The organism is Methyloversatilis universalis FAM5 (assembly GCF_000214035.2).
Classification (GTDB): domain Bacteria; phylum Pseudomonadota; class Gammaproteobacteria; order Burkholderiales; family Rhodocyclaceae; genus Methyloversatilis; species Methyloversatilis universalis.
The window spans coordinates 393679-449599 of record NZ_AFHG01000052.1 but is presented as its reverse complement, the minus strand read 5'-3'; the positions used below and the strand labels follow the sequence as shown (position 1 = coordinate 449599).

The window sequence follows — 55921 nt, the reverse complement described above, 5'->3', positions numbered from 1 at the left end:
GTAAACGCTCTATCGAAATCCTGCGCACCCTCGAGCTGCGCGGCCCCAACATCTGGACCTACGTCCCGGCCCTCGAAGTCTGGATAGACATCGGCGCCCTTGAAGATTCCCCCTCGAACACCATCCCCGGCTTCGTCGATCGCCTGATCGACTGGCTGCCCTCCCTGTACGAACACACCTGCAGCTATGAAGAGCGCGGTGGCTTCGTACGTCGTCTGCGCGAAGGCACCTGGCCCGGCCACATCCTCGAGCATGTGACGCTGGAGCTGCAGAACCAGGCCGGCATGAAGGGCAATTTCGGCAAGGCGCGTGAAACGTCCGAACGCGGTGTCTACAAGGTGGTGGTGATTTCCGGCAACCATACGGTCAGCCGCGCCGCCATCCTGGCCGCCCGCGAACTGGTGCTGGCGGCCATGGACGACCGCCCGTTCGACGTGAAGGCGGCGATTTCCGAACTGCGCGATCTGGTGGACGAACACTGCCTCGGCCCGAGCACCGGCTGCATCGTCGAAGCCGCCCAGGACCGCCGCATCCCGTCCATCCGCCTGAATGACGGCAATCTGGTGCAGCTGGGCTACGGCAAGAAGCTGCGCCGCATCTGGACCGCAGAAACCGACCGCACCTCGGCCATCGCCGAAGGCATTTCGCGCGACAAGGACCTGACCAAGCGCCTGCTGGCCGGCTGCGGCGTGCCGGTGCCGGAAGGCCGCGAAGTAACCGACGCCGAAGACGCCTGGGCCGCCGCCGAAGACATCGGCGTGCCGGTGGTGGTGAAGCCGGCCAACGCGAATCACGGTCGCGGCGTATCGGCCGAACTGACCACCCGCGAAGAGGTGATGACCGCCTACGAACTGGCGCGCCGCTACAGCAAGTACGTGCTGGTCGAGCGCTTCATCCGCGGCAACGAACACCGCCTGCTGGTGGTCGGCAAGCAGATGGTCGCGGCGGTCGCCGGCGAAACCGTCTGGATCACCGGCGACGGCCGCTCCACGGTCCGCCAGCTGCTCGACAGCCAGATCAACATCGACCCGCGTCGCGGGCCGGAACAGGAATTCCCGCTCGACCTGCTGATTCCCGAACGCGACGCCAAGCTGCGCTTCGAACTGGAACGCCAGGGCTACACCGCCGAATCGGTGCCGGCCGAGGGCGTGAAGGTGCTGGTGCAGCGCAACGGCAACATCGCGTTCGACGTGACCGACCAGGTGCACCCGGACACCGCCCGGCTGGTGGCGCTGGCCGCCCGCGTGGTGGGTCTGGACATCGCAGGCATCGATCTGGTGGTGGAAGACATCCGCCGCCCGCTGCGTGAACAGGGTGGCGCCATCGTCGAGGTGAATGCCGGCCCCGGCCTGCTGATGCACCTGAAACCGATGGAAGGCCAGCCGCGTCCGGTCGGCCGCGCCATCGTCGATCACCTGTTCGCCACCGCCGACGACGGCCGCATTCCGGTGGTCGGCATCAGCGGCAGCCGCGGCAAGACCACGGTAGCCAAGCTGGTCGCGCACCTGATGCGCTTCTCCGGCCAGCGTGTCGGCCTGGCCTGCAGTGAAGGCCTGTACCTCGACAGCCGCCGTCTGGAAGACGGCGACGCCGCCCGCTTCGAACCGTCGCAGCGCGTGCTGATGAATCCGGGCGCCGAAGTCGCGGTGATCGAGAACAGCTTCGAAACCATCCTGAAGGAAGGTCTGGCCTACGACCGCTGCCAGGTGGGCGTGCTCACCCGCATCGAGCCGGAATCGCACTACGGCGACTACTACATCGATTCGCCGGAGCGCGTGTTCAACGTCATGCGCAGCCAGATCGACGTGGTGCTGCGCCGCGGCACCGGCGTGCTGAACGCGGACGACCCGCTGCAGCAGGACATGGCCGAACTGTGCGATGGCGAGGTGATCTGGTACAGCACCCGCGCCGACAACGGCACCGTGGCCAGCCATGTGCAGGCCGGCGGCCGCGCGGTCATCGTGCGCGACGGCCAGATCCGCCTGCTGGAAGCAGAGCGCACCGAAGTGCTGTGCCCGCTCACCAGCCTGCCGGTCACCGACGGCGAACCGCTGCACGCGACCGAAAACCTGCTGGCCGCACTGGCCGCTGCCTGGTCGCTCGGCCTGTCGCCGACCGCGCTGCGCACCGGCGCCGAAACCTTCGATCCGCCGGTCTCCGCCGCGGTACCCGCCTGAACCCCGCTGAACCGATTTACATGCACATCACCCGTCTGCGCGCCCTCCGCGGTCCCAATCTGTGGAGCCGCCACACCTGCATGGAGGCCCTGGTCTCCTGCGCCGGAGAACACTGTTCGCTCGATAACATGCCCGGCTTCGCCGAGCGCCTGCGTGCGCTCTTCCCGGGCATCCGTCCGCTGCGGCCGACCACCCGCAATGGCCCGCTGGCCATGGCCGATGCGCTGGAACTGGCGGCACTCGGCCTGCAGGCCAGCGCCGGCTGTCCGGTCACCTTCAGCAGCACGATTCCGACGGTCGAAACCGGCATCTACCAGGTGGTGGTCGAGTACACCGAAGAAGCGGTCGGCCGCCTCGCCTTCGAACTGGCGGAACAGCTGTGCCGTGCTGCTGCAGAAGGCGGCAGTTTCGATCTGCCCGGCGCGCTGCATCAACTGCGCGAACTGGACGAGGACATCCGCCTCGGCCCCAGCACCGGCGCCATCGTCGAAGCCGCGGTCGCCCGTGGCATCCCGTTCCGCCGGCTGACCGACGGCTCGCTGGTCCAGCTCGGCTGGGGCAGCAAGCAGCGCCGCATCCAGGCAGCGGAAACCGACCGTACCAGCGCGGTGGCCGAATCGATCGCGCAGGACAAGGAACTGACCAAGCAACTGCTGCACGCCGCCGGCGTGCCGGTGCCGCGCGGCCGCACGGTGTACGACGCCGACGAAGCCTGGGCCGCCGCGCTCGAAGTCGGCCTGCCGGTGGTGGTGAAGCCGCGCGACGGCAACCAGGGCAAGGGCGTGACGGTGAACATCGTCACCCGCGACCACATGGACATCGCCTTCCGGGCGGCGCACGAAATCAGCCGCGAAGTGATGGTCGAACGCTTCATTCCGGGCGCCGACTACCGCTTCCTGGTGGTGGGTGACCGCGTGGTGGCCGCCGCCCGCCGCGAACCGCCGCAGGTGATCGGCGACGGCGTGCGCACGGTGCGCGAACTGGTGGACGAAGTGAATGCCGACCCGCGCCGCGGCGACGGCCACGCCACCTCGCTCACCAAGATGCGCATCGACGACATCGCGCTGGCCCGCCTCGCGGTGCAGAACCACGCGCCGGACACGGTGCCGGCGCTCGGCGAACGGGTCGTGCTGCGCAACAACGCCAATCTGTCGACCGGCGGCAGCGCCACCGACGTGACCGACGACGTACATCCGGAACTGGCGGCCCGCGCGATCGAAGCGGCGCGCACCATCGGCCTGGACATCGCCGGCGTCGACATCGTGTGCAAGACGGTGCTCAAGCCGCTGGAAGAACAGGGCGGCGGCATCGTTGAAGTGAATGCCGCGCCCGGCCTGCGCATGCACCTGGCGCCGTCCTTCGGCAAGGGCCGCGCGGTGGGCGAAGCCATCATGTCCACCATGTTCGCGCCGGGCGACGACGCGCGCATTCCGCTGGTGGCGGTGTCCGGCACCAATGGCAAGACCACCACGGTGCGCCTGATCGCGCACATGATGACGCAGACCGGCCTGCGCGTCGGCATGACCACCACCGACGGCGTGTTCGTCGGCGACGAATGCATCGACACCGGCGACTGCAGCGGCCCGAAGAGCGCGCGCAACGTGCTGGCCCATCCGGATGTCGACGGCGCGGTGCTGGAAACCGCCCGCGGCGGCGTGCTGCGCGAAGGTCTGGGCTTCGACCGCTGCCAGGTGGCCGTGGTGACCAATATCGGCAGCGGCGACCATCTGGGTCTGGCCTACATCAACACGGTCGAGGATCTGGCGGTGGTGAAGCGGGTGATCGTGCAGAACGTGGCGCCCAAGGGCATGGCGGTGCTGAACGCCGCTGACCCGGTGGTGGCGGCCATGGCCGAACACTGCCCGGGTTCGGTCACCTTCTTCGCGAAGGACCGTACCCACCCGGTCATCGCCACCCACCGCGCACGCGGCCGCCGGGTCATCTACGTCGACGACGGTGCGCTGGTGGCGGCCGAAGGCAGCAGCGCGGTGCGCATTCCGCTGTCGCAGGTGCCGCTCACACGCGGCGGCGCCCTCGCCTTCCAGGTCGAGAACGCGATGGCCGCGCTCGGCGCCGGCTGGGCGCTGGGCATAGACTGGGCCAGCATCCGCTCGGCGCTGGCCAGCTTCGTGTCCGACGCCAGCACCGCGCCCGGCCGCTTCAACCTGTTCGACTACCGCGGCGCCACGCTGATCGCCGACTACGGCCACAACCCGGACGCGATCACTGCGCTGGTGCAGGCGGTCGACGCCCTGCCGGCCAAGCGCCGCAGCGTGGTGATCAGCGGCGCCGGCGACCGGCGCGACGAGGACATCCGCAAGCAGACCGAAATCCTGGGCGCCGCCTTCGACAGCGTCGTGCTGTATCAGGACCAGTGCCAGCGCGGCCGCGCCGACGGCGAAGTGATCGCGCTGCTGCGTCAGGGTCTGGAAGGTGCGAGCCGTGCGCGCGACGTGGTCGACATCAATGGCGAATTCGTCGCCATCGACCACGCGCTGTCGAAGCTGCAGCCGGGCGACCTGTGCCTGCTGCTGATCGACCAGGTGGACGAAGCGCTGGCCCACATCGCGACGCGGGTGGCCGAAGCGGCCTGACACCGGCGGCTGCCGGCGCGCCGCTCAGGCGCTGCCGGCACCGGCCCGGGCCGCGAGCGTGGGCGCCAGCGCGTCCTCGCAGCCCTGCATCCACGCATACACTGCATCGATGGCGGCGGTCGCTTCGGCGAAGTAGCGCTCCGCGCCCGGCGGCTGCCCTTCCAGCAGATCGCTGCGCAGCACGCCGAGCAGACGCACCACCCGTTCTATCGCCGGCAGCGCGGCCGGCAGGCGGGGCGTATCGACCACCGCCTGATGCATCAGCGATTCCGCACGGGACGCCAGGAAATGCAGCCGCAGGCGCTCTGCCGGCGTGCATCGCCCGCGCGCCGCGGCGCCGCTGCCGATCGCCCTCGCCTGACCCAGATGCTCGCCCAGCGCCGGCAGCGTGCTCACCCAGGTGCTGAGCAGCCCGGCCTGATCGTCGCCGAGCACCGGCCCGACCCGCCTGAGACCCAGCGATTCCAGCCAGCCCAGCGCACGCGCCACCAGCAGGCTGTGCCGGGTGATGCTGTCTTCCGGGTCCGGCCGCTGTGCGGCGTTCTCTATGGTGTCGCACAGGTCCATCCACTGGCTGGCCAGCAGTGACAGTTCGGCGCGACTGATGCAGGCGTCGGCGTCGTAGCCCTCTTCCTTCTGCGCTACCGGTTCCAGCGTCTGCAGCAGCTGACCGACGTCGCGCCGCTTTGCGCGCAGCAGCGACTCGAAACCGCGATCACCCGACAGCCAGGCCACACTCATGCCGCGATGCTGCTGCAGCGCATGGATGAGGGCGAGCACCCGCTCGCAGTCGCCGAGGGCGCGACGGGCGCGCTCGGCCGGCGAGCCGGGCGGCAAATCGGATGGCGCTTCTGCGCGCTCGAGCCCCCAGGCCAGCAGCACTGTGAGCAGCAGCACCGCGACGAGGATCAGCGCCCCGGACAGCATGGCACCCGGTTCCGGTTGCGGCGCACGACACGCGCCGCGGGCGGCAAGACTGCACGCATGACCTGCTCCAGCAAGCGACGGGCGGAAACGAGCAAATCGCGGGCCATGCCGTCGGTATCAGCCGGGCGGTGCTTCGAGTCCGCCGACGATGAAGGGCACCAGCGCACGCAGCAGGCTGTCGGCGTCGTTCGGTACGCCGGCCGGACAGCGGCCGAGCAGATGCAGCACGTCGCGCCCGGCCATCACGTAGGCGACGATGCCGACGAAGAAGTGCATGCGTCGCAGCAGCTCGTCTTCCGGCAGGTCGGGCAGCGAGCGCTGCAGCGCCCGCCGGTACCAGTCCATGATGCGAAGATATTCTTCGGGGATGAAGTCGTCACCCGGCTCGAAGAAGGCGCGCCCGAGCAGCTGCTTGAACATGGCGCCGGACACCGTGTCCTTGCGCGACAGCCGCAGCACCGATTCGATGAAGGTATCGACGATGCGGCGCACCCCCAGCGGCTGGCCGCCGGATTCGCGGTCGAGCTTGGCCAGATAGCCGGAACGCGTGCCGTCGGCGCCGAGTACGTGCGCGTACACCGACTCCATCAGGTCGCGCTTGGAACCAAAGTGGTAGTTGATGGAGGCCAGCGGCACACCGGCTTCGGCCGCGATCATGCGCATCGAGGTGGCAGCGTAGCCCTGTTCGGCGAACAGCCGCTCGGCCGCCGCGAAGATGCGGTCTTTCGCATCACCGCGCATGCGCACCTCGGGACCGGGTTCGTCACGGCAAGGCGGCTGGCGCACGGGATCCAGCACATCGAGCGGCGCATTCAGTGGCATAGGGGTCGGCACAGGCGTCAGGGTCCGGGACACCCGCGGAATGTAGCACCGGCCGCACAACAGCGGTGCAGCGATGCACCCGGGACGGGCACGAAACCGCCCTGCGACAGCCGGAATGCGCCGGAAACGCGTCACTGTCGCGGTCGCGTGCGCCTCCGGGCGGTTGGCACCCGTCTTGCAACAGGGCAGGCATGAACACGCTCACCCCGCCCCGGACCGGCAAGGTCTACCTGATCGGCGCCGGCCCCGGCGATCCCGAACTGCTCACGCTGAAGGCGGTCCGCGTGCTCGGCCTGTGTGACGTGCTGCTGGTCGATGACCTGGCGGACACCGCGGTGCTCGCGCACGCCCGGCCGGACGCCCGCATCGTGCGGGTGGGCAAGCGCGGCGGCTGCCGCAGCACGCCGCAGGCTTTCATCGAAAGACTCATGCTGCGCTACGCCCGGAGCGGTCACGTCGTGGGCCGGGTGAAAGGCGGCGACCCCTTCGTATTCGGCCGCGGTGGCGAAGAAATGCTCACGCTGCGCAAGGCGGGCATCGCCTGCGAGGTGGTGAGCGGGCTGTCCGCCGGCATTGCGGTGCCCGCCACGCTGGGCGTACCGGTCACCCACCGCGGCAGCGCCTGCGGCGTGACCTTCGTGACCGGCCACGCACGCGAGGACGGCGTGCCGGGTCAGGAACCGGACTGGGCGGCACTCGCGCGCTGTGGCACCACGCTGGTCATCTACATGGGCATGCGCACCCTGCCCCGCATCGCCGACGCGCTGCAGGCGGGCGGCCTGCCGGCCGGTACGCCGGCGTGCGCCATCCAGAACGGCACGCGCGGCGATCAGCGCTCGGTAGTGGCCACGCTCGCCACCCTTCCGCAGGCCGTGGCCGACGCGCAGCTGGGCAGTCCAGCCATCGTGGTCATCGGTGAGGTGGTGAATCTGGCGGACATCGCGGAACAGGCCGAAGCGCTGTCGATGCGCGCCTGAGGCGGGCACCCTACTGCTTCAACCGGACGCCAGCGTCCGGTCACCGCCGCAATCGTGATCGATCGTGAGAGCGGCGCCCCCGCCGCGATGAGGTCCGCGACTCACGCGCCGGTGCGTGAGTCATCGCCGCCATCGCGGCGAGGGCGCCGCTCCCACGAAAACCGCAGCCGGCCACGGTCGAGCTCTGTGGGAGCGTCCGCCGGTCGCGCTGAGAAACCGTGCGATCAGAAAGACAAAAGGCGCCCGAGGCGCCTTTTGTCCTGTGCGGCCGGCAGAGGTCTGCCGGCGCTTACTTCAGCTGTTCATGCAGCAGCGACAGGATGCGCTTGGCGGTCTTGCTGTCATCCAGCCCGCCTTCGCGGGTCAGCACCTGCACCGTGCTCTGCTTGCCCTCGCCCTTCACCAGCACGCGGTACTGGTTCTGGCCCTTCTTCGGGTCCGGCTTGTCGTCCGGCATGAAGAACAGCAGCTTGGACAGGATGCCGCCGTCCTTCTTGCCGGTGGCATCGATTTCCGGATCGACGTAGCGCACGAAATACACGCCCTGCGAGCGGTCGCGGTCCTCGACCGTGAAGCCGACGCGGTCCAGCGCCAGGCCGACACGGCGCCAGGCGCGGTCGAAGCCTTCATACACCTGCAGCGTGCCGCCCTTGTCGGCCGACATCAGCTGGGCCCGCTCGGACACCGGCTGCGCCGCCACCAGCGCCTTCGCGCGCTCGTTGTCGGCGCCCAGGCGCACCATCAGCCGGCGCAGCATTTCGGCTTCCAGCTCGGGGTCTGCCGGACGCGGCTGCCACACGGTGCTGTCGCTGCGCTCGTTGATGTACACCTCCATCACGCCGCGATGGCTCACGTAGATTTCGGTGGTGCCCGGCTCGATGCCCGGTTCCAGACGGGTGCGGTACTTGTCGCGCTCGGGCGTGGAGTACAGCGAATCGATCAGCCGGCCGATGGTGTTGCGGACGAGATCGTCCGGCAGCTTGGCGCGGTTCTCGTTCCAGTCGGTTTCCATCACGCCGGCGTCCGGCTGTTCGATCTCGATCAGGAAGCCGGTTTCCTGCCAGAACTCGCGCACCTGCGGCCACAGCTGGTCGGGCGTGGCGTTCACCACCAGCCAGCGCTGGCTGCCCGAACGCTCGATGCGCATGTTCGCCACCTTGGGCAGCACGCCGCTCGCCTGCGGCGTGGCCTGAGGGCCTGCCGCGCGGTCAGCGTTATAGGCCGACGCGGTGGCCGAGCCCTTGCCGGCGGTATCCGGCACCGCGTAACGGTCGGTCTGGGCAGGCAGCGTGAGATCAGGCGGCAGATCCAGGCGCGGCGAGCGCTTGGCCTGCGCCTTGTAGTCCACCTTGCCGGACTCCATGACCTTGTCGAACATCGAGCACGCGCCGAGCACGCCCGACAGACCGATGCACAGCGCGACGCGCAGCGCGGAAGACTTCAGCACTTTCATTCGGAGGGGTACCCGGGAGGGGATCAGGCGAGCACGCCGGCCTGCTTCATCGCGGCGCGGACCTGCTCGTGGTATTGCGGCTGGAGCTCGGTCAGCGGCAGGCGCAGCGTCGGGCCGCACAGGCCCATCTGCTGGACCGCCCACTTGACCGGAATCGGGTTCGCTTCGCAGAACAGATGACGATGCAGGCCGATCAGCTTCGCGTTGATGTCGCGTGCCTTGACCGCGTCGGCGGCCAGTGCGGCGGCGTTCATTTCATGCATCAGGCGCGGCGCGACGTTGGCGGTCACCGAGATCGAGCCGTGGCCGCCCATCAGGATGAAGGCCGCGGTCGAGGCGTCGTCGCCGCTGTACAGCGCAAAGCCCTTGGGTGCGCGGTTGATCAGTTCGCCGGCGCGGTCGAGATTGCCGGTGGCGTCCTTGATGCCGACGATGTTCGGTACTTCCGCCAGCCGGATCGTGGTGTCGTTGGACAGATCGGCCACGGTGCGGCCCGGCACGTTGTAAAGGATGAAGGGCACATCGACCGCTTCGGCCTGGGCACGGAAGTGGCGGTACAGGCCTTCCTGGGTCGGCTTGTTGTAGTAGGGCACGACGGTGAGGCAGGCATCGACGCCGACCGACTTCGCGTGCTGCGCCAGTTCGATCGCCTCGCGGGTCGAGTTGGCGCCGGTGCCGGCGATGACCGGAATGCGGCCGGCGGTGTGCTCGACCGTGAAGCGGATCAGTTCGCAGTGCTCGTCGAAATCGACGGTCGGCGACTCGCCGGTGGTGCCGACGATGACGATGCCGTCGGTGCCTTCGGCAACATGGAAATCAATCAGGCGACGCAGGCTGGCGTAGTCAAGACTGCCATCCTCGTTCATGGGGGTGACGATGGCGACGAGCGATCCGGTAATCATGTGCGAAACAGTGGCTTCGGCAGGAAACGCGCCATTCTACCGGAGCGCGGGTACAAGCCCAACAGGCTCAAGCCGCCGGATCTGTAACAGATCGCTCGCAACCGTCCGATCACAGTTCGGCCAGCGCCCGGATGTGCTCGACCGCGCTGCGGCCCAGCGCCGACAGCGCATAACCGCCTTCCAGCATCGACACGATGCGGCCGCTGGCGTGCTTCTTCGCCACCTTCATCAGTTCGGTGCTGACCCAGGCGTAGTCCGCCTCGACCAGGCCGAGCGACGCCATGTCGTCCTCGTAATGGGCATCGAAGCCGGCGCTGATGAAAATCATCTGCGGCGCGAAGGCGTCCAGCCGTGGCAGCCACTTGCTGGTCACCACCTCGCGGAAGCCGTCGCCGCGGGTACCTGCCGGCAGCGGCACATTGCACAGATTGTCGGCCAGCGGCTCCGCCCCCGAATACGGGTAGAAAGGGTGCTGGAAAATGCTCACCATCAGGATGCGGTTGTCGTGGGCAACGATGTTCTCGGTGCCGTTGCCGTGATGCACGTCGAAATCGACGATGGCCACCCGCTGCAGGCCGTGCTTTTCCAGCGCGTGGCGGGCGGCGACCACCACATTGTTGAAGAAGCAGAAGCCCATGGCCCGTGCGTATTCGGCGTGATGGCCGGGCGGGCGCACCGCGCAGAAGGCGTTCACCGCGGCGCCCGACATCACCAGATCGGTCGCGTGCACGCCGGCGCCGGCCGCACGCAGCGCAGCGCGCAGCGAATTCGGGCACATCGCGGTGTCGGCATCCAGATGCACGATGCCACTGCCGGGCACGGTGTCGAAAATCTGCCGCAGGTATTCGGGCGAATGCGCGCGCGCCAGCATGTCGATGTCGGCGGCCGGCGCGTCGTGGTGCGCCACATAGGCGTCGAGGCCGCTGGCGATCAGGCGGTCCTGTATCGCCGCCAGCCGGTCGGGGCACTCGGGGTGATGCGGCCCCATGTCATGCAGGGCACAGTCGCGGTGTGTAATGTATGCGGTCGTCACCGCTGCTCCTCCGGAAACCTGCCGTTATCGATGCAACCTGCCCGGCGGCTTCGTGTCCACCTGCCGCTCTGCGTGTCACGGTCGTGACGCGCCGGATTCTGAATTCTTCTCGCGATTATCCCGCCACACCTTAACCCAGCTCAAGACATGCCCATAGCAGCCGCCCCCCGCGCCCTGATCGACGCCGCTTCCGAACTGATACTGGGCAAGCGCAGCCGGATCGAACTGGCCCTCACCTGCCTGATCGCCGGCGGCCACCTGCTGATCGAGGACGTACCGGGCACCGGCAAGACCACGCTGGCCCACGTGCTGGCCCGCCTGTTCGGACTGGACTTCCGGCGCGTGCAGTTCACCAGCGACCTGCTGCCGGCGGACATTCTCGGCGTATCGGTGTTCGAGCGCGAGAGCGGCGGCTTCCGCTTCCATCCGGGCCCGGTGTTCACCCAGGTGCTGCTGGCCGACGAGGTGAACCGCGCCACGCCGCGCACCCAGAGCGCGCTGCTGGAGGCGATGGAAGAGCACCAGGTCAGCGTCGAAGGCGAAACCCGCCGTCTGCCCGATCCCTTCTTCGTCATCGCTACCCAGAACCCGGCCAGCCAGATCGGCACCTATCCGCTGCCCGAATCGCAGCTGGACCGCTTCATGATGCGGCTCACCATGGGCTATCCGGACCCGGCCGCCGAGCGTGCGCTGCTGACCGGGCGCGACCGCCGCAGCCTGCTCGAAGACCTCGCGCCCTGCGCCGACGCCGCCCAGCTCATCCGCTGGCGCGACGAGGCGCAGGCGCTGCACGTGGCCGACGCACTGATCGACTACGTGCAGGCGCTGATCGCCCACACCCGCGACGGCGGCCGCTACCGCCTCGGGCTGAGCCCGCGCGCCGGCCTCGCGCTGCTGGCGGCGGCGCGCGCCCACGCCCGGGTGCATGAGCGCGGCCACGTGCTGCCGGAGGACGTGCAGGCGGTGCTGCCTGCGGTGGCGCTGCACCGGCTGCCGCTGATCGACCCGCTGCCGCCGGACGATGCCGCCCGCATGCTGCTGCAGGCGGTCGCGCTGCCGCTCTGATGTGGCACGCTCTGCGCGATGCGGTGCGCCGCTGGCTGGCGTCGCTGGGCGGCTCGCCCGCGCTGCCGCTCACGCTGGACCGCCGGCGCATCTTCGTGCTGCCCAGCGCGGTCGGCCTGGTGTGGGGCGGCGCGCTGGTCGCCATGCTGCTCACCGCGATCAACTACACGCTGAGCCTGGGCTTCGCGCTGGTGTTCATGCTGGCCGGCCTGGGCCAGGTGGCGCTGCTGCACACCTTCCGCAACCTGCTCGGCCTCACGCTGAAAGAGCTGCCGCCGGAGCCGGTGTTCGCCGGCCAGCCGGCCCGCTTCGCGCTGGCTCTCGACAACGCCTCGTCACGCGCCCGGCCGGCCTTGCGGCTGGCGATGGCAGGCAGCGACGAGGCACTGGACATCGATGTCGCCGCCGATGCCGCCCTCACCTTTCATCTGCGCGTGCCGGCAACGCGCCGCGGCTGGATCGCGCCCGGCCGGCTCACGCTGAGCACCCGCTACCCGCTGGGGCTCATACGCGCCTGGAGCTACGGCCAGCCGCAGCAGCGCTGTCTGGTCTATCCGCAGCCGGAAAGCGACCGGCCGCCGCTGCCGCCGGGTGACGCCGGCACGCTGGGCCTGCGCGCCCGCGGCGACGGCAGCGATGAATTCGCCGCACTGCGCGCGCACCGCGCCGCCGACTCGCCGCGCCACGTCGCGTGGAAGGCGTGGGCCCGTTCGCCGGACGCGCCGCTGCTGACCAAGCAGTTCGACGGACAGGATGGCGGCGAACTGTGGCTGGATCTGGAGCGCCTGTCCGCCACGATGCCGCTGGAACAGCGGCTGGCCCGCCTGACCGGCTGGGCGCTGGACGCCGACGCCGCCGGCCTGCGCTACGGCCTCGCGCTGCCCGGCCAGCGTATCGCGCCGGACCGCGGCCCGGCTCACCGTGCGCGCGTGCTGGCCGCGCTGGCCCTGTTCGGGCTGCCGTCATGATGTTCAGGCGTCCGGCAAAAACGGCCCCCGATCTTCCGCCGCTGGGCGCACAGCGCACCGGCTGGCTGCTGGCGGTCGCCGCCAGTGCGCTGCTGCCGCACGCCGACCACCTGCCGGGCTGGCTGGGCGCGGTCACGCTGCTGCTGTTCACCTGGCGGCTGGCGCAATGGAAACGCGGCTGGCCCGGCGCCAGCGGCTGGATCAGAACGCTGCTCATCATCGCCGGCTGTGCCGGCATCAGCCTCACCTTCGGCCGGCTGTTCGGCCGCGAGCCCGGCGTAGCGCTGCTGGCGCTGCTGCTGGTGCTCAAGCTGCACGAACTGAAAAGCGTGCGCGACGGCCACACCGTGGTGCTGCTCGGCTATTTCATGCTGCTGGCCGCCTTCACCTATTCGCAGACACCGGCGATGGCCGCCCTGCTGTTCGCGGCCATGGGCGTCATCACCGCCGCGCTGATCGCGCTCACCGGCCCGCCGGCGGCGCCGCTCGCGCTGCTGCGCCAGTCCGGCTGGATGCTGGCCCAGGCCCTGCCCTTCATGCTGGTGCTGTTCGTGCTGTTCCCGCGCGTGCCCGGCCCGCTGTGGGGGCTGCCGCTGGACGCCCACGGCGCGCGCACCGGCCTGTCCGACAGCATGGAACCCGGCTCGATCTCCCAGCTGAGCCAGTCGGGGGAGATCGCCTTCCGCGCCCGGTTCGACCGCGAGGCGCCGCCGGCGCGCGACCTGTACTGGCGCGGCCCGGTGCTGACCGAATTCGACGGCCGCACCTGGCGTCAGGGCACTGCCGCCCGGCGCACCGGCGGCACGCCGCCGCACCCGGTGATCGGCCCCCGCAGCGGCTATGAAGTCACGCTGGAAGCGCATGGCAAGAACTGGCTGTTCGCGCTGGAAACCGTTGCCGCGCTGCCGCCCGGCGCGCGGGTGTCGGACGACTGGCAGGTGCTGTCCGGCGACGTGGTGCGCAACCGGCGTCGCGACCATTTCGAGTCGGTGCTGGCGGCCCGGCCGGGCATCGAGGAATGGAGCGCCCACATCGACGCCGCCCGCCGGCTGCCGCGCGACGGCAACCCGCGCGCCCGCGCACTGGCTGCCGAACTGCGCCGCCAGTCCGGCAGCGACGCGGCGACGGTCGACGCGCTGCTGCGGCTGTTCCGCCGCGAAGCCTTCGTCTACACGCTCACGCCGCCGCTGCTGCCGGGTGCGGACGGCATCGACGCCTTCCTGTTCGACACCCGGCGCGGCTTCTGCGAACACTACGCTGGCGCCTTCGTCTTCCTCGCCCGCGCGGCCGGCCTGCCGGCGCGCGTGGTGACCGGCTACCAGGGCGGCGAGCGCAACAGCGTCGACAGCTTCATCGTGGTGCGCCAGTCCGACGCCCATGCATGGGCCGAAGTGTGGCTGCCGGCCGAAGGCTGGCGCCGGGTGGACCCGACCGCCGCCATCCTGCCGTCGCGGGTGGAACGCGGGCTGGCCGATCTGGCCGCCGGCGAGCCGGTGCCCTTCGTCGCGCGTGCCGACCTCGGCTGGCTGCGCGATCTGCGCCACCGCTGGGAAGCGGCCAACAACGCGTGGAACCAGTGGGTGCTGTCCTACGACCAGCAGCGCCAGCGCGAACTGCTGTCGCGCCTCGGCATGGCGCAGCCGGACTGGCAGACCATGACCGCGTGGATGGCCGCGCTGTGCGGCGTGATGGCCGGCGCGCTCACGCTGTGGGCGCTGCGCCGCGCGCCCGGCCGCGACGCGCTGGCACGCGCCTGGGCCGGGCTCGACCGCGCGCTCGCACCGGCGGGGCTGGGCCGCGCCGCCTGGGAAGGCCCGCTGGACTATGCCGAACGGGTGGCTGCCGCGCGTCCGGATCTGGCGGCAGACCTGCGCGCAGCGTGTACACTTTATGCAGACGCCCGCTACGGCGGCGCCCCGCCGGCGCCGGCCGCACGCGAAATCCGCGCACGCAGCCGCGCGCTGCGCCGCCACCGCACACCGCACCGCCGATGACCGAAATGCTCGCTTCCAGCTCCGCCGCCCGCCGCCACTTCATGACCGCAGCCGGCGCCCTGCTGCTGGCCCCGGCGCTGCCGCTGCGCGCCGCGCCCTCCACCACGCCGGACAATTTCGCCGAGCGCGACGACGTGCGCGCCTTCTGCGCCGAACTGGCCGCCGCCCACGGCTTCGACGAAGCCTGGCTGCTCGACCGCTTCGCCGGCGTGCGCCTTCTGCCCAAGGTGATACAGCTCATCCGCCCGCCCTCCAGCCCGGCGGTGAAATCGTGGACGCGCTACCGCAGCCGCTTCATCGAACCGCTGCGCATCCGCGCCGGTCGCGAATTCTTGGCCGAACACGCGGCCAGCTTCGAACGCGCGGAACAGGATTTCGGCGTGCCGCGTGAAGTGGTGGCCGCCATCATCGGCGTGGAAACCATCTACGGCCGCCACACCGGCGACTTCGAACTGCTGAGCGCGCTGTCCACGCTGGCCTTCACCTGGCCGCCGCGCGCCGAGCTGTTCCGCCGCGAACTGGGCGAGCTGTTCCTGCTGGCGCGCGAACAGTCGCGCGACGTCGCCGCCTTCCGCGGCTCCTACGCCGGCGCGCTGGGCTACCCGCAGTTCCTGCCCAGCAGCTGGCGCCGCTACGCGGTCGATTTCGACGGCGACGGCCGCGCTGACCTGATAGGCAGCCCGGTGGACGCCATCGGCAGCGTCGCCGCCTACCTCTCCGCCCACGGCTGGGAAGCCGGCGAACCGGTGGCCCAGCGCATCCGCATCACCGACGAAGCCGCCGCCCCGCTGGTCGCCGCCGGCGTCGAACCTTCGATCGACACCGCCACTCTCGACAGCGCCGGCGCCCGCCCGCTGCGCGGCGGCGAGCTCATCGCCAAACCCGCCACCCTGGTCGACCTCGTCACCCCCGACGCCCAGACCGAATACTGGCTCGGCTTCCGCAACTTCTACGCCATCACCCGCTACAACCGCTCCTACTTCTATGCGATGGCGGTGTTCCAGCTGAGTCAGGAACTGCGGCAGGGGTAAGGAGACGGGGCCGGGCACAGCGCTGTACCCGACCGCATGACGTGATCCGCAGGGCACGGGCGTGCCGTGCGGTCCATCGCCCGCCCCTGCGCAAGAAAAGCACACGTCTCACCGCCCGCGCTGCGAGCAACGCAGAACGCGGCGCACCCGCCGCTCCCCCTCGCCACAGAGCTATCCCATTCGTATGATGTAATGCGCATGACGTACTCATGCGTGCGCAATCAGGCGAGCGGACGGGGTTCAGGGACAGCGACCCAAGGGTGAGGTTTTTGTCGTCGTTTAATACTGTATGGACACGCAGAGTGACGCGCCGAAATGTCGAGTTGGAGAGCGTTTCAGAACGATCATCCCCGTCGGTTTACCCGGCAGCATCCGTAGTTATGGCGCAAAACTGCGCCAAAAAAACAAGGTTAGGCTCTATGAACGCTGCAACTCGCCCTTCGCCAACCTCGCATTCAGGCTGGAACCTGTACTGGGTCAGCTACGACGGGGAGGAAGATTGCTTTACTGTGGCGCGAAATTCTCGCAGCGCCCGGCGTGTTGATGCAGATTACTGCGGCTTTGAGAGCGGAGACGCCCATGCGGTACGCGTAAAGGCAATTCCCACAGGGATACTTCGCAGTTGGGAGCGGCGCCGAGAGAAATATGGTTATCGACAGCCTCTCCCTTGGTACGCCGATGATTGGCTACTACGTCGCCTCGGTGCGACCTTTCGAGATCGTGATCAACTGTCGGAGACATTAATTGATGATGTTGTATATACCAACGGCCCCGATGGACCTGTTCGACCGAGGATCATCGGTCGTCGATACCTAGAAGAATTTGGGGCGGTAAAAGCGTTTAAACGATACGGGCACGAGGATCGGTACTCCCCGTCGCAAATGGCTCTCTTCACGATCATGGGTATCTGCTTGGCGAGAGTTCAAGAAATCGAACATCTGATCGCACATTCCTTTGTTTTCGGAGCGATTGCAGTGTCGGAGCGTCGCAAGAATTCGACGGTAGCGGAACTGATCAAGAGTTGGAAGCGTAAAACGCTAGGTCAGATGCTGCGCGCTATTGAACTGAACTGGGATATTGAGCCCACAGTTCACACTAGCTTGCAGTTGTTCCTTGAGATGCGCAATCAGTTCTCCCATGGCCTAACCACGAGCGAGCAGTACAACATTCACACGTCGTGGGGCCAAGACGAGACCATCGGCTTTCTCACACTATTCGAAATCATCTCCCGTCCGATTCGCGAAGCATTTCAGGCAAGCCTGTACGCGAGCATCGACATTGGAAACAAACGTCTATTGAAGGATGAACCGGCGAAGCAGCATCCGTTGACGTCACGCCAACGGAAAAAGATCGGCCTCTTTGCCGCCATCTTTTCCCCAAAACAAGAAGCGGAACTGAAGCCTCAGCCCAAACGGCCGCGTGACGCCTAACCAGCGCATCAAGGCGGACGCCTAACGGCGCTGCTTATGCTTTAAGTGGGGGCCCACTAGGCTGACAACGATGCACTGCTCATTCACTCTATCTCAAGCTGATTTTGTCGCGCTCCATAAGGTCATCCGAGGCCGGCTTACTCGGCTGTCGAGTGCCAACACGAGGCTCTTCTTTTCGAACCTGCTCATCTGGGTACCCCTCGGAATAGCGTTTGCTTCATACGTCGCGCTGTTCCGAAAGTATCCCGAGTTGTCTCACGACTTGACGGTTGTTGCCGCCTCTTTCTGTGTTGGCATCGGTCTGATGGTCGCCGGCACGTTCTACAAGCAGCGAATCTATCGCAAGGTAATCCTCTCTCCCGAGAGCTGGTTCCTGTCCCAACAAACCGTGGACCTTGACCCCAGCGGCCTTGCTGCGAAAGGAAAATACGGAGAAGTTCGCTATCAGTGGTCTTCCTTTTCGTACCACGCTGAGGATGACAGAAACCTCTATCTGTTCATCGACAATTCTCAGGCTTTCGTTTTGCCCAAGGCGGCAGTGGGCTCCCCAGGTCAGTTAGCCCAGGTTAAGGCGTGGCTTCAGTCTTGAGCCCCAACCCTTCATTCCACCAGAGCTGCCTCGGCACATCGCGCGAGGCCAGTGAATTCAAGCGTGCAAGAGCTTGTTCGTGGCCGCTGAGAGAGTCTGAAAGATGAACCCAAGTCAGGTCGAGTACTTCCGGCATCGATACGCGAGCATGACAGACGACGAGCTTGCGCTGTTAGTTGCAACGCGTAGAGATGTCTTGTCGGATGACGCACGAGTTGCCCTTGGCGAAGTCTTGAGATCGAAGGATCTCCCTAGGTTCGTCAATGAAGTCAACGCGGTCGTCGATGACCTGAACGCTCAGGCACGAGCGGCCGGTGAGGAACTTGCAAGACACCGAGAAAACAACAGACGAGCACGCAAGCCGCTGCTTTACTTCTTTGCCTTCGTCGGGCTACTCGCAGTTGTAATGGCGTTACTCTCGTCAACTGAACCGTGACAATGCACCAAAGCAGCGCCCAACATTGCGTCAAAGCTACGCTCAAGATGCCCCAAGCGACCCAATGAAACGCCTCCATCTCGCCTTCATAACAACCCTGCTGCTGCCCACCGTGCTCTGGCTCGCCGCCGATACGCTGCTGCCTGAGCCGTTCAGCTATTTCTCGTTTCGCTCGGTGTTCATGCAGTACAGCGGGGGGCTCGCGATCGCAGTGATGAGCGTGGCGATGCTGCTGGCGCTGCGTCCGAAGTGGCCGGAGCCGTGGCTGGGCGGGCTGGACAAGATGTATCGGCTGCACAAATGGCTGGGCATCACGGCGCTGGTGGTGGCGGTGCTGCACTGGTGGTGGGCGACCGGCACCAAGTGGATGGTGGGCTGGGGCTGGCTGGTGAGGCCGGCGCGCAAGGCCGGTGGCGGCGAGACGCTGGGCACGGTGGAGGCCTGGCTGCGCAGCCAGCGCGGCGTGGCGGAATCGGTGGGCGAGTGGGCGTTCTACGCCGCGGTGGTGCTGATCGTGCTGGCGCTGGTCAAGCGCTTTCCCTATCACTGGTTCGTGCGGACGCACCGATGGATCGCGGTCGCCTATCTGGCGCTGGCCTATCACACGGTGGTGCTGACCAAGTTCGCGTACTGGTCGCAGCCGATAGGCTGGCTGCTGGCGGCGCTGCTGATCGGCGGCAGCGTGGCGGCGGTGCTCACGCTGAGCAGCCGGATCGGCGCCGGCCGCAAGGTGCAGGGCCGCATCGTGTCGCTGACCGAATACCCGGCGCTGCAGGTGCTCGAAACCGCCATCGCGCTGGACGAGGGCTGGCGCGGCCACGCCCCCGGTCAGTTCGCCTTCGTGACGTCGAACAGCCGGGAAGGCGCCCACCCCTACACGATCGCGTCCGCCTGGAATCCCGCCGGGCGCGAGCTGGTGTTCATCACCAAGGCGCTGGGCGACCACACGCGCCGGCTGCGCGAAACGCTGAAGATCGGCATGCCGGTGACGGTGGAAGGGCCGTACGGCTGTTTCGACTTCGAGGACGGCCAGCCGCGGCAGATCTGGGTGGGCGCCGGCATCGGCATCACGCCCTTCATCGCCCGCATGAAGCAGCGTGCCCGCGTGCCGGACGCCCGCGCGGTGGATCTGTTTCATCCGACGGCCGATTTCGACCAGACCGCGATCGACCGTCTCACCGCCGACGCGGCGGCGGCTGGCGTGCGCCTGCACCTGCTGGTCGATGCGCGCGACGGCCGTCTGAATGGCGAACGCATCCGCGCCGCAGTGCCCGAGTGGCAGACGGCCAGCGTGTGGTTCTGCGGCCCGCCGCGCTTCGGTCAGGCGCTGTGCGATGACTTCGTCGCCCACGGGCTGCCGCCGGATCGCTTTCATCAGGAGCTGTTCGAAATGCGCTGAGGGCCGCGGGCATTGCGGAGGCAGGCGCAGGACGCGCGCCCTCGGACGATTACCCCGCCTTCACCCCGCACATTTCCGCGCGCTTGCATTTGCAACACGCTGCAACGCCTCTCCCACAGACGATTGACACGCGGGCAGGATGATCCTGCAATGCGCCGTACCGTCACACGGTGCCGGAGAGGGGATCATCATGAACGGAAAGAAGGCAGCCGCCGCCCTGGCACTGGGGCTGGGGCTGCTGGCTACAGGCAGCAGCGCGTGGGCGGACCGGGGTTACCGGCATGGCCACGGCGGCTACCATCGCGGACATTCGCATGTCGATATCGGCGTGGGCTTCGTGTTCGGGTCGGGTTACCGCCCGTGGTACGGCCCCGGGCCCTATTACTATCCGCCGCCCTACTACTACGGGCCGGCCTACTACCCGCCGGTGGTGATCGAGCGCTCGCCGCCGGTGTATGTCGAGCGCGACCCGCAGCCGGTGGCGCCGGCGCCGTCGATGTCTCCCCCGCCGCAGCCGCCCAGCACCTGGTACTACTGCGCGTCCGCCCAGGGCTATTACCCCTATGTGCCGGAATGCCCGGAGGGCTGGCAGAGCGTGGCGGCGCAGCCGCCGCGATGAGGTCCGCATCATGAACACCCGTACGACCACGCTGGCGCTGCTGCCGCTCCTGCTGCTGGCAGGCTGCGCCACGACGCCCTCCGGCCCGAGCGTGATGGCGCTGCCGGGCAGCGGCAAGACCTTCGAACAGTTCCGCTACGACGATGCCCTGTGCCGCGACTATGCGCGCGACCAGACCGGTGGCACCGACGCCAACGAGGCGGCCACGCGTTCCGGCGTGCGGAGCGCGGCGGTCGGCACTGCGGTCGGCGCCGCAGCCGGTGCGCTGATCGGCGGCCGTGACGGCGCGGCCGTAGGCGCCGGCACCGGCCTGCTGGTGGGCGGTGCCGCCGGCAGCGATGCGGCGCAGAGCTCGGCACGCGGCACGCAGCGGGGCTATGACAACGCCTACATCCAGTGCATGTACGCCAAGGGGCAGCGGGTGCCGACCAGCGCCCGTTTCGCCGACAGCGGCCCGCGCGCGCCCGCCGCCGCGCCGGCAGCGGCCCCCGCCCTGCCCGGACGGGTGAATGCGCCCTATCCGCCGCCGCCGCCCGGCCACCAGCCGCCGCCCGCCTCGGCACCGCCGGCCGCTGCCCAGCCCGGAGGCGGCACCTGGTACTACTGCGAATCGGCGCGCGAGTACTACCCGTATGTGCGGACCTGCCGCGACGGATGGCGCGCAGTCGAGGCCACTCCGCCGCCGCCGGTTCGCTGAAGGATGGCAGCGCGGTAAACGAAAAAAGCCGACCCGAAGGTCGGCTTTTTTTCTGCTGCAGAGGCCTGTCAGCGACGGCGCGACAGTGCGCCGACCAGGGCCAGACCGCCCAGCATCAGCGCCCAGGCTTCGGGCTCCGGCACCACGGCGACACCGCTGAAGCTCATTTCCGACACCGAGTAGGCGCCATCACCGGCCACCGCGTAGATGCGCGCGTAACGCGCATTGACCGCCGGGAAGTCGATGGTGGACTGGTACTGGATGTGGCTGGCGTCGCTGGAAATGATTTCGCTGCCCGAGCTCGACTCACCTTCGAACGCCAGATTGGTGAACAGCGTGTTCCAGCTGCTGCCGTTGACCGACACCTGCACCTGGTAGAAATCGTTGTTATCCACGCCCAGCAGCACGTCGGTCAGCGTGTAGAGCTGGCCGAAATCGAGCGTGAACACCGCACCGGACCGGCCTTCCTGGCCGCCCCAGGACACCGACCTGAAGGTGTAATGGGTGCCTTCGGGGGCAATGAAGCCATCGGCGAGGATGGACAGGTCGGGGCCGTCGATCGAGTACGTACCGGTCGCCGACGCATTGACCGCGGTGATCGGCGAAGCGGCCGACACGGCGCCGGCGAACAGCAGGGCAGCTGCGAACATCAGGGATTTCATCTGGGCATCCTTTGTGAAAGCGTGATCCGGGAAGCTCACAGCAATCCCCGTACCACGCCCGCAAGTCCTTGATGTTACAGACAGGGCACAGAGCGCATCGCCGGCCCTGTCAAGACGACCGACAGCGGTGCTCAGCCCATGGAGGGCTCGGGCGGCGCCAGCAGCATCGCCACCGCCTGCGCGGCGATGCCCTCGCCGCGGCCGGTGTAGCCCAGCTTTTCCGAGGTCTTGCCCTTCACATTGACCGCGTGCGGCGGAATGCCGCAGTCGGCGGCGATGTTGGCCACCATCTGCGCGGCGTGCGGCGTGATTTTCGGGCGTTCGCAGATGACGGTGGCGTCGATGTTGCCAATGCGCCAGCCCTGAGCCTGCACCTGCCTGACCGCCTCGCGCAGCAGCACCCGGCTGTCGGCACCGGCGTAGGCCGCATCGGTGTCCGGAAACAGCCGGCCGATGTCGCCCAGACCGGCAGCGCCGAGCAGCGCGTCGGTGATGGCGTGCAGCAGCACGTCGGCATCGGAGTGGCCGAGCAGGCCTTTCTCGTGCGGAATGTCGACCCCGCCGATGATGCATTTGCGGCCGTCGACCAGCTTGTGCACGTCGAAGCCCTGGCCGATGCGGAAAGGCAGCGGTGCGGCGAACAGCGGATTCATGCGTCGGTCCCCTGGGTCTGCAGGATCAGTTCGGCCAGCTTCATGTCTTCCGGCCAGGTCACTTTCAGATTGGCCGCGCCGGCGGCCACCAGCCGCGGCCTGAGCCCGGCCGCCTCGATGGCCGACGCTTCGTCGGTCACGTCCGGACAGCGGTCCAGTGCGTCGGCCAGCCGGGCCAGCCGGAACATCTGCGGCGTCTGCGCCTGCCACATGGCGTCACGCGGCACGGTTGCCTCGACCCGGTCCGCGCCGTCGGCGCGCTTCAGGGTGTCGGCCACCTTCTGCGCCAGCAGGCCGCCGACCGGGTCGTCGGCCAGCGTGTCGATCAGGGTGTCCAGCATGGCGGCGGACAGACAGGGGCGCGCGGCGTCATGCACCAGCACCCAGTCCTCCGGCCGCGCCCAGCCGGCGATTTCCCAAAGTCCGTTGCGCACCGAGGCGGCCCGGCTGGCCCCGCCGCAATGCACCGGCATCAGCTTGGGGCCGAGCGCGGTCCAGTCGAAGCCCTGCCAGTACAGATCCTCCGGCGCCAGCGCGACCACCACCCGGTCGATGCGCGGGTGGGCGCACAGCGTGGCCAGCGCGTGACGGATCAGCGGCTGGCCGGCCAGCGGCAGATACTGCTTCGGCATCTGCGCGCCGAAGCGACTGCCGCTGCCGGCGGCCGGGACCAGGGCGATGTGGCGCGGCATGTCGGGATCAGCTCTCCAGCCAGCGACAGAGATCGCGCTTCATGTCCTCGACCGACTCCAGCCCGACGGCCAGCCGGATCAGGCTGTCGCGGATGCCCGAGGCGTCGCGCGCTTCCTGCGAAATGCGGCCGTGCGTGGTGGTCGCCGGATGGGTGATGGTGGTCTTGGTGTCGCCGAGATTGGCGGTGATCGACAGCATGCGGGTGGCGTCGATCAGCTTCCACGCCTCTTCGCGACCGCCCTTCACCTCGAAAGCCACGACCGCGCCGCCGGTCTTCTGCTGGCGCATCGCGATCTCGTGCTGAGGATGCGACGGCAGGCCGGGGTAGAACACGCGCGCCACCCAGGGCTGCGCTTCCAGCCAGCGCGCCAGTTCGAGCGCATTGGCCGACTGTGCCTGCATGCGGATGGACAGCGTTTCCAGCCCCTTCAGAATGACCCAGGCGTTGAACGGCGACAGCGTCGGGCCGGCGGTGCGCAGGAAGCGCAGCACCTCGTCCATTTCCGCCTTGCGCCCGCACACCGCGCCGCCGAGCACACGGCCCTGGCCGTCGAGGTACTTGGTGGCGGAATGGATGACGATGTCGGCACCCAGTTCGATCGGCTTCTGCAGCGCCGGCGAGCAGAAGCAGTTGTCGACCGCGAGCAGCGCGCCGGCCGCGTGTGCGACCTCGGCCACCGCGGCGATGTCGATCACCTCGGTCAGCGGGTTGGACGGCGTTTCGATGAAAAAGAGCTTCGTATTCGGCTGCACCGCGGCGCGGTAGGCCTCGATGTTCGTCGCCTCGACCAGCGTGGTGCTGACGCCGAACTTCTCGAAGTAGGTCGCGAACAGCTGCTGGGTAGAACCGAAGATGCCGCGCGAGGCGATGATGTGGTCGCCGCTCTTCAGCAGCGCCATCAGCGTGGACAGGATGGCCGACATGCCGGAACTGGTGGCGATGCAGGCCTCGGCACCTTCCAGTGCCGCCAGACGGTCCTGGAACATGGTGACCGTCGGGTTGGTGAAGCGGGCATAGACATTGCCCGGCGCATTGCCTGAAAAGCGGGCGGCGGCTTCGGCCGCGGTGTCGAACACGAAGCTCGAGGTCAGGAACATCGCCTCGCCGTGTTCGCCGAACTGGCTGCGCTCTATGCCGGCGCGCACGGCGACGGTTTCGGGGTCGTACTGCGCCGGATCGAAGGGCGCGCGTTCATGGCTGCTCATGGTGTGCTCCATCCGGCCTCGCGGCCGGTCATGCGGAAAATCGAAAACAAAGCGCGAGGCGAATGGCGGGCGTGCACAACAAAAAACCCGTTCCGCCTCGGAGGCAAAACGGGTTCCGCAGATACGTTCGTTTCGCCGCTTTAGCCGTATTTATCCGGGTCGGAAACCTCACGGTCTCTGACCCGCGCGCCCGCAAGCTGGGTTCAAATCGGCGCGTAGCCGGACATTAGCGCCCGGCCGCCGCGGACGTCAAGCGTCCGCAGCCGTCAGGCGTTCTCTTCCGATGCCACCAGATTCAGGTCGAGCTGGCCGCCCTCGTCGTCGCTCTGCTTGGGCGCGCCCTTGCGCTGGTTCTCGACGCCGTCGAGATAGGCGGCGGTCACGTCACCGGTGATGTAGCAGCCGTCGAAGCAGGACGTTTCGAACTGTTCGATCGACGGGTTGCAGGCGGTGATCGAGGCCTTGAGCATGTCCAGCGTCTGGTAGATCAGCGCATCGGCGCCGATCGCGGCGCGGATTTCGTCGTCGGTGCGGTTGGAGGCGATCAGTTCGTCGCGGGTCGGCATGTCGATGCCGTACACGTTGGCGTAACGCACCGGGGGCGCGGCGGAGGCGAAATACACCTTGTTCGCGCCGGCTTCACGCGCCATCGCGACGATTTCCTGACTGGTGGTTCCACGCACGATGGAATCATCGACCAGCAGCACGTTCTTGCCCTTGAATTCCTGGGTGATCGCGTTGAGCTTCTGGCGCACCGACTTACGGCGCACCGCCTGCCCCGGCATGATGAAGGTGCGGCCGATATAGCGGTTCTTCACGAAACCTTCGCGGTAGGGCACGTTCAGCACGCGTGCCAGCTCCATCGCCGACGGGCGGCTGGAATCGGGAATCGGGATCACCGCGTCGATCTGCAGGTCGGCGTGGTCGCGCTGGATCTTCTGCGCAAGGAACTCGCCCATCTTGACCCGCGACTCGTACACCGACACGCCGTCCATCAGCGAATCCGGGCGCGCAAGATACACGTACTCGAACAGGCAGGGCGCGTAGTTCGGGCGTTCGGCACACTGCTGCGACTTGATCGCGCCTTCCGGCGAAATGAGCACCGCCTCGCCCGGCGCGATGTCGCGCAGCAGCTTGAAGCCCAGCGTATCGAGCGCGACGCTTTCCGACGCGACCAGCCACTCGGTGCCGTTGGCGGTTTCGTTGTTGCCGATCACCAGCGGACGGATGCCGTAGGGGTCGCGGAAGGCCAGCAGACCGAAGCCGGCGATCATGGCCACCACCGCGTAGGCGCCGCGGCAGCGACGGTGCACGCCAGCGACCGCGCGGAAAATGGTTTCGTGATCGAAGGTCGGGCGCTCACGCAGCGCCTGCATCATTTCGTGCGCGAGCACGTTGAGCAGCACTTCGGAGTCGCTGGTGGTGTTGATGTGCCGCAGGTCGGTGCGGAACATGTCCAGCTTCAGCTCTTCCGAATTGGTCAGGTTGCCGTTGTGCGCCAGCATGATGCCGAACGGCGAATTGACGTAGAAAGGCTGCGCCTCGGCCGCGTTGTAGGCGGACCCTGCGGTCGGGTAGCGCACGTGGGCGATGCCCCAGTTGCCCTGCAGATTGCGCATGTTGCGCGTGCGGAAGGCGTCGCGCACCAGGCCCGAGCCCTTGTGCATCAGGAATTTCTGCCCCTGCGCGGTGGCGATGCCCGCCGCGTCCTGGCCGCGGTGCTGGAGCACCAGCAGGCCATCGTACAGAAGCTGGTTGACGGGAGAGGTGGCAACGACGCCGAGTATTCCGCACATGATGGTCAGGCCTTAAAACGAATCTTTTTCGCCACGGATTCCGGCAGCCAGGGCTTGAGCGCGATGGCCGCCGTTTCGAGCGGTGGCGTCAGCGCAGCCGACTTCCACCAGGGCTGCTCCGGCGCCGGGGTGTAGGCCGCGCCGACGACAAGGAGCATCAGTATAAGTCCGGCACGCGCCAGCCCGAACAGCCCGCCGAGCACGCGGTCCGGAATGTCCAGCCCGGTGGCATGGATGAGCGAGCGCATGAGCCAGCGCAGCACGCCACAGAGCAGCAGCACGGCTATGAAGGTAAGGGCGAAACCTGCAACTGCAAGGAGACCCGGGTCGGCGATGGTGCCGGTCAGCAGATGGGCGGCATCGCCGCCGAACTGACGGGCGGCGATGAAGGCGAGCACCCAGGCTGCCAGTGCAATCACTTCGCTCACCAGACCCCGCATCAGCCCGATCGCCGTGGAGAACACCACGATGGCGAGCAGGCCGTAATCCAGAACCGTCATGGACGCGGCGCGATCATCGAGCGCAGGCCGGCCGCTTCCAGCTTGCGCTGGGCCGCTTCCGCCGCCTGCCGGCTGGAGAAGGGCCCGACCTTGACCCGGGTGCGGGTCTGGCCGTCCGCCAGTTTCACGTCCTCGGTGAAACTGGCCAGACCGAGTTCCTTGGCGCGGGCGCGCAGCTTGGCCACGTTGGCGGCATCTCCGAACACGCCGAGCTGCAGCGCGAAACTGCCCTTTCCGTCGAGCACCGCGGCGGCGCGTGCCGCTTCGGTCGGCGACACCTCGGCCTTGGGTTCGGGCTTGGGCGCAGGTTTGGGCTCCGGTTTCGGCGCGGGCTTGGGTTCCGGCCTCGGCTCAGGCTTCGCTTCGGGTCTGGGCTCCGGCTTCGGCTCCGCCTTGACCTCGGGTCGGACGGCAAGCGGAGGCGGCGCGACCGGCGGGGTCACCGGCTTTGCCTGGACTTCGGCGCGCGGCGGCACCGGCTCGGAATCCGGCGGCGGCTGCAGCGTGTCGTCCGACTCCACCGCACGGGCCGGCGATGCCAGCGGCGCAGCACCCTCGCGCGGCGGAATGCGCACCGCGATGTCCTGTGCCGGCGGTCGCGGCTCGTGATCCATCACGATGGGCAGCACGATGGCGGCGGTCAGTGCCAGGGCGACCGCGCCGAGCAGGCGGCGGCGCGCCCGCTTGCGAAGGTCGGTCTGCAGATCGGAATCGGTGGAAGCCACTTCGGGGGCGTGTCCTGCGGGTGGGATCAGCCCTGTGCGGGCGGAGGCGTTGCGGCGTCCGATACCGGGGGCCGCGGCGACTGCGCGTAGTCGCGCATCACCTCAGCCACGGTCAGGAAGGAACCGAAAACAATAATTCTATCATCCGCCCCCACCCTCGCCCGCGTGGCCCGCCAGGCTTCGACCGGCGACGCGAAGGTATCTACGGTGCCCGGAATGCCGCGGTCGGCGATCATGGCGGCGATATCGGCCGCCGGCGTGCCACGCGGGCCGCCCAGATCACACAGCATCCAGTGGTCGATGCGCCCCTTCAGGCGGTCGAGCACGCCGGCGATGTCCTTGTCGCGCAACATGCCCAGAACCGCCCAGGTTGCCGGGTAGAAACCCATGTTGGACAGGTTCTCGTTCAGCACGCCGGCCGCATGCGGGTTGTGCGCGACGTCGAAGATGACCGCGGGCCGCCCGGGCATGACCTGGAAGCGGCCGGGCAGTTCGACCGTGGCGAGGCCGAGCCGGATGTCGCCCAAGCTGACCGGAACGCGGTCGGCCATGGCATCGAGTGCGGTGATCACGCTGGATGCGTTCAGCAGCTGGTTGGCACCGCGCAGCGCCGGGTAGCCGAGGCCGCCGCGCTTGACCAGGCGCTCAGGATCGCGCCGCCAGTAGCCCCACTGCTGGCGGTCGCCGCCGAAACCGAAGTCGCGGCCCGAAATCTTCAGCACCGCGCCGATGGACTGGGCATAGTCGATCACGGTCTGCGGCGGTACCGGGTCGCCGACGATGGCCGGACGACCGGCGCGGAAGATGCCGGCCTTCTCGCGGCCGATCAGTTCGCGCGTGTCGCCGAGGTATTCCATGTGGTCAAGATCGACACTGGTGACGATGGCGCAGTCGGCATCGAAGGCATTGACCGCGTCCAGCCGGCCACCGAGGCCGACCTCCATCACGATCACGTCGAGATTGGCGTGTTCGAACACCTGCCAGGCACCCAGCGTGCCGAATTCGAAATAGGTCAGCGCGGTGTCACCGCGCGCCGCCTCGACTTCGGCAAAACCGCGGCAGATCGCCTCGTCGCTGGCCGGTTCGCCATTGATGCGGACGCGTTCGTTGTAGGCCAGCAGATGAGGCGAGGTGTAGGTGCCGACACGGTAGCCGGCGCAGCGCAGGATGCGCTCCAGCATGGCGCAGGTCGAACCTTTGCCGTTGGTGCCGCCAACGATGAACAGCGGCACCTTCTGTACCACGCCAAGCGCCTTCTTGACGCTGAGCACGCGATCCAGTCCGAGCTGGATCACCTTCGGGTGCAGGCTTTCGAGATGCTGCAGCCACTCGGGCAGGGTCGAATACATGAGCTGGCCGGACAAGCCGAAGTCAGGGCGGACGCGGATAGTAGGCGAAGCCGGCTCAGCTCGCCAGCGCCGGCATGCGCTGCAGCGCTGCCAGCAGACCGGCGATGCGCTCCGGCATCTCGCGGCGATCGACGATCATGTCGACCGCACCCTTCTCCAGCAGGAATTCGGCGCGCTGGAATCCTTCCGGCAGCTTTTCGCGCACCGTCTGTTCGATCACGCGCGGGCCGGCGAAGCCGATCAGCGCGCCGGGCTCGGCGATCACGACGTCGCCCATGAAGGCGAAGCTGGCGGACACGCCGCCCATGGTCGGGTCGGTCAGCACCGAAATGAAGGGCAGGCGGTTCTGCGAAAGCTGGGTCAGCGCGGCCGTGGTCTTGGCCATCTGCATCAGCGAGAACAGGCCTTCCTGCATGCGCGCACCGCCGCTGGCGGCGATGCAGACGAAGGGCAGGCGCTGCTCCACCGCGAGCCGGACGCCGCGCACGAAGCGCTCACCGACCACCGAACCCATGGAGCCGCCGAGGAATTCGAATTCGAAGCAGGCGACGACCACCGGCACGGTCCTGATCGCGCCCTGCATGACCACCAGCGCATCGCCCTCGCCGGTGTCGTCGGCCGCCGCATTCAGGCGGTCGGCGTAGCGCTTGCTGTCGCGGAACTTGAGCGGATCGACCGGCATCACCTCATTGCCGATCTCGAAACGGCCTTCACGGTCGAGCAGGCCGTCCAGACGGGCGCGGGCGCGCATGCGCGAATGGTGGCTGCACTTCGGGCACACGTTCTGGTTGGCCGCCAGGTCGGCGGTGTAGAGCACCGCCTCGCAGGACGGGCACTTGGACCACAGGCCTTCAGGTACCGACTTGCGACCGGCGGCCTCGCTGCGGTTGATCTTGGGCGGAAGAAGTTTCTGCAACCAGCTCATGCGGCGACCTCCTGGCTGTCCATGGCCTGACGGATGCTGCCCACCAGCGCCTTCACGCGCGGAATGACCTGATCGGCCGGGCTGTTCTCGATTTCCTCGATGATGCGGCTGCCGATCACGACGCCGTCGGCCACCGCGGACAGCGCCTTCGCGGACGCGCCGTCACGGATGCCGAAGCCCACGCCCACCGGCATGCCCACCGCTTCGCGGATGGCCGGAATGCGGCGCGACACTTCGCTCACGTCGAGGTGACCGGCACCGGTCACGCCCTTCAGCGACACGTAATAGATGTAGCCGCTGCCGATCTCGCCGACCGCGCGGATGCGCTTTTCGGTCGAGGTCGGCGCGATCAGGAAGATCACGTCCAGACCGACCGCCCTCACCTTGGCGGCGAAATCGTGCGACTCCTCCGGCGGGTAATCGACCACCAGCACGCCGTCAGCACCGGCCTTCGATGCCGCGTCGGCGAAGGCTTCCACGCCCATCGCCTCGATCGGGTTGGCATAGCCCATCAGCACCACCGGCGTCCGGGCATCGGTCTTGCGGAATTCGGCCACCACCTGGATCACGTTGCGCAGCGACACCTTTTTCGCCAGGGCACGCTCGGACGACCGCTGTATGGTCGGGCCGTCGGCCATCGGGTCGGAAAAGGGCACGCCCAGTTCGATGATGTCGACGCCGCACTCGACCAGCGCGTGCATGAGCGGAACCGTGGTGGACAGATCGGGGTCACCCGCGGTGATGAAAGGAATCAGCGCCTTGCGGCCGGCCGATTCCAGTGCGGACAGGGTGGAAGCGATTCGGGACATGTATTGAAACCGCCGGCCGGATCGCTTGCGCGTCCCGACCGGCAAAAGGTTGATCGGGAACGCGTCAGAACTGGATGCCGGATTTTTCGGCCACGGTGTGCATGTCCTTGTCGCCACGACCGGACAGGTTCACCAGGATGGCCGCATCCTTCGGCATTTCGGCCGCCAGCTTCATCGCATAGGCCACCGCGTGCGAGGACTCCAGCGCCGGAATGATGCCTTCGGTGCGGCACATGCGATGGAAGGCGGCGAGCGCCTCGTCATCGTTGATGGTGACGTACTCGGCACGGCCGGTGTCCTTCAGCCACGCGTGTTCCGGGCCCACGCCCGGGTAGTCCAGACCGGCGGACACCGAGTGGGTCTCGATGATCTGGCCGTTCTCGTCCTGCAGCAGATAGGTGCGGTTGCCGTGCAGCACGCCGGGACGACCGGCGGAGAGCGAGGCAGAGTGCTGGCCGGTGGCCACGCCGTGACCGCCGGCTTCGACACCGATCAGACGCACGTTCGGGTAGGGAATGTAGGGGTAGAAAATGCCCATGGCGTTGGAGCCGCCACCTACACAGGCCACCACCGCATCCGGCTGGCGCTGGATCATTTCCGGCATCTGCCACAGGCATTCCTCGCCGATGATCTTCTGGAAATCGCGCACCATCATCGGGTAGGGATGCGGGCCGGCCACGGTGCCGATGATGTAGAAGGTGTTGCCGACATTGGTCACCCAGTCGCGCATCGCCTCGTTCAGCGCATCCTTCAGCGTCTTCGAGCCGCATTCGACCGGCACCACGGTGGCACCGAGCAGCTTCATGCGATAGACGTTGGCGGCCTGGCGCTTCACGTCTTCGCTGCCCATGTAGACCACGCATTCCATGCCCAGGCGTGCGGCAATGGTGGCGGTCGCCACGCCGTGCTGGCCGGCACCGGTTTCCGCGATCACGCGCGGCTTGCCCATGTGCTTGGCCACCATGGCCTGGCCGATCACGTTGTTGATCTTGTGCGCGCCGGTGTGGTTCAGGTCCTCGCGCTTCAGGTAGATCTGCGCGCCCCCGCAGTGCTCGGACAGCCGGCGGGCGTGATAGACCGGGCTGGGCCGGCCTACGTAATGCTTCAGTTCGTATTCGTACTCGGCGCGGAAGGCCGGATCGTCCTTCAGCTTCTCGTAGGCTTCGCGCAGTTCGTCCAGCGCCGCGATCAGGGTTTCGGCGACGAACACGCCGCCGTAAGGACCGAAATGCCCCAGAGCGTCCGGATAGTTGTAGGCCGAGGCGGATACCTCAGCCGGCAGATCTTGCTTCCCCATGCTCCACTCCTGATATGAAGGCCGCCACCCGGGCGACGTCCTTGATGCCCTTGCCCGATTCCACGCCACTGCTCACATCGACCGCCATCGGCCGGATGTTCGCGACCGCGTCGGCCACGTTGTCCGGGTCGAGGCCGCCGGACAGAATCAGCGGCAGTCCGAGGTCGGCCGGAATCAGCGTCCAGTCGAAGCGTTTGCCGGAACCACCCCAGGCTTCCGACCACGCGTCGAGCAGCAGACCCCGCGCGCCACGATAAAGGCGCGCACATTCTAGCAAATCCGTTTCCGGCCTCACCCGGACCGCTTTGATCCAGGGGCGGCCGAAGCGTTCGCAGTACTCCGGACTTTCGTCACCATGAAACTGCAGCAGGTCCAGCCCCGCCTCGCGGACCGCCTGTTCAACCACCTCCGGCGCCTCGTTCACGAACAGCCCCACGCGGCAGACGAAAGGCGGCACCCGGCGCGCCAGCTCGGCGGCACGGGCAATGCTGACCGCGCGCGGACTGGGCGGATAGAGCACGAAGCCCACCGCGTCCACGCCCAGCGCCAGCGCGCCGTCCAGATCGGCTTCACGGGTGAAGCCGCATACCTTGATGCGAGTTCTGCGCACGTTGATTCCTGTGTTCAATCCAGCGAGGGGCCGATCGGGGGAAGGCGATGCAGCGCCTGCTGCGGCAGACCCCAGCGCACATCGTAGCCCACGCCGACCAGATAGAGGCCGCAGGGCGAAAAGGTGGGGGCGGCCAGTCGGCGGTCACGCTGGGCCAGCAGTTCGGCCGCCCAGCCCGCCGGGCGGCGCCCGCAGCCGATCTCGACCAGCGCGCCGACGATGTTGCGCACCATGTGGTGGAGGAAGGCATTGGCGCCCAGATCGAAGGCGATCCAGTCGCCCTGCCGCCTCACGTCCAGCCGGTGCAGGGTGCGCACCGGGCTTTTCGCCTGGCATTCGGACGAACGGAAGGCGGAAAAATCGTGTTCTCCGCACAGTGCCCGCGCCGCCTCGGCCATGGGCGCGATGTCCAGCGGACGGTGAAACCAGCCGCTCAGGGTGGCGCCGAGGGCCGGTCGCACCGGGCTGTTGAACAGCAGATAGCGATAGCTGCGGCTGTGCGCCGAGAAACGCGCGTTGAACTCATCGCTTACCGGCTGCGCCCAGCGCACCGCGACCGACGGCGGCAGCAGCGCGTTGCAGCCGCGTACCCAGGCGCTGTCCGGCCGGACCGCGTCGGTGTCGAAATGCACCACCTGCACCGTGGCGTGGACGCCGGTATCGGTGCGGCCGGAGGCCTGCACCCGTACCGGGTGGGCGGCAATGCCGGACAGGGCGGCTTCGAGCGCGTCCTGTACGGTCGGGCCCACCGGCTGCGACTGCCAGCCGCGGAAGGCGGAGCCGTCGTACTCGACGCCGAGTGCGATGCGGCTCACGCGAAACTCCACAGCGCCAGGGCGCAGGCGCCGGCTGCAATCACCGACAGATCGGTGCGGCCCAGCGCCGGACACGGGTCGACCTGGATCGTGTCCTGATCCGCCCCCGCCGCGGCCAGCCAGCCTCGCCAGCCGGCAAACGGCGGTGTACGTTCGAGGTCGCGCAGCACCAGCAGCAGCCGCAGCGCGAGACTGCCGGGTCCGGGCGGCGCAGCGCCGAACGGATGCAGCAGGCGGTGCAGCGCGCCGGCGAGCGGGCGCAACGGAAGCATGCGGAACAGCAGCGTCACGCAGGCCGCCATCGCCGCGAGGCGGGCCGCCGCATGCAGCGCGGCCGACACACCTTCGACTGTCGGACCGGCGGGCAGGTCGGGAATGAGCAGGCGTCCGGGCGTACCGAAGGCGAAGGTGATCAGGACCGCGAGGCAGAGCCAGCGCAACCGCCGCAGCAGGCGCCACAGGTGGGCCGGCGCCGCGAGCAGCGCAACGCCCGGACTGAGCGCCAGCCAGACCGCTTCCCGCCAGGCCGCCACACCCTGCCCGGCCAGCAGCCACATCAGCCACAGCGCGAGCAGCGTCGCGCCGTGCACCGGCAGGCGACAGGCACTCGCGGGCGGAACGGCAACCAGGGGTGTAGGCATGGATGAAGCGGTGTGCGGAGGGAACGGGGCGCGAGCATACCGCGCATCGACGGCCTGCGCTTCAGGCCAGCGGACCGGGCGGCGCGGCGCAGCCCGCGATGAAAAAAGCCGGCACATGGCCGGCTTCGGAAAGTACGGGCATCTCAGCCCGTACGCGCAGGAATCAGCCGAGACGGGACAGCATGTCGTTGGCCTGGGCCTGCTGTTCGGACGTACCCTCGCGCACCACTTCCTGCAGCAGCTCGCGAGCACCTTCCTTGTCACCCATCTCCTCGTAGGCGCGGGCCAGTTCCAGCTTGGTTTCGGCTTCTTCGGCAGCCGACTGCGGCGGCTCTTCTCCGCCCAGCATGTCTTCCGGGTTGATGACGGTGGACACCGCGGACTGCGGCACGTCCGGCTCGGCAGCCGGCATCGCCTGTTCCAGCGCCTTCGCCACATCGCCGACCACATCGGTTTCCAGCGTAGACGGATCCGCACCGAGATCGAGATTGATGTCGGACAGATCGATCACCGGCTCGGACGGGGCCACCGGAGCAGCGGGCGCATCGGACGCATCGAAGTTGAAGTCGATCAGGTTGCCGATGTCGGTGCGCTCGAGATCCACGACCGCCGCGGCATCCCCGCCAGCGGCATCCGCGTCGTCGGGCGGCAGCGAAAGATCCAGATCGAAGGCCGGCGCCTCTTCCTGACTGAGCGCTTCCGCAGTGTCGGCCACGTTCTTGTCCAGCACCAGGGTGCTGACATCCGCCGGCTCTTCCGGCTTTGTGAAATCGAGACCCAGGTCGAAATCGAGCGACGATTCGCCCTCCGATTCCTCGCCCGGCTTGGTCAGCGTGGTGGCCGCGCCCACCGCCGGGACGGCCGGCAGGTCGTCGGCCGGCGGCACATCGAGATCGAAATCGAGGCCGGCATCACCCGACGGTGCCGGCGCCTCTTCTTCCGCCTGCGGGATCTGGTGCGGATCCAGCGCTATCGTCGTCTGGGTGTCCTCCACCACGTCGCCGGACACCAGCTGACCGATGTCGCCAGGCAGCGTCCAGGTGTCACGCAGCTTGTCTGCACCACTGACCACCACGGTTGCCGCCATCGCGGCCTGCGCGTCGGCGTCCGGTTCCGGTTCGGGCGCGCCGCCGCCGTACAGCGGGTTGCCCGGATCGACCGAACGGCCCAGCTGCGCGGCCTTTTCCCAGTCGGCGCCCTTGCCGCCGGTCTGCGCGTACAGCTCGGTCGCCAGCGTTTCGAACTGCTTCACCGACTTGCGCTGGGCATAGATTTCCAGCAGCTTCAGGTGGATGGCATGACGACTGGGTTCGTTCTTGAGCGCTTCGAGCAGGATTTCTTCGGCCTGCGCGTCGCGTCCATAGGCCATGTAGACGTCGGCTTCCGCCACCGGGTCCACGCCTTCGTCAGCGTCGATGGACGACAGCGAGGACTGGCTGAAATCGGTCTGGATCGAGCTGGCGCTGGTATCCACGCTCTGGCCGCCGCCGGTGGCACCGATCACCGACGTGGATGCGGCCGCCGGTTCCATGCCGGCCGTGGTCGACGGCGGCGCCAGATCGGGCGCCGGTGCGCTGGCCTTGCGGCGGCGCCAGCCGAAGTAGCCGAGCAGCAGCGCGAGCACCGCGCCAAGGCCGCCCAGCGTGGCCGGGTCAGACAGCAGGCCGGGCTGTTCCGCCGCGGCTTCCGGTTCGACATCCGGAGCCGGCGCGGGCGCAGGCGCCGGAGCAGGTTCGGTCTTGGGCGGCTCGGCCGGCGCCGGCTTTGGCGCTTCCGCTGCAGGCGTTTCCGCCGGCTTCTTCTCGTCCGCCAGCGCGATCAGGTCGGGTACCGGCTTGTCCGCCGGCTTCTCGGCGGCCTTGTCGACCGGCGCCGCGTCCTTCTTGCCTTCGGCCGCGGCGATCAGATCGGGGACCGGCTTGTCCTCCGCCTTCGGCGCCGGCGCAGCAGGTGCGGCGGCGGGTGCGGGCGCAGGGGCCGGTTTGGCTGCTGCCGGCTGCGGTGCCGCGGCGGGCGCGGGCGCGGGCGCCGGTGCCGCCGCCTTCTGCGCGTCGGCCAGCGGGGTGTTCTTCAGTTCGACCAGCTTCTGCAGATCACGCACATTGCGTTCGAGTTCGGCCAGCCGGCTGTTCGCGTCCTTGAGGGCGCGGTCCTTGGCGATGACCTCTTCTTCCAGTGCATTGATCTTGCCGCCATCCGCCTTGGACACGCGCACCTGATCGGCCGCCGGCGCGGCTGCGGGCGCCTTGTCCTCAACCCGCGCAGCGATCTTGCCACCCGAACTGCGTCCGGCGGATTCCGCAGCAACCGGCTGGCTGTCCACGCTGCCGGCAAGACGGGCGCGGTAGGCCGCGAAATCGGCGGTCTGGGCCGACACGATGCGGCGCGCTTCCTGCGGCGACACCGATTCGGCGGTCGCCTGATCCGGAATGGTCAGAATGCGGCCGGCACGGAGACGGTTCATGTTGCCGCCGTCAAACGCCTCGGGATTGGCACGCACCAGCGCTACCAGCATCTGGTCGAGACTGACGCCCGACGGCGCGGTTTCGGTGGCGATGCGGCGCAGCGTTTCGCCGCGCTGGACTTCTCGGGTGCTGCCGCCGGCCGGTGCGGCCTCTCGCGCAGCCGGCGCGGGCGCGGTGCGGGCCGCCGGTGCACGCGTGCTGTCACCACCGGGCACCGCCACCGGTTCGACCGGCGCCGGACGCGGCATGTCAGCCGGATCGAGCAGGAAGGTGTATTCGCGGACGAGCCGGCCGGAGGACCAGTTCAGCTCGATCAGCATGTCGAGATAGGGCTCGCTGACCGCACGGTCGCTGGTCACCACGAGCACCGGGCGGCCACGCCGCTTGTCCACCGAAATCCGGACACCCGCCAGACTGGAGGCGAATTCGACGCCCGCCTGCTTGAACGCGGCAGGCGATGCGAGTTTGGCGGAAATGGACGCCAGTTCCTCGGAACTGGCCGAAAGTTCGACTTCCGCCCGCAACGGCTGGCCGATGGCGGACTGGACGGTGAGCTTGCCGAGGCCGGCTGCGCCGGCAGTGAGCGGGAGTGCCGACAGCAGTGCAGTCAGCAGGCGGATCGAATGTTTTTTATCGCTATGACGCACCGCGTTTTCCTCGCGCGCTAAAACCCAATTCTCAAAATAACATCATGGTCTTAGCCCTGCAAGCTCAGTCGTCGCTTTATGTTGCGAAACTGTCTGTTACGACACGCTGCCTGCGGCAGGCAGCGTGTCGGGTGCGCCGTCAGGCTTCGACCAGGATACGCAGCATGCGGCGAAGCGGTTCGGCGGCGCCCCACAGCAGCTGGTCGCCGCAGGTGAAGGCACCGAGGTAGTCCGGACCCATGTTGAGCTTGCGCACGCGACCGACCGGAATGGTCAGCGAACCGCTGACCGCGGCCGGCGTCAGGTCGCGCATGCTGTCCTCGCGATGGTTGGGTACGAACTTCACCCAGTCGTTGGCTTCGCGGATCATGCTTTCGATCTCGTCCAACGGCACGTCGCGCTTCAACTTGATGGTGAGCGCCTGCGAATGGCAGCGCATCGCGCCAATCCGCACGCAGATGCCGTCGATCGGCGTGATGTCGGCGCCGCTGCGACCGAGGATCTTGTTGGTTTCGACCTGGCCCTTCCACTCTTCCTTGCTCTGACCGCTCTCCAGTTCCTTGTCGATGTAGGGGATGAGCGAGCCGGCCAGCGGCGCGCCGAAGTTCTTCTTCGGGAAATCGGCGCTGCGCAGGCTGTCGGTGACCACGCGGTCGATGTCGAGAATGGCCGAGGCGCTGTCCTTCAGCATCGGGGCGGCCACACCGTGCAGCGTGCCCATCTGCGACAGCAGTTCGCGCATGTTCTGCGCGCCGGCGCCGGAGGCCGCCTGGTAGGTCATGGCGGTCATCCATTCGACCAGACCGGCCGAGAACAGCGCACCGACGCCCATCAGCATCAGGCTGACCGTGCAGTTGCCGCCGATGTAGTCCTTCACGCCGCGCGCCAGACCGTCCTTGATCACGCCCATGTTGACCGGGTCGAGGATGATGATGGCGTCGTCCTTCATGCGCAGCGCGGAGGCGGCGTCGATCCAGTAGCCCTTCCAGCCGGCGGCGCGCAGCTTCGGATACACCTCATTGGTGTAGTCGCCGCCCTGGCAGGTGATGATGGCGTCCATCTTCGCCAGCTGGGCAACGTCGGTCGCGTCCAGCAGCGGCGCGCTGCCCTGGCCCACGTCCGGGCCGGCGGCGCCGACGCTGGAGGTGGTGAAGAACACCGGCTCCACCAGCGCGAAATCGTTTTCCTCACGCATGCGCTGCATGAGCACAGAGCCCACCATGCCGCGCCAACCCACCATACCGAGCTTCAACATGTCCGTTTCCTCGTCCGTCTCTTACAGGGCGGCCAGTACGGCGTCGCCCATCTGCTTCGTACCGACCCGGGTCGTGCCCGGCTCGAAGATGTCACCGGTGCGGTAGCCCTGGGCCAGCACCTTGCGCACCGCGTTCTCGATGCGCACCGCGGCGGCTTCGTTGCCGAAGCTGTAGCGCAGCATCATCGCCGCCGACAGGATGGTGGCCAGCGGATTGGCCACGCCCTGACCGGCGATGTCCGGGGCCGAGCCGTGGCTGGGCTCGTAAAGGCCCTTGTTGTTCGCGTCCAGCGAGGCCGACGGCAGCATGCCGATCGAGCCGGTGAGCATGGATGCTTCATCGGACAGGATGTCGCCGAACATGTTTCCGGTCACCACCACGTCGAACTGCTTGGGCGCCTTCACCAGCTGCATGGCGGCGTTGTCGACCAGCATGTGGCTCAGTTCGACGTCCGGGTAGTCCTTGGACAGATCGATCATGACTTCGCGCCACAGCTGGGTGCACTCGAGCACGTTCATCTTGTCGACCGAGCACAGCTTCTTGCCGCGCTTGCGGGCGGCCTCGAAAGCGACCCGGCCGATGCGGCGGATCTCTTCCTCGGCGTAGATCATGGTGTTCCAGCCCACACGCTGTTCGCCCCACTGCGTGTCGCGCACCTCGATGCCGCGCGGCTGGCCGAAGTAGATGTCGCCGGTCAGTTCGCGCACGATCAGGATGTCGAGGCCGGACACGATTTCCGGCTTCAGCGACGAGGCGTTGGCCAGTTCCGGATACAGGATGGCCGGGCGCAGGTTGGCGAACACGCCCAGTTCGGAGCGGATGCGCAGCAGGCCGCGCTCCGGGCGCTGTTCGCGCGGCAGCGTGTCCCACTTCGGTCCGCCCACGGCACCGAGCAGGATGGCGTCGGCTTCGCGCGCCAGCTTCGAGGTCGCTTCCGGGTAGGGATCACCGGTGGCGTCCACCGCACGGCCGCCGAGCAGCGCGTGCTCGAATTCGATCTTCAGGCCGTCGGCACGCAGCGCTTCCAGCACGCGCAGTGCCTCGGCGGTGATTTCGGGACCGATGCCGTCGCCGGCGAGAACACAGACTTTCACGAATGACTCCAGAGGTGGTCAGGCAAACAGCCAGGGCTGCTCGATGCGGCGGCGCGCCTCGAACTCGCGGATCTTGTCGGCATGGCGCAGGGTCAGGCCGATGTCGTCGAAACCGTTGAGCAGGCAGTACTTGCGGAAGGGATCGACGTCGAACTTGATGGCGTGGCCGTCCGGACGGCGCACCACTTGCTGGTCGAGATCGATGGTGAGGCGATAGCCCGGCGTGCCGGCGCACTGCAGGAACAGCTGCTCGACTTCCTTCTCCGGCAGTCGGATCGGCAGCAGGCCGTTCTTGAAACAGTTGCTGTAGAAAATGTCGGCGAAGGTGGTGCCGATGATGGCCCGGAAGCCGAAGTCCTCGATCGCCCACGGCGCGTGTTCGCGCGACGAGCCACAGCCGAAGTTCTCGCGCACCAGCAGCACGCTGGCGCCCTGGAAACGCGGCTGGTTCAGCACGAAGTCCGGGTTCTGCGGGCGCTTCGAGTGATCCTGACCCGGTTCGCCGACATCGAGATAGCGCCATTCGTCGAACAGGGTCGGGCCGAAGCCCGAGCGCTTGATCGACTTCAGGTACTGCTTCGGGATGATGGCGTCGGTATCGACGTTGGCGCGGTCCAGCGGTGCGACCAGGCCGTCGAGCGTGGTGAATGCTTTCATGACTGTCCTTGCTCCGCCGCTTATCTCGCGGACTTCTCGATGGCTTCGCCACCCTTCTTGATGTCCTTGCCGATGCCTTCGACCGTGTTGCAACCGGCCAGCATCAGGGTCATCGCGCTCATGATCACGGCAATCAGCTTCATGCTCTGCTCTTCCTCACACGGAAAATCGGTGGCTCACCGACTCAGACGATTTCACGCACATCGGCGAAACGGCCGGCGATCGCCGCCGCCGCCGCCATCTGCGGACTGACCAGATGGGTGCGTCCGCCGGCACCCTGGCGGCCTTCAAAATTGCGGTTCGAGGTCGAGGCGCAGCGCTCGCCCGGCTCCAGCCGGTCGGCGTTCATCGCCAGACACATCGAACAGCCGGGCTCGCGCCACTCGAAGCCGGCGGCCTTGAACACCTTGTCCAGACCTTCGGCCTCGGCCTGCGCCTTGACCAGGCCGGAACCCGGCACCACCAGCGCCAGCTTCACGTTGTCGGCCACGCGACGGCCCTCGACCACGCGCGCGGCGGCGCGCAGATCCTCGATGCGCGAATTGGTACAGGAGCCGATGAACACCTTGTCGATGCGGATCTGGTCGATCGGCGTGCGCGGGGTGAGCCCCATGTACTGCAGCGCCCGGGCCACGCCCTCGCGCTTGACCGGATCGGCGAAATCTTCCGGCGCCGGCACCTGGCCGCGCACGTCGGTCACCATTTCCGGCGAAGTCCCCCAGGTCACCTGCGGCAGGATGCGGCGGGCGTCGATGTCGACCACGCGGTCGAACTGCGCGCCCTCGTCCGATTTCAGCGTGCGCCAGTACTCGACCGCACGGTCCCACTGGTCGCCGCGCGGCGAGAACGGGCGACCGCGCAGGTAGTCGATCGTGGTGTCGTCGACCGCCACCATGCCGGCGCGGGCACCGCCCTCGATCGCCATATTGCACAGGGTCATGCGGCCTTCCATCGACAGGCCACGGATGGCCGAACCACCGAACTCGATCGCGTAGCCGGTGCCGCCGGCAGTGCCGATGACGCCGATGAAGTGGAGCGCGATGTCCTTGGCGCTCACGCCCTTGCCCAGTTCGCCTTCAACGCGGATGAGCATGGACTTCGACTTCTTCTGCAGCAGGCACTGGGTCGCCATCACGTGCTCGACCTCGGAGGTGCCGATGCCGTGTGCCAGACAGCCGAAGGCGCCGTGAGTCGAGGTGTGCGAGTCGCCGCAGACGACGGTCATGCCGGGCAGCGTGGCGCCGTTTTCCGGGCCGATCACATGCACGATGCCCTGACGCTTGTCGCGGAAGGGGAAATAGGCCAGCGCGCCGAAGGCGCGGATGTTGGCATCCAGCGTTTCGACCTGGGCACGCGAGGTCGGGTCGGCGATGCCCTGTTCCGCGCGGTCGGTCGGCACGTTGTGGTCGGCCGTGGCGACGATGGAATCCACGCGCCAGGGCTTGCGGTTGGCCAGACGCAGGCCTTCGAAGGCCTGCGGGCTGGTCACTTCATGTACCAGGTGGCGGTCGATGTAGAGCAGTGCGGTACCGTCTTCCTCGGTATGCACCACGTGACTGGACCACAGCTTGTCGTAAAGCGTCTGCGCCATTGCAACGATTCCGGCTGATCAGCGAAACCGGGGATTATAACCTTGCGGCGCAGCATCCGGCCGCCCGGCTCAGCCGGCGCGGACCACCTCGTCCGGATGCCACAGTCGCGCCAGCAGCACACAGCCGGCCAGCGCGAACAGCGAACTGAGCGCGAACGCCCAGCCGCCGCCGAAGGGCGCCCACAGCCAGCCGCTGATCAGCCCGCCCACCATGCCGCCGGCGCCGAAGGACACGCTGCCGTACAGCGCCTGCGCCCGGCCCTGCTGGCGCGCATCGAACCACTGGTTCAGCGCCGCCACCGAACTGGCGTGGAAGGCGCCGAAGGTGAGGCCGTGCAGCAGCTGGGCAGCCAGCAGCCAGGCCAGCGACTCGACCATGAAACCGATCACCGCGAAACGCAGCACAGCGGCGAACAGCGCGGCCAGCAGCATGGTGCGCAGCGAGAAGCGCCGCATCAGCGAAGGCATCCACAGGAATACCCCGATCTCGGCCAGCACGCCCAGCGTCCACAGCGCGCCGATCAGGCTCTTGCTGTAGCCGTGCTCGTCCAGATGGATGGAATAGAAGACGTAGAGCGCGCCATGCGCGCAGCTCATGAAGAAGGCTGCGCCGAACAGACCGGCGACCGGCCGCCGCCGCAGGATGTCGCGCAGCCCTTCGGTGGCACGCGGCCGGTCGGCGTGCTCAGGCGCTTCCGGCAGGCTGAACGCGAACAGACAGATGCCGCCGAGAATCAGGCTGCACGCCCACAGCACCGCGCGCAGACCGGTGCGGTCCAGCATTTCGCCCAGCAGCAGCACGGTGATGACGAAGCCGATCGAGCCCCACACGCGAATGGCGCCGTAGCGGGCCACCTTCGATTTCAGATGTTCCAGCGTGAGCGCCTCGACCAGCGGCAGCGAGGCGCTCCAGAAGAAGGACATGAGCGCCATCGCAATGAACACGCCGATGAACTGCTCGGTGCCGAAAAAGATCAGGAATCCGGCCAGACTGGCCATGCCGGCGCCGCGGATGATGGGCGTGCGGGCGCCGATGCGGTCTGCCAGCCAGCCCCACAGGCTGGGCGCGAGGATGCGCATCACCTGCATCAGTGACATGACGATGGCGATGTCGGCCGCGGAGAAGCCGATCGACGACAGGTAGAGCCCGAAGTACGGTGAAAAGGCGCCGACGAAGGCGAAATAGAAGAGGTAGTAGGCGGACAGTCGCCAGTAGGGGAGCGGCATCGGCGGCAGTGTACCGCAGCGCCGGGTCACGGCGCCCGCCCGCTCCGGCCTGCGCGCCTACTGCATGCCGCGACGCAGCTGCACCACGCCCTCGCCCACGCGCTGCGCGATCAGGTCGGACTGTATGCCTTCGCTGTAGCTCACGATGTCGTAGCCGGCAAAGCCGCCGGCACGCGCCAGCTGTTCGGCGCGGCGCCGGAACACCATGCGCGCTTCGCCCTCGCCGCCGGCGCGGGTGCGCATCTTCTTCATGCCGAGAAAGTAGGTGTCGTCGGACAGCTTCGCCTCCTCGATTTCCCAGTTCGGCGCCATCGGGTCGAGCACCAGATAGGCGACGTAGGCCGCGCCGGCGAAGTAGATGAGCTTTTCCGGCGTCGTGGTGTAGCCGGGCGTCAGCCGCAGCTGCGTGTTCGGAATGAAGCTGCTGGTGCGGCTGGGCAGCGAGCGGTCGAGCGTCGAACAGCCCGCCGCCGCGACGGCCAGCGTGAGGGCGACGATGAGCGGCGCTTTCATGCTCAGGCCCCGATGTAGTTGAACAGCGACAGACCCGACACCTTCATGAAGGACTGCTGGGCGGCCTGGAAGTAGGACAGGTTCTGCGTGAGCTTGCTGATCGCTTCGGTGTAGTTCAGGTCGCGCAGGTTCGACAGCGAGGTTTCGAACTGCAGATTCACCTCGTCGCCCAGCGAATCGAGCGCGGACAGTTCAGTGCTGCGCGAGCCGATGCGCGCGCGTGCGGTCAGCAGATTGTCGGTCGCCTGATCGATGTTGGACATGGCCGAACCGATGGCATTGCTCACCTTGGCCAGCGCGTTGGCGTCACCGGAAGCCGGCTGCTCCAGCGCCAGGATGACATCGCCTATCGTGTCGAACACGCTCTGGGCACTGCTGATCTTCATCGACACCCGGTCGCCATCGGCCGGGGCGCCGGTCATCGAGAAGCGCGCACCGAAGTCGAACGGCGGCTCAGAACCGCCGTTCGAGCGCAGCGTGATGGTGTCGCCCTTCTGGAATACGCGCGGCAGCGGCGCACCACCGGGCGCAGCGCCGGTGAGCAGCGAATTGCCGCTGCTGTTGTCGATGATGTCGTAGGTGGTGACGCCGCCGGACACCGCGAACACGATGTCGAAGTCGCCCGGATTGTTCGGATCGCTCCACTTGCTCATGTCGCTGACGCCACCGCTGTCGAGCACCGCGGTACCGCGGTTGGCCGGGTCTGGCGTCAGCGAGAAGTTGCCGTTGCCGGACGGGGCACGCATGAACACGCTGCTGCCGGAATCGCTGATCGCCAGCCGACGGTTGCTCGCCACCTGCGCCTCGCGCTGCCCGTCGTCGCCCGCGTAGCTCACGCCGGCCTCGACACTGCCCGAGAACGGCTGCGTCGTGCTCTTGTAACCGCTGAACAGATAGTCGCCGAAGGCGTCGCGCGAATTGGCGATGCCCATCATTTCCGAAAACATCGCACGGATGTCGGTGGCGATGGCCTTGCGGTCGGAATCCGCCAGCGCGGCGCTGCGCGCCTGCACCAGCCGCTCGCGTATGGTGCCCAGCAGTTCGCCGGCAGTCGCCAGCTGTGACTCGGCAAAGCCGAGCGCGCTGGTGGCGTCGCGCCGGTTCAGCGCGTACTGGTCGTTCATCGACTTGGACTGGTCGATCTCGAGCGCGCGGGCAGACGCCACCGGATCGTCCGACGGGGCCAGCACGCGGCGGCCGGTCGACAGCTGCTGCTGCAGCCGGAACAGGTCGGTACTCTGGCGCAGCAGCCCGGCGGTACCGGTTTCGTACAGGGTATTGGTCGATATGCGCATCACGCTTCTCCTCAGCCGCCGAGCTGCAGCACGGTGTCGAACAGCCGGCTGGCCAGTTCGATCATCTTGCCGGCGGCCTGGTAGGCCTGCTGGTAACGGAGCAGGTTGGCGGCCTCTTCATCGAGATTGACGCCGGACAGGGACTGCTGCGACTCGGTTACCCGATTCAGAAGCACGGTCTGTGCCGACTGATTCACCTTGACCTCGCGTGCCTGGGAACCGATGTCGGCCACCATCTGCGCGTAGGCGCCCTGGAAACCGGTGGTCCCGGAGGCAAGCGTCTTGCCGCCCTGGAGCGCGGCCAGCGCCAGCAGGTTGCGGTTGTCGCCCTGACCGCTCGCGTTGGCCTGGATGGTGAAGGTGTCACCGTTGCGCGGCGTGCCCGACAGCTCGAAGGTGAAACCGCCCTGACCGGCAAAGGTGAAACTCTTGCCGGCAGATTCGGTGGTCGGATCATAGGCCAGGGTGCCGCCCGGGCCGCCCACCACGTTGAAGGTGTTGGTCGCGGCGTCAAAGGTGAGGGTGATGGGCCCACCCAGCGGAAGGCCGGTTGTCGAGGTGACCGTACCGGCGCTGATGCGGCCGGTGCCGGTGTTGGCCAGCGCCGCGGACGTGCTGACCGGCATCGCCACCGCCAGCATGCGCGGGTCGGACAGCACGGTGCGGATGTCGCTCGCGGCATTCCGCGTCGGCTGGATCAGGAAGCTGTCGCCGGCCGCCATCGTGGTGGCGCCGGAATCCAGCGTGAAGCCCTGCGGGCTGCCGGCGGGCGGCAGGCCGCCCAGCGTGGCGGCGGTCCAGCTCGTGTTGTCCGAGAGGCGGGTCAGCGTGTAGTTGCTGCCGTCGAAGCGCAGCCGGTAATCGCTGGTGGTCAGCGTGGACGAATCGTTGATCGTGACGTTGACCTGGGCCGCCGCCACGGTGCTGTTGGTGCTGGCCGGCAGCGCCGAACCGTTCATCGAGTTGAAGAACTGGGTACCGAGCGCGCCGTTCAGGTCCTGGCCGAGCAGATGCTGCGCGTTGAACTGCTCGGCGATGCCCAGCGCGACGCGCCCCAGTGCATTCTGCGCCTCGTCCAGCGTATTGCGGCGGAAGGACAGCAGCCCGCCCAGCTTGCCTCCGCTCAGGGACTCCTCCTGCAGACGCAGCACGGTGCCGCCCGGTGCGGTGTAGGTCACTTCGGTGCGGCTGGCATCCTCGACCGAAGGCGAAGCGGTCAGCGTGAAGGCGCTGCCCCCCACCACCACCGGCTGGCCATTGCCGATGAACAGGTTGATCGAGCCGTCGGTCTGCTGCAGCTGGGTGACCCGCACGATGTCGTTCAGCTCGCTGATCAGCCGTTCGCGCGCATCCAGCATGTCGTTGGCGAGGCGGTTGGGGCCGGTGATCGACTGGGCCACCGCGATCTGATCGTTATAGCGGGCGATCTGGCCGACCAGCTGATTGATTTCGCCGACCGCGCCGGAAATTTCGCCGTTGAGCTGGTCGCGGACTTGATCCATGCGCAGGTCCAGCGAATTGAAGCGTGCAGTCATCGCCTGCGCCGCCGAAACGACCGACTGACGCGCGGCCAGCGACGAAGGCGAGGCGGTCACGCCCTGCAGCGCGTTGAAGAAATCGGCCATCGCGGGCGACATGCCGGCCTGCTGGTCAGCCAGCAGATTGTCGAGCGCGCCGATCTGCTCCGAGTAGGCCGTGTATTCGGCACTCTGGGTCCGCGCCTCCATCACCTGGGCGCTCAGGAACTGGCTGTAGATGCGACGTACCGTTTCGACCCGGGCGCCCTGGCCCAGATAACCGCCCCCGGTCAGCTGGGGGTCGTTGGTACCGATGATGACCTGCTGCCGCGTATAGCCGGCAGTCGCGGCGTTCGAAATGTTGTGACCGGTCGTGACCAGCGCGGCCTGGGCCGCATTGAGTCCGGTGATACCGATGTTGTAGAGCTGGGTTCCCATGATGTGACGTCTCGTCAGCACTGTCTGGACCCATCAAAGCAAAAGGTTTGCCAGCTCCTTTTTATTGTCGTCACAGTGCGGGCGGACAATCACCGGATGCTTGTTCCGGAATTGCGCATTTCCGCCACCGACGTGGCTTTCAAGACGCAGGAAGGTCGCGCCGAGATGGTTGCGCGCAGACTGCGGCTCAGTCCTTTCGAGCGGGCGCTGCTCATCGTTGCGGACGGGCGGCAGGATTTTGCCGCCCTGCTTGCCGCGCTCGGCCGGCCATCGTCAGGGGACGCCGAAAGCCGCGCCGCCCTGAGCCGGCTCATCGAGCTGAAGCTGCTCACGCTGACGCCAGGCGCCGAGCCCGGCGGGACGGCGCCGGTCGAACGCAAGTCGCTGGCGCTGGCCAGGCTCTATCTGATGGAAAGCGTGGAGCGCGCATTGCGCGGGAAAACGGACGCCCTGAAACCGCTGCTGCGTGAAGCGACCGACGAAGCCAGCCTGCGACGCGCCCTGCTGGCCTGCGAAAAGGCGCTGCTGGAGGCCGGCGCGGTCAACCAGGCGAGCGCGATACGCGCGCGCTGTCTTGCGCTGCTGCCGGCGGCGCGCTCAGCCTGAAAGTGCTGCCCGCAGCAGCGGGCCGTTGATGATGCGCTGCAGTTTGTCCGCGTAGGCCGGATCGGTCGCATAGCCGGCCTGCTGCAGGCCACGGGCGAAGCTGCCGGCGTCCTGCGCCCCCAGTACCGGGGCGTAGCGCGGCTGGCTCTTCAGCAGCCGCGCGTAGTCGGCAAAGCTCTCTTCGTACGAGCCGTAGCGGCGGAAGGCATCCGGCTGCTTCACCCAGCGGCCATCGACGTACTCGCTGGCGGTCACGGTGACCGTGTCGCCCTGCCAGCTGCTGCCGGCCTTGATGTTGAACAGGTTGTGGCTGGGCGAGCCGTCGGCCGCACTCAGTTCTGCCCGCCCCCAGCCGGTTTCCAGCGCGGCCTGGGCCACCAGGAACTGCGCCGGAATGCCGGTGGCGCGGCTGGCGGACAGCGCGGCCGGCCATACCCGCTCGACAAAGGCCCGGGCATGCTCCGGCACATCGCGCCCGCGCGGCGGCGTCAGTTCGGCAATGGCGGCTTCGATGTCCTCGGCGCTGGCGGTGCCCGCCTGCAGACTCTGCCGCAGGGCGGCAGACCTTGCCGCTGCCGGCATCTGCGGCAGCCCCTGGAACAGTCCGGACTCGGACAGCGGCTTGAGCGGCGGCGTGATCGAGGTGTCGGCGCTGCGGGCGTTGGCCGACAGCTGACGCTCCAGCACCCGGGCCAGGCCGGTGCCGCCGCCTTCGGTCATGACCTGGGCCCACTGCTGGTCCAGCATGTCCTGGAACATCTTGCCTTCCTGCCCGCCGAACAGCTCGTCGCCGTGCGACGCCTCGCGCATCGACTTGATCACCACCTGCAGGAACATGGCCTCGAACTGCTTGGCCGCCGCCTTCAGCGCCTCCGGCGAATTGTCGCGGGCAGCCCGACGCAGCGTGTCGAGGCCACGTACGTCGGACGCCAGCGAATTGAGCGCCGGATTGTCCATCTCAGATGACTTCCAGTTCGGCGCGCAGCGCGCCAGCCGCCTTCATCGCCTGCAGGATGATGATCAGATCCTGCGGGTTGGCACCCAGCGCGTTCAGCGCCTTCACCACCTCGGCAAGGTTGGCGCCCTTCTTCACGTTCATCAGCGCGCCACCCTCCTGCTTGATGTCGATCTGGTTGCGCTCGGCCACCGCGGTCTGGCCGCCGGACAGCGGCGCCGGCTGGCTGATGACCGGATCAGAACTGACCGTGACCGACAGGTTGCCGTGGGCCACCGCGCAGGTATCGAGCGTAACCGCCTGATTCATCACCACCGAACCGGTGCGCGAATTGACGATCACCTTGGCGGCCTGCTGTGCCGGCGTCACGTCCAGGTTCTCGACCCGGCTCATGAAGGCCACGCGCTGGCTCGGATCGGTCGGGGCACGCAGCTGTATTCGCCGTGCGTCAACCGCCACAGCGGTGCCCTGGCCAACGTTCGCGTTGATCGCATCGACCATGCGCTGGGTGGTACCGAAGTCGGTGGTGTGCGTTTCCAGATGGACGAAATCGCCCTCGCCCACCGCGGACGGCACGGCACGTTCGACTGTGGCGCCGCCGGCGATGCGGCCGACCGACAGATGATTGATGGTGACCGACGAACCGCCGGCCGAGGCGCCGGCACCGCCGACCACGACATTGCCCTGCGCAATGCCGTAGATCTGGCCGTCGGCGCCCTTGAGCGGCGTCATGACCAGCGTGCCGCCGCGCAGGCTCTTCGCATTGCCCATCGAGGACACGGTGACGTCCATCCCCTGACCCGGGCGCGCGAAAGGCGGCAGGCTGGCGGTCACCATGACCGCAGCGACGTTCTTCAGCTGCAGGTTCTGGCCGGGCGGCAGGGTCACACCCATATTGCCCAGCATGTTGATCACGCTCTGCACGGTGAAGGGCGTCTGCGTGGTCTGGTCGCCCGAACCGTCGAGGCCGACCACCAGACCATAGCCCACGAGCTGGTTGTTGCGCACGCCGGAAATCGACGCCAGGTCCTTGATGCGTTCGGCCTGGACCGCCGGACTGGCCAGCAGCGCCAGCAGCAGGAAAGAAAGGATGCGCTTCATGTCGATACGCCCTCCGGGCCGGTGTCCACAGCCTCCGTTATACGTGGAGGCGGTGGCGGACGATGGCCGGAAAAGAGGCCTGAATACCTGTTACAGCGGAAGGAAGCTGAGGAAGAAGCGGCCCAGCCAGCCCATCACCTGCGCGTCGTCGATATAGCCGCTGGCGCGGTACTCGATGCGTGCGTCGGCGACCTGGGTCGAGGACACGGTGTTCGAGGCGGTCACCTGGGTCGGATTCACGACGCCGGAGAAGCGGATGAATTCGTCGCCCTGGTTGATCGCCACCTTCTTCTCGCCGGACACCAGCAGATTGCCGTTCGGCAGCACCTCGATCACGGTGACCGTGATGGTGCCGGTGAAGTTGTTGTCAGCCGACGACGCGCCCTTGCCGGCGAACTTGTTTTCACCCTTGGCGGAAATGTCGATGCCCTGGGCGCTCTTGAACGGCATGCCGGAAATCTTGGGTACGCCGGTAGTGATTTCCTGCGTGCGGTCGGCCGAGCTGGACGCCTTCTTCGCAGCCTGGGTGCGCTCGCTGATGTTGATCACCAGCGTGTCGCCGACCATGCGGGCGCGACGGTCCTCGAACAGTGGCCGGACAGCGCCCGGCTGATAGATCGCGCCGGCATTGGTCTGGTACTGCGGACGCGGCTCGGGGCGGATGGTCATCGGTTGATGAACCGCGGTCGGCGGCGTGGTGGTGACGCAGCCGGCAAGCATTGCCGCGGCAATCAGCACGGCGGCAAAACCTGCGCAGCGGGCGGCAAGATGGAGGTGACGGGGATTCATGTCGGTCTCCGCAGGCGCGATCAGAGCTGGGTCAGGCGGGCCAGCATCTGGTCCGAGGTCTGGATCGCGCGCGAGTTGATTTCGTAGGCGCGCTGGGTCTGGATCATCTGCACCAGTTCCTCGACCACGTTCACGTTTGACGTTTCGACGAAGCCCTGGTTGAGCAGGCCGGCACCATTGGTGCCCGGGGTGTTCGGCGTCGGCGTGCCGCTGGACGCGGTCTCGACGAACAGGTTCTCGCCCATGCTCTGCAGCCCGCCGGCATTGACGAAGGTCGCGAGCTGAAGCTGGCCGATCTGGGTCGGTGCGGCCTGTCCGGGCTGCAGCACGCTCACCACGCCGTCACGGCCGATGGTGACCGACTGCGCATCCGCCGGAATGGTGATCTGCGGCTGCACTGGGAAACCGCTGGAGGTGACCATCACGCCCTGCGCATCCTTCTGGAAGGCGCCATCGCGGGTGTAGGACAGCGTGCCGTCCGGCATCTGGATCTGGAAGAAGCCTTCGCCCTGGATGGCCACGTCCAGCGTGCCGCCGGTCTGCTGGATGTTGCCCTGGGTGTGGATGCGCTCGGTGGCCACCGGTCGCACGCCGGTACCGATCTGCAGACCCGACGGAATCGTGTTCTGCTGCGTGTTCAGCGCGCCCGGCTGGCGCAGGGTCTGATACAGCATGTCCTCGAACACGGCGCGGGCGCGCTTGAAACCGTTGGTGCTGACGTTCGCCAAGTTGTTGGTGATGACATCGAGCTGAGTCTGATGTGCATCCATGCCGGTGCGGGCAATCCACAGCGAGCGAATCATGATCGGTTACTCCGGTTGTCAGTTGTTGCCCAGGACCTGCGAAGCGGCCTGGTCATTGCGTTCCGCGGTCTGCAGCATCTTGGTCTGCATCTCGAACTGGCGGGCCAGCGAAATCATCGCCACCACCTGATCGACCACATTCACATTGCTGCCTTCGAGGAAGCCCCCCACCACACGCACGTTCTGTGCCTGCGGAGCGGGTCCCGGCGTGGTCACGCGGAACAGGCCGTCGTCACCGCGGCGCAGCGTGTTTTCCGGCGGATCGACCAGCTTGAGCCGACCGACCGGATTGACCTGATTGACGCCGCCGGTACGCTGCACCGTGGACAGCGTGCCGTCCGCGCCCAGCGTCACTTCGGTGTCAGGCGGAATGGTGATCGGGCCGGTTTCGCCCTGCACCGTCAGGCCGTTGGCGTTCTGCAGGATGCCGGTCGGGCTGATCTGGAAATGACCGTTGCGGGTATAGGCCTCGGTGCCGTCGGGCATGGCCAGCGCGAACCAGCCCTTGCCCTGTATGGCCATGTCGAAGGTACGGCCGGTCTGCTGCAGCACGCCCGGCGTGTAATCGTTCTTCACGCTGGCATCGACCACGAACGCACGCGACGGCAGCGCCTCGCTCTTCACCGGCACCGCGCGCAGACGGTGCTCTTCGGCGCGATAGCCGGTGGTCGAGGCATTGGCGAGATTCTGGGCGACCGAAGCCTGACGCTCCATCGTCCACTTCGCGCCGGTCATCGCTGTGTAGATCACGCGGTCCATGACGGTTCCTCAGTGCGCGTCAGCGCAGGTTGACCAGCGTCTGCAGGATCTGGTCCTGGGTCTTGATCGACTGCGCATTGGCCTGGTAGGCGCGCTGCTGCGTGATCATGTTCACCAGTTCGGCGGTCAGATCGACGTTGGAATCTTCCACGGCACCCGGCTGCAGGCCGCCGCGGTTGCCGGTTGCCGGCGCACCGACCGCCGGCGGGCCGGAGAAGGAGGTTTCCGCCCAGGCGTTGCTGCCGAGCTGGACCATGCCGTCCGGATTCTGGAACGTCGCCAGCACGACCTGGCCGATGTTGCGCGACTGGCCGTTGGTGTAGCGGCCCTGGACGATGCCTTCCGGCGACACCGTGAGGCCGGACAGCCGACCGGAGGTGTAACCGTCCTGACCCACCGAATTCACGCTGAAGGTGGTGCCGTACTGGGTGGAACCAGTGAGATCCAGATCGAAGGCCAGCGGCGTGGTGGCACCGGTGCCCACGGCGAACGACTGCGCCACCGTGGTCGGGCCGACCAGACCGCCGTTGGAATTGAAGGTGAGCGTGGTGGCCGCGGTTGCCGCGCCGCCATCCAGCGAGGTGTGCAGGTCCCACTGGTTCGCGGTGGCGGACTTCACGAAATACATCGACATGATGTGCGGATTGCCCAGTGAGTCGTAGGCGGTCAGCGAAGTCGAGTAGGAGAAGCTGGAGGTGTCGGTCGGCGAGAACGGCGTGGTGGCCGGCGGCGACAGGCGGGAATCGAGGTTGACCGCCAGATTGGCCAGCGTGGTCGAACTCGGCTGGGCACCGGTCAGCGCGGTATCGATGCGCAGATCGATCGGCGCGGTGACCACGATGTTGTCGTTGGCATCGGTGCCATAACCGGTCAGGCGATAGCCAGAGCCATTGACGATGTAGCCGTTCTTGTCGACGTTGAACTGGCCGTTGCGCGAATACAGCACATCGCCGTTGTTGTTCATCCGGAAGAAGCCTTCACCGTTGATGGCGATGTCCAGCGGATTGCTGGTCACGGTGATGTTGCCCTGGGAGAACTGCTGAGCCACGCCATTGACGCGGGCGCCGATACCGATCTGGTTCGAGGTGCCGCCGCCCAGCGTGGTTGCGTAGATGTCGGCGAACTGTGCCTGAGACTGCTTGAAACCCACGGTGGTCGAGTTCGCGACGTTGTTGCTGATCGCGTCGAGCGCCTTGGAGGCGATGTTCAGTCCGGAAAGTCCTTGCTGGAAGGCCATGATTCAACTCCCGATCAGTAGATCTGCTTGATGTCGTCGATCGCGACCAGCCCCTGCTGGCCGACGTTCAGGCGGACGTTGCCGCCACTGCGTTCCACACTGCTGACCACCGCCAGTTCGAGCGGCGAGGTGGTCACCGTCTTGCCCTTCTGCACTGCCTTCACGCTGAAGGAGTACGCACCATCCTGAGCAACAGGCGTGCCAGCGCTGTCCTTGCCGTCCCACGCGAACTGCACGACGCCGCCGTCCTGGTCGCCGAGATTGATTTCGCGCACCACCACACCGTTGGCGCCCTTGATCGTCACCGTAACCTGATCGGCCGGCCCTGCCAGTTCGACGCCGCCCATGGACTGGCCCTCGACCAGCTTGAGCGCCGAGCCTTCGATCAGCACCGCATGGCCGACCAGCGCAGCCGCCTGCAGCTGCTGCGCCTCGGTCGAACTGGCCATCATCTGTTCCAGCGTGCTGTTGAGCTTGGTGATGCCATCGACCGTGCTGATCTGCGCGAGCTGCGAGGTCACCTGGGCGTTGTCCATCGGGCTGAGCGGGTCCTGCATCTTCAGCTGGGTGGTGAGCAGCATCAGGAAGCGGTTCTGCGCGGCATCCAGTTCCGACGGCTTGTCGCTCTTGGTGCCATTGAGGGATCCGTAGAGGTCCGCGTTGGACGATCCATTGACGGAATTGACGGCCATGGCGATCTCCTTACTGTCCGATGGTGAGTGTCTTGAGCATCAGCTGCTTCGCGGTGTTCATCATTTCCGCGTTGGTCTGGTAGGAGCGGGATGCTGAAATCATGTTCACCATCTCTTCCACCACATTGACGTTGGGCATCTGCACATAGCCCTGCGCGTCGGCAGCCGGATTGTTGGGGTCGAAGGTCGTGCGCATCGGTGCCGCGCTCTCGACGATCTGGGTCACGCGTACGCCCTGTGCCTCGCCGCCTTCGGCGAAGGGCTTCACTTCGAACACCACCTGCTTGGCGCGATAGGGCCGGCCATCGGCGGATGCGACCGAGTCGGCGTTGGCCAGATTGCTCGACGTGGTGTTCAGGCGTACCGATTGCGCAGTCAGTGCGGAACCGGCGATGCCGAAAACGTTGAACATGTTGCCTGCCATGATTCAGTCTCCTTACTGGCCCTGGACGGCCTGCTGCATGGTGCGCAGGCGGCCGCTGATGAAGGTGAGCAGCGCTTCGTACTGCACCGAGTTCTCGGCAAAAGCGGAGCGCTCGATATCCATGTCTACCGTGTTGCCGTCGACGCTGGACTGGGTTTCGGTGCGGTACTTCATGGCCTGTTCGAAAGCGCCGCCATTGCCCTTGGCATCGATGTGGCGGCTGGATGTGCGGGCCAGCTCCACCGGACCGCCGGCACCGGCCTTGCCGCCCATCGCGCTCTCCAGCGCGCTCTTGAAATCGAGATCGCGCGCCTTGTAGTGCGGCGTGTCGGCATTGGCGATGTTCGAAGCCAGCTGCTGCTGGCGCGCGGCACGCACGCCGAGGGCGGCTTGCGGAAGATCGAGAAGGCGGTCGAGCGGGGTCGGCATGATGGACCATCCATTGCAGCTATCGTGCCAGCGACTGTAAGCGGGTCACGGCCGGCGGAAACGGCAAAAAAGGACGGCCGCCACCCCTTCTTTCCACTGCTTCTGCCGCATTTCGCCGGCAAGCTTTGCCGCGGCAAAACTTGACCGCGGCGCAAACCCGCGCCGGCAAAGGATTTGCTGCCGGCGCGGCAGGGCTGACCGGCAGCCTTGCCGCTTCCGGCCGGAACAGGGCGGCCCTTGGGTGGCTATTCCGGGTACCGGACCGCGCCTTTCCGTGCTGCAATGAAAACTGCCTGTGTCACCGTCCGATGAGATCCGCCCACATGTTCCGCTGGCCTGCCGCCCTCCTCCTCGCTCTTGCGTGCTCCGCTGCGTCCGCGCAGCTGAGCACCGACACGCTGCGCGCCAGCGTCAGCAGCTTCCTGATCGCGCAGACCGCTGGCGTGCCGGGCAAGGCGGTGATCGAAGTGGGCCAGCCGGATGCCCGGCTGGCACTCGGTGCCTGTAGCGCCCACGAAGTGTTCCTGCCAACCGGCAGCCGCGCGTGGGGGCGCATCAATGTCGGCGTGCGCTGTACCCAGGGTGCGAACTGGACTGTCTATATTCCATCGCGGGTCCGCGTCGAAGGCGAATATCTGGTGGCCGCCCGTGCGCTCGGTCGCGGGCAGGTGATTGCCGAAGGCGACTACGCCTTCATGCGCGGCGATCTGACCGAACTGCCGCCCAATATGATCATCGATGCCCAGCAGGCGGTCGGCCAATCGGTGCAGGTGGCCATCGGCGCCGGCCAGCCTCTGCGCGCAGACTGGCTGCGCGCACCGCCGGCCGTACAGCAGGGGCAGATCGTGAAGCTGATTGCCCGGGGCAGCGGCTTTGCGGTCAGCCATGACGGCAAGGCGCTGGCCACCGCCCAGGCCGGCCAGACGGTTCAGGTGCGCACCGGCAGCGGCCAGGTGGTGAGCGGCATAGCACGACCGGGCGGCATCGTCGAGGTGATGTACTGAGCCGGCGAGCGGCAAGTAATTCCTCGTGGGGCCGCCCCCACGCTTGATATAGTCACGATGAAGCATCGATGTAAGACGACTCCCTACAAAAAGTTCTAAAGTTTTTTCAGGGCAGGGTCGTAATACGATTCGAACGTCTTAGGAAAGGGTTCATCGTGAAAATCGACGGAACTGGAAAACCGCTGGGCCCCGCGCCGTCTTCGGCCGCGCGCAGCAGCTCCAGCAGCAGTTCGACCTCCGCTACCTCGGCCGCCTCGGCCCCCGGCGCGCAGATCGACATTTCGGGTACCTCTTCCCGCCTGCGGGAACTGGAAGCCACCATCTCCAACGTGCCGGTGGTCGACAGCGCGCGCGTGGATGAAATCAAGCAGGCCATCGCCGACGGTCGCTTCAAGGTCAACGCGGATCGCGTGGCCGACAGCCTGATCGAAAGCGTGCGGCAGATGCTGAACGCCCGACCGGCCACCTGATGCTGTCTGCAGAACTGGCCGCGCAGATCGCCGCGCGGCTGTCCGCCCTGATGACCGAGGAAGCCGCGACCCTGCGCGTGGCCCTCGGTCATTTGCGTGCAGAGCATGCGGCGCTGCTGAGCGGTGACATCGACACCCTGCCCGCGCTCGCCGCGCGC

55 protein-coding genes (2 of these 55 running past the window's edge) are annotated in these 55921 nt (G+C 67.4%); 17 read left to right on the top strand and 38 right to left on the bottom strand.

Translation table 11 applies throughout. The annotated features are described in order from the left end of the window. Together METUNV1_RS13105 and cphA are read left to right on the top strand one after the other, a co-directional pair. On the top strand, nucleotides 1–2177 hold the 3' portion of the coding sequence (locus tag METUNV1_RS13105) for a cyanophycin synthetase (RefSeq protein WP_008062524.1). It extends 4 nt beyond the left edge of the window; only the last 2177 of its 2181 coding nucleotides appear in the window; the start codon falls outside the window, past its left edge; its stop codon occupies nucleotides 2175–2177. 20 nt (nucleotides 2178–2197) lie between these two features. After that, on the top strand, nucleotides 2198–4771 hold the full coding sequence (gene cphA / locus METUNV1_RS13100; protein ID WP_008062521.1) for a cyanophycin synthetase: 2574 nt from the start codon (nucleotides 2198–2200) through the stop codon (nucleotides 4769–4771). A gap of 24 nt (nucleotides 4772–4795) precedes the next feature. Here cphA and METUNV1_RS13095 read toward each other — a convergent pair whose 3' ends face one another. Then, entirely contained in the window at nucleotides 4796–5698 is a 903-nt protein-coding gene (locus tag METUNV1_RS13095; RefSeq protein WP_008062519.1) for a nitrate- and nitrite sensing domain-containing protein, read from the bottom strand. 117 nt (nucleotides 5699–5815) lie between these two features. Continuing rightward, nucleotides 5816–6439: a TetR/AcrR family transcriptional regulator gene (locus tag METUNV1_RS13090; protein WP_043359914.1), complete on the bottom strand. Its 624-nt coding sequence runs from the start codon at nucleotides 6437–6439 to the stop codon at nucleotides 5816–5818. Nucleotides 6440–6711: 272 nt separating this feature from the next. Between METUNV1_RS13090 and cobA the strand changes: the two genes are divergently transcribed. Then, entirely contained in the window at nucleotides 6712–7497 is a 786-nt protein-coding gene (gene cobA, locus METUNV1_RS13085) for a uroporphyrinogen-III C-methyltransferase (RefSeq protein ID WP_008062513.1), read from the top strand. A gap of 289 nt (nucleotides 7498–7786) precedes the next feature. Here the strand turns inward: cobA and bamC are convergent, their stop codons facing one another. The 3 genes from bamC to METUNV1_RS13070 form a co-directional block, all read right to left on the bottom strand. Then, nucleotides 7787–8950, bottom strand: a complete 1164-nt coding sequence (gene bamC / locus METUNV1_RS13080; protein WP_008062512.1) for an outer membrane protein assembly factor BamC — start codon at nucleotides 8948–8950, stop codon at nucleotides 7787–7789. 23 nt (nucleotides 8951–8973) lie between these two features. Beyond that, the gene (gene dapA, locus METUNV1_RS13075) at nucleotides 8974–9852 is read right to left on the bottom strand and encodes a 4-hydroxy-tetrahydrodipicolinate synthase (protein WP_008062511.1); all 879 of its coding nucleotides are present in this window, start codon (nucleotides 9850–9852) and stop codon (nucleotides 8974–8976) included. Between the two features lie 109 nt (nucleotides 9853–9961). Next, on the bottom strand, nucleotides 9962–10840 hold the full coding sequence (locus METUNV1_RS13070; RefSeq protein WP_008062510.1) for a histone deacetylase family protein: 879 nt from the start codon (nucleotides 10838–10840) through the stop codon (nucleotides 9962–9964). A 192-nt stretch (nucleotides 10841–11032) separates the two neighbouring features. Between METUNV1_RS13070 and METUNV1_RS13065 the strand changes: the two genes are divergently transcribed. The 10 genes from METUNV1_RS13065 to METUNV1_RS13020 all read left to right on the top strand — a co-directional run bounded on the left by METUNV1_RS13065 (nucleotide 11033) and on the right by METUNV1_RS13020 (nucleotide 21113). Beyond that, complete coding sequence (locus METUNV1_RS13065) at nucleotides 11033–11950, top strand: AAA family ATPase (RefSeq protein ID WP_008062509.1); 918 nt, start codon at nucleotides 11033–11035, stop codon at nucleotides 11948–11950. Nucleotides 11951–11961: 11 nt separating this feature from the next. Next, nucleotides 11962–12918, top strand: a complete 957-nt coding sequence (locus tag METUNV1_RS13060; protein ID WP_051165352.1) for a DUF58 domain-containing protein — start codon at nucleotides 11962–11964, stop codon at nucleotides 12916–12918. Then, the gene (locus METUNV1_RS13055) at nucleotides 12915–14912 is read left to right on the top strand and encodes a transglutaminase TgpA family protein (protein ID WP_008062501.1); all 1998 of its coding nucleotides are present in this window, start codon (nucleotides 12915–12917) and stop codon (nucleotides 14910–14912) included. The genes METUNV1_RS13060 and METUNV1_RS13055 overlap by 4 nt, the downstream gene beginning before the upstream one ends. Next, complete coding sequence (mltB, locus tag METUNV1_RS13050; protein WP_008062498.1) at nucleotides 14909–15943, top strand: lytic murein transglycosylase B; 1035 nt, start codon at nucleotides 14909–14911, stop codon at nucleotides 15941–15943. Before METUNV1_RS13055 ends, mltB begins: the two co-directional genes overlap by 4 nt. A 419-nt stretch (nucleotides 15944–16362) precedes the next feature. After that, complete coding sequence (locus tag METUNV1_RS13045; protein WP_139026359.1) at nucleotides 16363–17373, top strand: hypothetical protein; 1011 nt, start codon at nucleotides 16363–16365, stop codon at nucleotides 17371–17373. A gap of 70 nt (nucleotides 17374–17443) precedes the next feature. Further along, nucleotides 17444–17962 (top strand): YcxB family protein, encoded by a 519-nt coding sequence (locus METUNV1_RS13040; RefSeq protein ID WP_008062493.1) that lies wholly within the window; start codon nucleotides 17444–17446, stop codon nucleotides 17960–17962. Nucleotides 17963–18110: 148 nt separating this feature from the next. Next, the gene (locus METUNV1_RS13035) at nucleotides 18111–18398 is read left to right on the top strand and encodes a hypothetical protein (protein WP_139026358.1); all 288 of its coding nucleotides are present in this window, start codon (nucleotides 18111–18113) and stop codon (nucleotides 18396–18398) included. A gap of 64 nt (nucleotides 18399–18462) precedes the next feature. Beyond that, complete coding sequence (locus METUNV1_RS13030; protein WP_008062490.1) at nucleotides 18463–19797, top strand: ferredoxin reductase family protein; 1335 nt, start codon at nucleotides 18463–18465, stop codon at nucleotides 19795–19797. A gap of 190 nt (nucleotides 19798–19987) precedes the next feature. Further along, on the top strand, nucleotides 19988–20416 hold the full coding sequence (locus METUNV1_RS13025; protein ID WP_008062484.1) for a hypothetical protein: 429 nt from the start codon (nucleotides 19988–19990) through the stop codon (nucleotides 20414–20416). Between the two features lie 10 nt (nucleotides 20417–20426). Continuing rightward, entirely contained in the window at nucleotides 20427–21113 is a 687-nt protein-coding gene (locus METUNV1_RS13020; RefSeq protein WP_008062483.1) for a YMGG-like glycine zipper-containing protein, read from the top strand. A gap of 68 nt (nucleotides 21114–21181) precedes the next feature. On the opposite strand, the gene METUNV1_RS13015 is transcribed toward METUNV1_RS13020, so the two are convergent. From METUNV1_RS13015 to flgK, 24 genes are all read right to left on the bottom strand, one after another. Further along, nucleotides 21182–21763 (bottom strand): discoidin domain-containing protein, encoded by a 582-nt coding sequence (locus tag METUNV1_RS13015; RefSeq protein WP_232416218.1) that lies wholly within the window; start codon nucleotides 21761–21763, stop codon nucleotides 21182–21184. Nucleotides 21764–21906: 143 nt separating this feature from the next. Beyond that, nucleotides 21907–22428 (bottom strand): 2-C-methyl-D-erythritol 2,4-cyclodiphosphate synthase, encoded by a 522-nt coding sequence (ispF, locus tag METUNV1_RS13010; protein WP_008062479.1) that lies wholly within the window; start codon nucleotides 22426–22428, stop codon nucleotides 21907–21909. Further along, nucleotides 22425–23120, bottom strand: coding sequence for a 2-C-methyl-D-erythritol 4-phosphate cytidylyltransferase (gene ispD, locus METUNV1_RS13005; RefSeq protein ID WP_008062477.1), 696 nt, complete (start codon nucleotides 23118–23120; stop codon nucleotides 22425–22427). Before ispD ends, ispF begins: the two co-directional genes overlap by 4 nt. Nucleotides 23121–23127: 7 nt before the next feature. Further along, nucleotides 23128–24339: an O-succinylhomoserine sulfhydrylase gene (locus tag METUNV1_RS13000; protein ID WP_051165239.1), complete on the bottom strand. Its 1212-nt coding sequence runs from the start codon at nucleotides 24337–24339 to the stop codon at nucleotides 23128–23130. A gap of 254 nt (nucleotides 24340–24593) precedes the next feature. Continuing rightward, nucleotides 24594–26123, bottom strand: a complete 1530-nt coding sequence (gene purF / locus METUNV1_RS12995; RefSeq protein WP_008062466.1) for an amidophosphoribosyltransferase — start codon at nucleotides 26121–26123, stop codon at nucleotides 24594–24596. Between the two features lie 5 nt (nucleotides 26124–26128). Beyond that, the gene (locus METUNV1_RS12990) at nucleotides 26129–26623 is read right to left on the bottom strand and encodes a CvpA family protein (protein WP_008062464.1); all 495 of its coding nucleotides are present in this window, start codon (nucleotides 26621–26623) and stop codon (nucleotides 26129–26131) included. Beyond that, nucleotides 26620–27348, bottom strand: coding sequence for an SPOR domain-containing protein (locus METUNV1_RS12985; protein WP_008062462.1), 729 nt, complete (start codon nucleotides 27346–27348; stop codon nucleotides 26620–26622). Before METUNV1_RS12985 ends, METUNV1_RS12990 begins: the two co-directional genes overlap by 4 nt. 26 nt (nucleotides 27349–27374) lie before the next feature. Then, entirely contained in the window at nucleotides 27375–28697 is a 1323-nt protein-coding gene (folC, locus tag METUNV1_RS12980; protein ID WP_043359818.1) for a bifunctional tetrahydrofolate synthase/dihydrofolate synthase, read from the bottom strand. Between the two features lie 55 nt (nucleotides 28698–28752). Continuing rightward, nucleotides 28753–29622: an acetyl-CoA carboxylase, carboxyltransferase subunit beta gene (accD, locus tag METUNV1_RS12975; RefSeq protein WP_008062460.1), complete on the bottom strand. Its 870-nt coding sequence runs from the start codon at nucleotides 29620–29622 to the stop codon at nucleotides 28753–28755. Further along, nucleotides 29619–30431, bottom strand: coding sequence for a tryptophan synthase subunit alpha (trpA, locus tag METUNV1_RS12970; protein ID WP_008062459.1), 813 nt, complete (start codon nucleotides 30429–30431; stop codon nucleotides 29619–29621). Before trpA ends, accD begins: the two co-directional genes overlap by 4 nt. Nucleotides 30432–30495: 64 nt before the next feature. Then, the gene (trpB, locus tag METUNV1_RS12965) at nucleotides 30496–31728 is read right to left on the bottom strand and encodes a tryptophan synthase subunit beta (RefSeq protein WP_008062458.1); all 1233 of its coding nucleotides are present in this window, start codon (nucleotides 31726–31728) and stop codon (nucleotides 30496–30498) included. Next, the gene (locus METUNV1_RS12960; RefSeq protein WP_043359816.1) at nucleotides 31703–32338 is read right to left on the bottom strand and encodes a phosphoribosylanthranilate isomerase; all 636 of its coding nucleotides are present in this window, start codon (nucleotides 32336–32338) and stop codon (nucleotides 31703–31705) included. Before METUNV1_RS12960 ends, trpB begins: the two co-directional genes overlap by 26 nt. Nucleotides 32339–32352: 14 nt before the next feature. Further along, nucleotides 32353–33153: a tRNA pseudouridine(38-40) synthase TruA gene (truA, locus tag METUNV1_RS12955; protein WP_008062456.1), complete on the bottom strand. Its 801-nt coding sequence runs from the start codon at nucleotides 33151–33153 to the stop codon at nucleotides 32353–32355. Then, nucleotides 33150–33794, bottom strand: coding sequence for a CbiQ family ECF transporter T component (locus METUNV1_RS12950; protein ID WP_232416217.1), 645 nt, complete (start codon nucleotides 33792–33794; stop codon nucleotides 33150–33152). Before METUNV1_RS12950 ends, truA begins: the two co-directional genes overlap by 4 nt. A gap of 163 nt (nucleotides 33795–33957) precedes the next feature. After that, a complete protein-coding gene (locus METUNV1_RS12945) occupies nucleotides 33958–36906 on the bottom strand; it encodes a motility hub landmark protein FimV (RefSeq protein ID WP_008062454.1) in 2949 nt (982 codons plus the stop codon). Nucleotides 36907–37045: 139 nt separating this feature from the next. After that, on the bottom strand, nucleotides 37046–38161 hold the full coding sequence (asd, locus tag METUNV1_RS12940) for an aspartate-semialdehyde dehydrogenase (RefSeq protein ID WP_081471363.1): 1116 nt from the start codon (nucleotides 38159–38161) through the stop codon (nucleotides 37046–37048). A 21-nt stretch (nucleotides 38162–38182) separates the two neighbouring features. After that, nucleotides 38183–39256, bottom strand: coding sequence for a 3-isopropylmalate dehydrogenase (gene leuB, locus METUNV1_RS12935; RefSeq protein ID WP_008062452.1), 1074 nt, complete (start codon nucleotides 39254–39256; stop codon nucleotides 38183–38185). 18 nt (nucleotides 39257–39274) lie between these two features. Further along, nucleotides 39275–39913, bottom strand: coding sequence for a 3-isopropylmalate dehydratase small subunit (leuD, locus tag METUNV1_RS12930; RefSeq protein ID WP_008062450.1), 639 nt, complete (start codon nucleotides 39911–39913; stop codon nucleotides 39275–39277). Between the two features lie 20 nt (nucleotides 39914–39933). Then, nucleotides 39934–40056 (bottom strand): entericidin A/B family lipoprotein, encoded by a 123-nt coding sequence (locus METUNV1_RS12925; RefSeq protein ID WP_008062449.1) that lies wholly within the window; start codon nucleotides 40054–40056, stop codon nucleotides 39934–39936. Between the two features lie 41 nt (nucleotides 40057–40097). Next, nucleotides 40098–41504, bottom strand: a complete 1407-nt coding sequence (gene leuC / locus METUNV1_RS12920; protein ID WP_008062448.1) for a 3-isopropylmalate dehydratase large subunit — start codon at nucleotides 41502–41504, stop codon at nucleotides 40098–40100. Between the two features lie 69 nt (nucleotides 41505–41573). After that, entirely contained in the window at nucleotides 41574–42731 is a 1158-nt protein-coding gene (locus tag METUNV1_RS12915) for an MFS transporter (protein ID WP_008062447.1), read from the bottom strand. A gap of 57 nt (nucleotides 42732–42788) precedes the next feature. Then, nucleotides 42789–43244, bottom strand: coding sequence for a hypothetical protein (locus METUNV1_RS12910; RefSeq protein ID WP_008062446.1), 456 nt, complete (start codon nucleotides 43242–43244; stop codon nucleotides 42789–42791). A gap of 2 nt (nucleotides 43245–43246) precedes the next feature. Beyond that, a complete protein-coding gene (gene flgL / locus METUNV1_RS12905; protein ID WP_008062445.1) occupies nucleotides 43247–44539 on the bottom strand; it encodes a flagellar hook-associated protein FlgL in 1293 nt (430 codons plus the stop codon). Between the two features lie 11 nt (nucleotides 44540–44550). Next, nucleotides 44551–46494 carry a flagellar hook-associated protein FlgK gene (flgK, locus tag METUNV1_RS12900; RefSeq protein ID WP_008062444.1) on the bottom strand — a complete coding sequence of 648 codons (1944 nt, stop codon included), beginning with the start codon at nucleotides 46492–46494 and terminating at the stop codon, nucleotides 44551–44553. 3 nt (nucleotides 46495–46497) lie between these two features. Here flgK and METUNV1_RS12895 point away from each other — a divergent pair, with 3 nt between their 5' ends. Further along, nucleotides 46498–47100, top strand: a complete 603-nt coding sequence (locus METUNV1_RS12895; protein WP_232416216.1) for a hypothetical protein — start codon at nucleotides 46498–46500, stop codon at nucleotides 47098–47100. On the opposite strand, the gene flgJ is transcribed toward METUNV1_RS12895, so the two are convergent. The 9 genes from flgJ to flgB form a co-directional block, all read right to left on the bottom strand. Further along, nucleotides 47092–48057 carry a flagellar assembly peptidoglycan hydrolase FlgJ gene (gene flgJ, locus METUNV1_RS12890; RefSeq protein WP_008062443.1) on the bottom strand — a complete coding sequence of 322 codons (966 nt, stop codon included), beginning with the start codon at nucleotides 48055–48057 and terminating at the stop codon, nucleotides 47092–47094. The genes METUNV1_RS12895 and flgJ overlap by 9 nt on opposite strands. Nucleotide 48058: 1 nt before the next feature. Further along, on the bottom strand, nucleotides 48059–49156 hold the full coding sequence (locus tag METUNV1_RS12885; protein ID WP_008062442.1) for a flagellar basal body P-ring protein FlgI: 1098 nt from the start codon (nucleotides 49154–49156) through the stop codon (nucleotides 48059–48061). A gap of 90 nt (nucleotides 49157–49246) precedes the next feature. After that, complete coding sequence (locus METUNV1_RS12880) at nucleotides 49247–49945, bottom strand: flagellar basal body L-ring protein FlgH (RefSeq protein WP_051165236.1); 699 nt, start codon at nucleotides 49943–49945, stop codon at nucleotides 49247–49249. A 20-nt stretch (nucleotides 49946–49965) separates the two neighbouring features. Further along, entirely contained in the window at nucleotides 49966–50748 is a 783-nt protein-coding gene (gene flgG, locus METUNV1_RS12875) for a flagellar basal-body rod protein FlgG (protein WP_008062440.1), read from the bottom strand. An 18-nt stretch (nucleotides 50749–50766) separates the two neighbouring features. Further along, nucleotides 50767–51507, bottom strand: coding sequence for a flagellar basal-body rod protein FlgF (flgF, locus tag METUNV1_RS12870; RefSeq protein WP_008062439.1), 741 nt, complete (start codon nucleotides 51505–51507; stop codon nucleotides 50767–50769). 19 nt (nucleotides 51508–51526) lie between these two features. Continuing rightward, nucleotides 51527–52744 carry a flagellar hook protein FlgE gene (flgE, locus tag METUNV1_RS12865; RefSeq protein WP_008062438.1) on the bottom strand — a complete coding sequence of 406 codons (1218 nt, stop codon included), beginning with the start codon at nucleotides 52742–52744 and terminating at the stop codon, nucleotides 51527–51529. A gap of 14 nt (nucleotides 52745–52758) precedes the next feature. Beyond that, nucleotides 52759–53436 (bottom strand): flagellar hook assembly protein FlgD, encoded by a 678-nt coding sequence (locus METUNV1_RS12860; protein WP_008062437.1) that lies wholly within the window; start codon nucleotides 53434–53436, stop codon nucleotides 52759–52761. A 10-nt stretch (nucleotides 53437–53446) separates the two neighbouring features. Further along, nucleotides 53447–53860 (bottom strand): flagellar basal body rod protein FlgC, encoded by a 414-nt coding sequence (gene flgC / locus METUNV1_RS12855; protein WP_008062436.1) that lies wholly within the window; start codon nucleotides 53858–53860, stop codon nucleotides 53447–53449. A 12-nt stretch (nucleotides 53861–53872) separates the two neighbouring features. Further along, nucleotides 53873–54289 carry a flagellar basal body rod protein FlgB gene (gene flgB / locus METUNV1_RS12850; protein ID WP_008062435.1) on the bottom strand — a complete coding sequence of 139 codons (417 nt, stop codon included), beginning with the start codon at nucleotides 54287–54289 and terminating at the stop codon, nucleotides 53873–53875. Nucleotides 54290–54612: 323 nt separating this feature from the next. Here flgB and flgA point away from each other — a divergent pair, with 323 nt between their 5' ends. From flgA to METUNV1_RS12835, 3 genes are all read left to right on the top strand, one after another. After that, on the top strand, nucleotides 54613–55293 hold the full coding sequence (gene flgA, locus METUNV1_RS12845; RefSeq protein ID WP_008062434.1) for a flagellar basal body P-ring formation chaperone FlgA: 681 nt from the start codon (nucleotides 54613–54615) through the stop codon (nucleotides 55291–55293). A gap of 155 nt (nucleotides 55294–55448) precedes the next feature. Beyond that, nucleotides 55449–55763: a flagellar biosynthesis anti-sigma factor FlgM gene (gene flgM / locus METUNV1_RS12840; RefSeq protein WP_008062433.1), complete on the top strand. Its 315-nt coding sequence runs from the start codon at nucleotides 55449–55451 to the stop codon at nucleotides 55761–55763. After that, a protein-coding gene (locus METUNV1_RS12835) for a flagella synthesis protein FlgN (RefSeq protein ID WP_008062432.1) crosses the window boundary here: on the top strand, nucleotides 55763–55921 show its beginning. 336 nt of this gene lie beyond the right edge of the window; the window shows 159 of its 495 coding nt (coding positions 1–159); its start codon is at nucleotides 55763–55765; the stop codon falls past the right edge of the window. The genes flgM and METUNV1_RS12835 overlap by 1 nt, the downstream gene beginning before the upstream one ends.

Bases quoted from the DNA above. Each gene is read 5' to 3' on its own strand.
- cphA (WP_008062521.1), top strand. From the start codon at position 2,198: ATGCACATCACCCGTCTGCGCGCCCTCCGCGGTCCCAATCTGTGGAGC.
- METUNV1_RS13095 (WP_008062519.1), bottom strand. From the start codon at position 5,698: ATGCTGTCCGGGGCGCTGATCCTCGTCGCGGTGCTGCTGCTCACAGTG.
- METUNV1_RS13090 (WP_043359914.1), bottom strand. From the start codon at position 6,439: ATGCGCGGTGATGCGAAAGACCGCATCTTCGCGGCGGCCGAGCGGCTG.
- cobA (WP_008062513.1), top strand. From the start codon at position 6,712: ATGAACACGCTCACCCCGCCCCGGACCGGCAAGGTCTACCTGATCGGC.
- bamC (WP_008062512.1), bottom strand. From the start codon at position 8,950: ATGAAAGTGCTGAAGTCTTCCGCGCTGCGCGTCGCGCTGTGCATCGGT.
- dapA (WP_008062511.1), bottom strand. From the start codon at position 9,852: ATGATTACCGGATCGCTCGTCGCCATCGTCACCCCCATGAACGAGGAT.
- METUNV1_RS13070 (WP_008062510.1), bottom strand. From the start codon at position 10,840: ATGGGGCCGCATCACCCCGAGTGCCCCGACCGGCTGGCGGCGATACAG.
- METUNV1_RS13065 (WP_008062509.1), top strand. From the start codon at position 11,033: ATGCCCATAGCAGCCGCCCCCCGCGCCCTGATCGACGCCGCTTCCGAA.
- METUNV1_RS13055 (WP_008062501.1), top strand. From the start codon at position 12,915: ATGATGTTCAGGCGTCCGGCAAAAACGGCCCCCGATCTTCCGCCGCTG.
- mltB (WP_008062498.1), top strand. From the start codon at position 14,909: ATGACCGAAATGCTCGCTTCCAGCTCCGCCGCCCGCCGCCACTTCATG.
- METUNV1_RS13045 (WP_139026359.1), top strand. From the start codon at position 16,363: ATGAACGCTGCAACTCGCCCTTCGCCAACCTCGCATTCAGGCTGGAAC.
- METUNV1_RS13040 (WP_008062493.1), top strand. From the start codon at position 17,444: ATGCACTGCTCATTCACTCTATCTCAAGCTGATTTTGTCGCGCTCCAT.
- METUNV1_RS13035 (WP_139026358.1), top strand. From the start codon at position 18,111: ATGACAGACGACGAGCTTGCGCTGTTAGTTGCAACGCGTAGAGATGTC.
- METUNV1_RS13030 (WP_008062490.1), top strand. From the start codon at position 18,463: ATGAAACGCCTCCATCTCGCCTTCATAACAACCCTGCTGCTGCCCACC.
- METUNV1_RS13025 (WP_008062484.1), top strand. From the start codon at position 19,988: ATGAACGGAAAGAAGGCAGCCGCCGCCCTGGCACTGGGGCTGGGGCTG.
- METUNV1_RS13020 (WP_008062483.1), top strand. From the start codon at position 20,427: ATGAACACCCGTACGACCACGCTGGCGCTGCTGCCGCTCCTGCTGCTG.
- METUNV1_RS13015 (WP_232416218.1), bottom strand. From the start codon at position 21,763: ATGTTCGCAGCTGCCCTGCTGTTCGCCGGCGCCGTGTCGGCCGCTTCG.
- ispF (WP_008062479.1), bottom strand. From the start codon at position 22,428: ATGAATCCGCTGTTCGCCGCACCGCTGCCTTTCCGCATCGGCCAGGGC.
- ispD (WP_008062477.1), bottom strand. From the start codon at position 23,120: ATGCCGCGCCACATCGCCCTGGTCCCGGCCGCCGGCAGCGGCAGTCGC.
- METUNV1_RS13000 (WP_051165239.1), bottom strand. From the start codon at position 24,339: ATGGAGCACACCATGAGCAGCCATGAACGCGCGCCCTTCGATCCGGCG.
- purF (WP_008062466.1), bottom strand. From the start codon at position 26,123: ATGTGCGGAATACTCGGCGTCGTTGCCACCTCTCCCGTCAACCAGCTT.
- METUNV1_RS12990 (WP_008062464.1), bottom strand. From the start codon at position 26,623: ATGACGGTTCTGGATTACGGCCTGCTCGCCATCGTGGTGTTCTCCACG.
- folC (WP_043359818.1), bottom strand. From the start codon at position 28,697: ATGTATTCGACCCTGCCCGAGTGGCTGCAGCATCTCGAAAGCCTGCAC.
- accD (WP_008062460.1), bottom strand. From the start codon at position 29,622: ATGAGCTGGTTGCAGAAACTTCTTCCGCCCAAGATCAACCGCAGCGAG.
- trpA (WP_008062459.1), bottom strand. From the start codon at position 30,431: ATGTCCCGAATCGCTTCCACCCTGTCCGCACTGGAATCGGCCGGCCGC.
- trpB (WP_008062458.1), bottom strand. From the start codon at position 31,728: ATGGGGAAGCAAGATCTGCCGGCTGAGGTATCCGCCTCGGCCTACAAC.
- METUNV1_RS12950 (WP_232416217.1), bottom strand. From the start codon at position 33,794: ATGCCTACACCCCTGGTTGCCGTTCCGCCCGCGAGTGCCTGTCGCCTG.
- asd (WP_081471363.1), bottom strand. From the start codon at position 38,161: ATGTTGAAGCTCGGTATGGTGGGTTGGCGCGGCATGGTGGGCTCTGTG.
- leuD (WP_008062450.1), bottom strand. From the start codon at position 39,913: ATGAAAGCATTCACCACGCTCGACGGCCTGGTCGCACCGCTGGACCGC.
- METUNV1_RS12925 (WP_008062449.1), bottom strand. From the start codon at position 40,056: ATGAAGCTGATTGCCGTGATCATGAGCGCGATGACCCTGATGCTGGCC.
- leuC (WP_008062448.1), bottom strand. From the start codon at position 41,504: ATGGCGCAGACGCTTTACGACAAGCTGTGGTCCAGTCACGTGGTGCAT.
- METUNV1_RS12915 (WP_008062447.1), bottom strand. From the start codon at position 42,731: ATGCCGCTCCCCTACTGGCGACTGTCCGCCTACTACCTCTTCTATTTC.
- METUNV1_RS12910 (WP_008062446.1), bottom strand. From the start codon at position 43,244: ATGAAAGCGCCGCTCATCGTCGCCCTCACGCTGGCCGTCGCGGCGGCG.
- flgL (WP_008062445.1), bottom strand. From the start codon at position 44,539: ATGCGCATATCGACCAATACCCTGTACGAAACCGGTACCGCCGGGCTG.
- flgK (WP_008062444.1), bottom strand. From the start codon at position 46,494: ATGGGAACCCAGCTCTACAACATCGGTATCACCGGACTCAATGCGGCC.
- flgJ (WP_008062443.1), bottom strand. From the start codon at position 48,057: ATGGACAATCCGGCGCTCAATTCGCTGGCGTCCGACGTACGTGGCCTC.
- METUNV1_RS12885 (WP_008062442.1), bottom strand. From the start codon at position 49,156: ATGAAGCGCATCCTTTCTTTCCTGCTGCTGGCGCTGCTGGCCAGTCCG.
- METUNV1_RS12880 (WP_051165236.1), bottom strand. From the start codon at position 49,945: ATGAATCCCCGTCACCTCCATCTTGCCGCCCGCTGCGCAGGTTTTGCC.
- flgG (WP_008062440.1), bottom strand. From the start codon at position 50,748: ATGATTCGCTCGCTGTGGATTGCCCGCACCGGCATGGATGCACATCAG.
- flgF (WP_008062439.1), bottom strand. From the start codon at position 51,507: ATGGACCGCGTGATCTACACAGCGATGACCGGCGCGAAGTGGACGATG.
- flgE (WP_008062438.1), bottom strand. From the start codon at position 52,744: ATGGCCTTCCAGCAAGGACTTTCCGGACTGAACATCGCCTCCAAGGCG.
- METUNV1_RS12860 (WP_008062437.1), bottom strand. From the start codon at position 53,436: ATGGCCGTCAATTCCGTCAATGGATCGTCCAACGCGGACCTCTACGGA.
- flgC (WP_008062436.1), bottom strand. From the start codon at position 53,860: ATGGCAGGCAACATGTTCAACGTTTTCGGCATCGCCGGTTCCGCACTG.
- flgB (WP_008062435.1), bottom strand. From the start codon at position 54,289: ATGCCGACCCCGCTCGACCGCCTTCTCGATCTTCCGCAAGCCGCCCTC.
- flgA (WP_008062434.1), top strand. From the start codon at position 54,613: ATGTTCCGCTGGCCTGCCGCCCTCCTCCTCGCTCTTGCGTGCTCCGCT.